The organism is Arthrobacter sp. 05N425 (assembly GCF_056397125.1).
On the sequence record NZ_JBFTMU010000010.1, the window covers coordinates 1 to 57,671 of the forward strand.

Consider the following 57,671-nt stretch of genomic DNA (forward strand, 5'->3'; position numbering starts at 1 on the left):
CCAACTGGCTCGCAGTTGTTGACGTTATGACCAACTGGCTCGCAGTTGTTGACGTTATGACTCTTCAAAACGACAACAACTGCGAGCCAGTTGGGTTAACCCCGCGGCGGCGGCGGGGCTAGACTCAGGAAAATGCCTGTCCACTGCCGAAGGGGGATGCCTTGCGGCCCCAGCGCGTGGCCACGTGGGGACTCATCGCCTACGTCGCGGTGCTGGCTGCCGTCGCCCTGTGGCCGCAGCCGGTGGACCGCCCGGTCGCCGGGCTGCTGCGCGCGGCGTTGAGGTGGCTGCACGGCCGAGGCATTCCCGGCTGGGTCGACTACGGCTTTGTGGAGTCCGCCGCCAATGTGCTGCTCTTCGTTCCGCTGGGCGCCCTCGTGGCCTTGATCATCGGCCGTGGCTACTGGTGGGTCGGCGCGGCCGCCGGGCTCCTGATCTCGTGCGCCATCGAACTTGCACAGTTGCTCTTCCTGCCCGGACGCTATCCCACGATGGCCGATGTCCTGGCCAACACCCTGGGGGCCGTCCTCGGCGCCCTGCTCACATTGCTGGTCCGGCGGCGCCGCTGGGCCCCTTGAGGCCCCTGCGGTCCTGGCCGCCTGGGTCCTAAGAGGTACGGACCTAGGAGGTACGGTTCTGGGCCGCGACCGCCTGGCCGAGGGCGTCCTCGGCAGCGACCCAGGAGAGCATCGCGCACTTGACCCGAGCGGCGTAGCGGGACACACCTTCAAAGGCCGCCGCGTCGCCCAGGATCTCCGGGTCGGCGGGCACCTTGCCGCGGGAGCGCAGCACCTCGCGGAAGCTGTCGATCACGCTGCGCAGCTCGTCCGTATCCAGTCCCTCGGCGAGGTCGGTCAGCACTGAGGCCGACGCCATCGAGATCGAACAGCCCTCGCCGTCCCAGCGCAGCTCGCTGACCTTTCCGCCTGCCACCGACACCCGCAACGTGATTTCGTCGCCGCAGACCGGGTTGAGCTGGTGCGACTGGCCGCTGCTGGCCCCTTCGGGCACTCCGGCGCCGGCCAGGCCGCTGCCGTGGCGTGCTTTGGAGTGCTCCAGGATGATCTGTTGGTACAGCTGGTCAAGACTCATGCAGTGCCGTCCTCAGGCTTGAAAGTATCCGCGGACCCCGGCGACGGCGTCGAGGAACGCGTCGACGTCGTCCGTGGTGTTGTACAGGTAGGTGCTGGCCCTCGTGCTCGCGGTGAGTCCGAGCCGGCGGTGCAGCGGCTGGGCGCAGTGGTGGCCCACGCGGACGGCGATCCCGCGGCTGTCCAGGAACTGCCCGACGTCGTGCGCGTGCACTCCGGCGACGTCGAACGCGGCCAGGCCGATCCGTTCCTCCCCCGCCGCCGGGCCAAGCACGCGGATCCCGGGGATGGCCGCGAGGCCTGCCACGAGCCGCTGGCCCAGTTCCGTTTCCCAGGCGTGGATCCGGGCCAGGCCGGTTTCGCTGAGGTAGTTGGCGGCGGCGGCGAGCGCCACGGCCTGGGAGATCTTCTGGGTGCCGGCCTCGAAGCGCTGCGGGCTGGGCAGGAAACCGGCGCGCTCCATCGTGACAGTGGTGATCATGGAGCCGCCGGTCAGGAAGGGAGGCATGGCATTGAGCAGTTCCGAGCGCCCGTAGAGTCCGCCGATTCCGGTGGGGCCGAGCATCTTGTGCCCCGAGAAAACGGCGAAGTCCACGTCCAGGGCCTTGACGTCGAGGGGCAGGTGCGGGGCGGACTGGCAGGCGTCCAGCACGACGAGGGCACCGACGGCGCGGGCCAGCGGGACCAGCGTGGACACCGGGTTGATGGTCCCCAGGACGTTGGAGGCGTGGGTGAAGGCCAGCACGCGGGTGCGGCCGCCGATCAGGCGCGCGGCGGCGTCGAGGTCCAGGGCGCCGGCATCGTCGACCGGGATGAACTTCAGTACGGCGCCGGTCCGGTCCGCCAGCTGCTGCCAGGGAATCAGGTTGGCGTGGTGCTCCATCTCGGTGACCACGATCTCGTCGCCGGCGGCCAGCGCGAAGCGGGCGGCTTCCGCCGGGGCGCCGGGCAGGGAGGCGTTCAGGAAGGAGTAGCTGAGCAGGTTCAGGCCCTCGGTGGCGTTGGACGTCCAGATCAGTTCGTCCGGGTCCGCGCCGATGAAGCCCGCCACGGTCTCCCGGGCGTCCTCGAAGGCCTCGGTGGCCTCCACCGCGAGGTAGTGCGCGCCGCGGTGCACCGCGGAGTTCCGCTGTTCGTAGAACTCCTGCTCCGCTTCCAGCACGCTGAGCGGATTCTGTGACGTGGCACCGGAATCCAGGTAGACGAGCGGGTGCCCGTTGACGGACCGGTGCAGGATCGGGAAGTCGTTGCGGATCCGCAGGACCTCCTCGTTGCCCAGCGCCGTGGCTGAGCGGAGGAGATGGGCTGGTGTGGCAACCATGGGCAGTAACTCCTGGATCGGCTTTCGCTGGGCGTAGCGGGGGCGCCCGGCCGGGCTGGTCCTATTACGTCACGCAGATTAGACCTAATTATCCCACGTTCCGGCGGCGCCCGGTTTCGGCCCGGCCGTTGAGTCGGGCCAGGCGGGCCACAGGGACATCCGTACCGCTGGCGGCACGCCGGATTGTGCTCTGCGGTGAAGCCGGCACATGTCCCGAAACGGTTCCGGAACGTCAAATGCCCCGCCGGGTGCCGTGGCACCCTGGCGGGGCTTTGATCCGAACCGTTGCCTCGCCTACTCGGGCGGGCGCGGTGTCCGTTGCCGCGTCTACGGCAGTTCCCCCGACTTTCCGTGCTGCAGACCGTAAAAAGGGAGCCGGCGGCGGCTGGGGGGAGAGCCTCGGTCTCAGAAGGCTCTGACGCCGCCGGCTCCGTCTTTGGGGTACGGCTGCCGCCTGCGGCACCGTACCGTTCCAATGAAGGAGTTCGGGTGTGGGAGGTGTCTACGCAGCCAGCGTTTCCGGTGGCTGCTGCGGTTGCCCGCGTTCCAATACCGCCCTCTAAATACTAATTTTAGGACTTTTTGAGTCGTTCCCGGGACTGACTTAAGTCAATCGCGGGGGCCGGATCTGCACACGAGTAGGATTTACCCGACTTCTCCCTCTTTCCTGGCTGCGGAACTACTTGGCCATACTCGTCCGGCGTTCGTGTCACTCGCTCGATACGCAGGCCACCGGGGGACGCCTGTAACTGCGGGACTGGGCGCCCTCGATGCCTTGGTTACTGTCGGTCTGGAGGCTAGGGCAAATCAAGATCCTTTTGGATTTCCACGAGTTCGCCGCGGCGACTGACGCCGAGCTTCCCGAAGATCCGGTACAGGTGCCCCTCGACGGTCCGCTGGGAAACGGTGAGTTTGGCCGCAATTTCCGCGTTCGTGTCCCCGGCCGTCACCAGCTTCAGGATCTCGGATTCGCGGGCGGTCAACTCGGCACGGTGTTCACCTTGGGCGTTGTTCAATGGACCGGACATGCCGGCCGCGACCATCCGGCGGTGCACCTTGCGCTGCACGGCTGTGAGCTTCCATTTTTCCGGGTCGTTCTCCAGCAGTCGTGCGGCCTGCTGCGCGGCTTCGAGCGCCAGCAGCAGGTGCCCCGCGTTCACGGCCTGGTCGCTGAGCGCCGTGAGCGCCGTCGAATCCGCGGCCGTGACGGCGAGCGCGTAGGCCCGCAGCAGGCGCGCCTCCGGCACGTCGACGGCGCCGCTGCTGGCCGCCAGCGCCGCGGCGGCTGCAGTGTCCCCGCCGCGGAGGGCCAACCGGCGGATGTCGGTCTCGACGGCTCTGAGCCCCTGCTGCTGCGCCTCGTCCGCGAGCCGGCCCAGCTCGCGGCGCGCGTCGGCCGCGTCCCCGCCGGAGGCCTGTTCGGCGGCGGTACAGTAAGCCTCCGCGAGGAGCCGCAGTGTCTCCGGCGCCCGGTAGGCGGCGCTGCGGAAGGCTTGCGCCTGCTCTGCCGCCTCGCCTGGATGCCCGACGGCAGAGGCGGCGTAGGCTGTCACCGCACGGGCGAAGGCGGACAGTTCCCAGGGGTCGGCGATCAGGAGTTCTTCGACGCCGAGCAGCAGCTCCGCCAGGCTTTCCGGGACCCGCCCCTGCCGCAGCCGGGAGTAGCCGCGCATCACGTGCAGCAGTCCGCCGCTGTACACCAGCCGCGGGGCCAGGTTCGAGGAATAGTCGTCCAGGACCGAAGCGAGTTCCTCCCACTCCCCGGCCCGGACCAGGCTCAGGCAGTACCGCGCCAGGACGTCCTCGTGGACGAGGGGAAGCACCAGGCCGTCCTCCTGCACGTCGCGCCAGGCCTCCCGGCCGAGACCCAGTCCCTCCAGCACCCGGCCTTGCGCGGTCCAGACCTCGGCCAGGCGCGACATCGCCGGGATACGGATTTCCGCGTTGGCGTCGGCGGCGGTGATCAGCTCCCGAAGCCTCTCCTGAAGCTCCGTGGTCCTGCCCTCCCAGTCCTCCAGCAAGAGTGCGGTGGCGAGGCCCACGCTTGCCTCCGCCCACGCCGGCTCATCCGGAATGCCGGGAATCGGTTCCCCGGCGCCAGCCTCACGCGGCACATCGACGCCTGCCCCCAAGTTCCCGAGCCGGGCAGCCAGGAGTGCGGCGAGATAGGACGCGCGGCCGTACCGCCACGGCTGCGCGGCCTCGAGAAAGTCGGCCGCCTCCCCGTGGCGGCCGAGGATATAGCTGGAATAGGCCAGCTGGATCCTGGCCTCCGACATGAACCGGTCCTCCTGGATCGCCCCGGCGGCCCGGATCGCCGTCGCGGCGTCCAGGCCCGCGTTGGCGGCCGTGGCAGCCGCGAGCAGCTCCGGGGACGCTGGTTCCGCGCCGGAATCCAGCGACCAGCGCACCTGGTTCAGGAATGCGTCCGGGTGCACGGCGCCCACCCAGGGAAGGGCCAGGAGGCTGGACCTGAGGCTGACACTCCGGCCCGCAGGGACGCGGCGGCGGATGATTTCGCCGATGAGCGGGCTGGCCGGCCTGACGATGCGGTCCAGGTCCCGCGAGACCGTGATGATTCCGGCCATTTCAAGGGCGTCGACGGCACGGGGGCTGCTGAACCGGAGAATCTGGCCCAGCGACAGGGGCCCGGCCAGGGCGACGATGGCGGCGGCGGTTTTTTCCTCCGCTGACATGGAACGGAGCTGGTGGTCCACCAGATCCGCTGCCGGGACATCGCCGAGGTCCGGCGGGGCCAGGAGGAACCACGTTCCGCGGCGCTTTCCGATCGCGCCCGTGTCCCGTGCATGGTCTATCAGCGACATCAGCATGAACGGATTGCCCGCGGTCATTTTGGCGAACAGTTCGCTCACCCACGGAGACACGTCCGCCCGCAGCACCTGTTCGCAGAGTTGGTGCACCTCACCCCGGCTCAGGGCGGCCAGGTCAAACTTCGAGATGAGGCCGTCGCCCCAGAGCGCCAGGAACTCCTCGGGGACCAGCGGACCAGGCCGACAGGCGGCGAGCAGCCGCGCCGCGCCGGTGGCGACCGCCTGCGCGATCAGCTGGATAGTCCCCCGGTCCAGGTGTTGGGCGTCGTCGATCACGAACAGCGCGAGGGCCGGCTCGGATCTGAGGCTGGCAGTCACCGCCCCCAGCACGGCCGCATAGGAATCGAGATCGTGGTCCGGCAGGCCCGCCAGGTAGGGCGTCAGCGCTCCGAAGCGGACCGCTGCGAGCGCCGGTGTGGCGGCGAGGCGGATCACCGCTCCCTGTGGCCGAAGCTCCGCCAGCACGGCCTTGATGACGACAGTTTTCCCGGACCCCGCTCCCCCGACAATCAAGGCCCCGGCCCTGCCCTCCTCGCGCAGGCAGTGGATCACGTCCCGGACGACGCCGAATCGGCCGATCAGGGTGGCCGCATCGGTCAGGCCTTCCACAGCGGGCCCCTCGCACCGTCGTCGACCGAGCCCCGCGTGCCGGGTCTGCCCCTGCGCCGGTCAGCCGATGCGGGCGCTGGCCGCCGGTGCCGAGATGACATCCTTCAGCTCCGATCGGCTCGCGACATGGAGTTTTGAGTACACCTGGTAAAGGTGGCCTTCCACCGTCCGGACCGAAACGTGCATCTGTTCCGCGATCTTGCGGTTGGATGTTCCGGCCGCCGCCCGGACAGCCACTTCGCACTCGCGGGCCGTCAGCGTGGAGGTGGTCAGCGAATGCAGGCCGTTTCCGGGGCTTCCGAACCTGTCATCGAGGGACTGTTCCGTGCGCTGCGAGATGCGGAGCGCGATCCGGTTCCCGGCTTCATTGGCGCAGTAGACCGCCCGCCGGGCCACGTCGCGGGCAAAGAGCGCGTTCCCGGCGGCATCGGCATCCTTGGCCACAGCCAGCAGCTGCTCGCTGGCGCCGTCCTTCACTCCCTCTGCCAGGCGCAGGCACAGCTGGGCGAACTGCCCGGTGACCTGGGCGGCGAGGCCGGCAAGCTTCTGGCAAAGCTGGCGGTCCCCGAGCCGTGCCGCCGCGGACAGGAAGAGCAGCCCGGTGGCCGGCGAGCCGGCGTCCGCCTCGCTCGCCGCCTCGGCGAGGAGGGTGCGGATGGCAGCTGCGCGTTGGCCGAGTTCAGCCAGCGCGCAAAGCTCAAAGTAGCGCGTCACCCGGCCAACCAGCCAGGAACCGTGGCGTTGCGGCTGCGCCACTTCGGCGAGCAGCAGGCTGGCTTTTTCCTCGTCGCCGGCGAGCCCTGCCGCATAAGCACATGCGGCCGTGGCCAGGCCGGACAACCCGTCGGGATCCTGGGTCCGGAGCTGCCACATCCCGGCCTCCAGCCAGGGAATGGCGCTCTCAAGGCGCCCGGCATGAAGATCGATGACACCCTGGCCGATTTCGAACATCCCCCCGAGGCGGGCGTGCGGCTCGGCCGTGCCGGTCGCGGTCGCAATGAAGGCAGACGCCTCCCGGAACTTCGCGGAAAGGAGCAGGAGCAGCAGGAAGCGTCCCCTGATGTCGCGCACGGTGGTGTCTGCCAGCGGGACGGTCGCGGCCGCCGCCATAATCTGCTTGCCCAGCGCCATGGCGCCGAGGACATTTCCGCTGACGGCCATGGTCTCGCAGAGCAGGCTCGCGGTGAGAATGCCTGTTTCGCTGCCCAGTTCGGGGTCAAGATCGGCACGGACTGCCAGAACGTCGTCATAGCGGCCCTCGAAGGCGGCAAGTTTGACTTCGGCGAGGCGCAGCTGCCCGCGGGCCCATTCCAGTTCGGCCGGATCTTGCGCGGGCTGCCCGTAAAGGCGCTCGCGGACCATCCGCAACCTGGCCGGGGCTTCGGCTGCGGTGGCCGCGCTCCGGTGGTCCAGCTCGGCCCGAAGGAGCTGCAGGGCGACCCACTCGGTCAGCGGGTACTCCTCGGCGGCAGAATCATCGAGTCCGTGGAGGATCCGCCGCGCGGACTCGTTGTTGTTGAACGAGATATGGGCCTTCACCGTTTCGACGACCGCCCCGGCGAGCGCCCCGCAACCATCGATTTCGTGGATGAACCTCAGCGCCGAAGTGGGATCCGAGGCGTTGTTGGCCTGGCGTGCGGCCGCCACGGCGGTTTCCGCGCTGATCCGCTCCCCGCAGTCGAGCGCCCAGGCGAGGTCCGTGGCTCCGCCGGCTTTGGCCTGTTCGGTGTCCGACAGCACGGCCGTGAGCCGGCGCCGGAGTTCCGCGCTGCGGCCCGGAGGGACCACGCTGGCGACGATTGACGCGGTGACCGCGTTGGCGACACTGACCATCGGCGGGTGGTCGTGGCTGACCTGGATCAGGGCGCGCTCCTGCAGGTTGTCCATGTCCTGCGGATTGAAGATCCTCATGAGCGTCTGCAGCGGGACGGCGCCGGCGAGCGCCAACAGTTCGAAGACGTCGCGCTGGCCCGGGCTGAGCCGGTTCAGCCGGGCCTTGACGACGTCCCGCACCTCACCGGTCAGCGCGATTGGGCGTCCGTCCAGGATCCACGAGCCGTCCTGCCGGACGACGGTGCCGAGCTTGATCTGCTCCCGGGCCAGCGAATGCAGGAAGAGCGCGTTCCCTCCGCTGGCAGTCCAGAGCGCCCGGGCGGCGGAATGCGAGAAGTGTCCCCCATACTCCTGGTTGAGCGTGGCCGAGGTCTCGGCGAAGTCGAAGGGTTCCAGGTCCACGCGGCGGAGCAGGTCGTCCTTCCAGAGCCCCATGATGTCCCCGCCAACATGGTGCAGGTCCACGCTGGCGGCGAGCAGCGTCACGTGCCCTCCGGCGCTGAGCTGGGCCACCATCATGCAGGACAGGTCATCCAGGTCGTGGGCGTTGTCCACGAACAGGACGACGCCGCGGCCCTGGGCTTTGGTCTGCAGCAAGTGGGTGAGTCCGCGCAGCACCATGAGGGGGTGTTCCAGGTGCGAGGCATCGAGGTCATTGAGGAGTACGCTCAGGGCGCCGTAGGGCAGCTTTGAGGCTATGGAACTCCCGCGGACCTGGACAACCAGGTAGTCATCGCCGAGCTGTTCGAGGGCGCGCTGGGCGATGAAGGACTTCCCGGCCCCGTGTTCGCCCACGAGCACGACGCCGCAGCCTGCTCCTGAGGTCAGGGTTTCGACGATCTCCGAAACAGTCTGTTGTCGGGTGAAGGGTTTATCCTGCCGTCCCTGGGTTGGCCGGTGTATTGCTAAGAGCGCGTCCGTTTTACCGCTGCCAGCAGGCACGCCGGCTTCTTGCTGAAACATGGGAGAGACCTTCGCAATCAATGTTTAACCAGTGATATCTCCACGGTATGGACTACCCCGGGCAAAGGYATCCGTAGGTAGTACTCGATTGCGGTGCGGGTATCGATCCCGGGTCTACGTGGCTGTACTCGGAAACCCCGAGGCGCCCCCGGGCCGCAAACCAAGTAGTCGCCGGCGGTCTACGAGTGCCGCCGGTGTGGTGCGCTCCGGCGAAGCAGGAAACACCTACTCCCCGGCCACCCTTCGAAGTTCGTCGCGTCCGCTGATGTTCAACTTGGCGTAGCTGCGGTACAGGTGGCCCTCAACGGTCCGGACCGAGACCTGCAGTTCCGCGGCGATCTGACGGTCGCTCAGGCCGCGGACGGCCAGCGCCACGATGTCGCGTTCCCGGCGGGTCAGCAGTCCGAGCGTGTCGTCCGGCCCGGCGGGTTCCTGCCCCGGCAGGCTCTCGGCACGATCGCGGCAGCGCTGCTGCTGCGACACTGCCATCCGCTCCCGCAGCGTGTCGCCGGCGGCGTGGTAGGCGCTCGCGGCGGCGCCGTACGCCAGGCCCGCGAAGCCCCAAAGTTCGGCTTCCTCGCAGCTCTTGGCGGCGTCAATCAGCTGCGCGGGCTGCTCCGTGCCGAGCGCCTCGGCGTAGCCGCAGACGGCCGCGGCCCGGCGGCCCTCCAGTACCGGCTTGAGCTCCCGCAGGCGCACGGCGGCATCCGTATCGCCGAGGGCCAGCCGGAAGGCCAGGGCGTCGAACTCCAGTCCCGCGGTGTCGCCGGCGCCGTCGGGCCTGCCCAGTTTTTCCAGCTCCTCCGCCGCGCGACGGTGGCCGCCCAGCCTGGCTTTGCCGTACACCACTGCCATCTCGGAGAGCGTCCGCAGGTACCTGGAGACAGCCGGCCGGGCGGATTCGTAGTCCGCCAGCAACCCTGCGGCTTTCTCCGTGGCGCCGATCTCGGCGGCGGCGGCGAAGGCCATGGCCGCCGTCAGGGAAAACAGTTGCTGGGGATCCGCGACCCGCAGGGCCTCAAGCGCCGCACGCAGCGTCCGTTTGGCCTCCGCCGCCTTGCCTTGGTAGAGCAGGATGATGCCGGTGGCCGCGTGCACCCCGCCGCCGAACGAGATCAGGCTTGGTCCAAAGGCCGCCACGAACCCTCCAAGCAGGCTTTCCGCCGCGGTCCAGTCCCCTGCGTGGATAGCCGCTGTGACGGCGCGGACCACCAGGAAGTCGGAGAGGAAATACAGTTCGCCGTGGTCGGCCCCGGCTGCTTCCAAGGCTGCCGTGGCCGCCGCGAAGGCGCTGTCAGGTTTGCCCTGAACCAGCAGCTGCTCCGACTGGAGCGCCAGGCTGAAGGCCCTGTCAAGATTGTTGGCGGCTGGCGGCCGGTCATCGTCGCCGCCCGAAACACTGCCGCCGGTTTCACGGTCCGGGGCTCCGGCAGCCGCCGCGCTCTCGCCGTAGCCCGCGAGTGCCAGGACCATGCTGCGGATGGTCCGCACCCGGTCGCGGGTGGCGGTAAGGATGCTGTCGGCGTCGCCGGGGTTCTCCGCGGCGAGTCGCTCGCCGGCGCGCAGCAGTGCGTCAGCGCGCTTAATGATGTCGGCCGGGGAATGGCCCAGCGCGGAGAGGACCGCCGCCCACAGCAGGGACCCGGTGAGCAGGCTCGTCACCGTGCGTCCCTTGGCGAAATCCGCCTCCAGGATGTCCCGGGCAGAGGCATGGTTGGAGGTGTTGTAGTGCGTGCGTGCTATCACCGACCGCGCCGCGATCTGCAGCTCCGGGTCCTTGACCTGGGACGCGGCCTTGCGGGCGAGGTCGTCCTCGAAGAGCCTGCTGGCGAGCACCGCGGCCCGGAGCAGCTGCCGGTCCTCGACCTCGACGCCGCATTCCATCGACCAGCTCACGTGCCGGAGGAGGCCCTCGGCCGACGCCGGTTCCCGGTCCATCAGCCGCAGCAGGCTCTGCCGGAGCTGGAGGCTGCGTGCCGGGGAGATCAGGTTCCGGAGAGTGTCGCCGTAGACCGAATGCCACAGCCGCAGTTCAGGCTGGGGGGCGTCCGAAACCCGGACCAGCTCCTCTTCGATCAGCCCCGCCACGGTGGCTTCGTCCACCAAGGCTTCAATCAGCGTCCGGGACACCGGCTCGGCCAGCGCCACAAGGTTCAGGGCCTTGCGTTCGTCGGCCGAGCGCCGGAGCAGTTGGCGCCGGACGACGTCGGTCAGCCGTTCGCCGTGGCTGTTCAGCGGGCGGGTGAGCAGCCACACCCCGTTGCGCTGGAGCAGCGAACCGTCGTTTTTTGCGTCGTCGACCAGGCAGCTGAGCAGCAGCGGGTTGCCAGCGGACGCCTCCCAGAGCACCTCGGCGACGCTGGGCAGGACCTGGGGACCCAGCTGGTGGACCAGGATTTCGGTCGTTTGTTTCCGGGTGAGCGGGCGCAGGTCGTGACGTTCGGCAATGCCCTCGAACCAAAGCTGGAGGAGCGGCTCCGGCAGTCCCGGGCGGGCCGCCGCGCTGACGAGCAGTTTTGCCCAGCCGGCGGCGGCGAGTTCCACGAGGACACCGGCCGTCGCCTCATCCAGGTCATGGGCGTCGTCGACAATCAACAGGAGAGGTTTCTGGGTCGCCCGCCGCTGCCCCTCGAGGTAGCTCCAGAAGATCCGCAAAACGGCAAGCTGGGAGGTGGCGTCCTCGACGGGCAAGTCGACGATGAACGGCGCCAGGACGCCGTACGGCACGTGGCTCAGGGCCGGGCTGCCGTGCAGGCGCACCGGCGTCACCTCGCCGCTGAGTTTGGCCGCGACGGCCTCCATCACCGTTGACTTGCCGATCCCGTGGTCCCCGAGCAGCAGCACGGCGACCCGCGTGCCGCCCTGGAGTGCCTCCACCGCGGAGCTTACGTCCTCCGAGCGCCCCGTCAGGACGCGGTTCTCCTCCTCCACAGGCGTTTCCGCCCGGGCCCTAGATGAGTCCAAGCAGATCACTCCGCGAGGACACCCCGAGTTTCGTGAATACCTGGTACAAGTGCCCCTCCACCGTTCGAACCGAAATACCCACTTCCAGGGCAATGTCCTTGTTGGAAACTCCATTCCCGGCGAGGGCCGCAATTTGCCGCTCCCGCTCCGTCAGCAGGGGCCCCTTGGTCCGGGGAACGATTGGCAGCGCCGGCACCGATTCGGACAGGACCTCCAGCATGTTGTGCGCCGCAGTCGCGGTCCCCGCCAGCCCGGCCGCCTTGGCAAAGTCGAACGCGAGCGCCGCGCACCTGGCCTGGACGGCGTCGAGCTCCAGCGCGGCCGCCTGTCCGGCGGCCTCGAGCATCACGACGGCGTCCTTCTTCCGGCTTCCGACCGCCACCACCCGGGACAGCTCCGCGAGCGGGCCCTGCCGGAGCGCTGCGATGTCTTCCATGAACTGGAAGTCCTTGACGCTGCCGTTGACCGTGGCGCCCAGCATGCAGATCCCGGCCAGGGTGTAGCGGCCGTTGCGGAAGTGCCGCTCGGCGGCGTGAACCAGCCGGTCTTTCGCTTCGGGGTCGCCCAGCCACCGGGAGGCCATATCCATGCAGAACTCGGTCGAACTGCTGACCACGAAGCGTGCCGGCCCGTCGGCGGAGCGTGCGCGGTCCAGGTAGACGGTGGCCTGCACTGAATTGCCCGTCTGCGCGTACGCAAAGGCCGTTGCGGCGTAGGCCTGCCGCAGCGCATGCAGGCTGGTCCTGACTTCAAGCTGGGCGATCGCGGCCAGCAGCGGGTCAAGGGCCAGGTAGCCCCGGCCCGCGTACACATAGGCGAGCCCGACGGCGAGGTCGGTGGCGGCGCTGCCGGAATGCAGGCCGTGCCCGGCACGCCCGCTGGCGTCCTTGAGCATGTCGATGCTTTGGCGCCACTGGCCCGAGAGCAGCAGGACGTTGAAGGCCCGCCAGGCGAAGTTCTCGCGGATCCGCGGGACGTTGGACCAGTCGCCCAGCTTCCCGCCGATCTCGCGCATCAGCTGGCGGGCCTCGAGTTCCTTGCCCGTCACGCAGAGGGCTTCCATCAGGATGATCGAGGTCCGGAGCCGGTGCACCGGGTCCAGCGCGTCGGCGTCGGCGGCCGTGGCGGCGGCGCGGAGCCGGTCCATCATCGGCTCGTAGTCGCCGATAAAGGACAGGTAATTGAACTCGCACAGGTCCAGGCACAGGCCGGCGCGGGCCAGTGCTTCAGCGCCGGCCGGCGGGTCGCCCTGCCGGAATTCCTGCAGCCGCAGCCGGGCCTGCCGGATAAGCTCCGGCACCTTCCCGCTGCGGTCCTCCAGCCACGCCATGCAATCGGCCTTGGCCGCAACCAGCTCGGCGAAGGTCTCCGGCTCCAGCCCGTTGATCTGTGCCTCGGAAATGTCGTCGAGCGCGGACATCGCTTGCAGGGGAAGCCCCAGCTGCAGGTACGCGGCGGCCTTCTGCAGTTGCCCGGCGGGCCATTCGCCGTCGCCGGAGCTGATGCTGCCGGCGCACTTGAGCGCGAACTTCGGGTCGAAGAGGCGGACAGCGGCCTGGGCCGCCGCCAGCGCGTGGGCCGGCGCCAGCTCGGCGTGGCAGTCGTGCGTCCAGGCCGCGTAGGCCAGCAGGTCCTCGACGGTCAGTTCCGCCAGTTCATGTTCCTGGTGGCCGGGAACCTTGTCGCGCAGCTCCAGCCGGCGCTCGACACTCAGCCAGTTCCGGACGATGTCGCCCAGATACCGGTCCCCGAGCGTTACGAGGTGCTGGTCGGTGCGGTCGACGACGATCTGCCCGGCATCCTCCATGTCAGCGATGAGTCCCGGGCCGTACATCCGGGCAAGCCGGGACAGGGACATGCAGCGTGCGCAGGAAAGCACCTCGATCACTTCCCGCGCCTCCGGCGATTCCCTGGCGTACCGGGCCCTGACGATGTCCTCCAGCGCCGTCTTCCCGTCCAGCACGACCTCGTCCACCAGCGTCCACACGGAGCCGGACAGCACCAGATTGCCGCGTTCGATCTGCTCCGACACGACGGCCTGCAGGAGCGTGGGGCTGCCGCCGACGAGTTCGTGCATCTGGCTTGCCAGGGCGGTTGAGACCCGGTGCCCGAGCGCAGCCTGGAGCACTTCCCGGGTTTCGATCTCGGTCATGGTGTCGAGCCGGACCTCGGCGAGCTGGCCGGAGGTGATGAGCCAGTAGAAGTCGGGCGGCAGGTCGGTGGCGCGCTGTGCGGTGGCGACGAGCCTGGCCGTTCCGGTTTGCAGCAGGTTCAGCAGCACCCCGGTGCTTTGTTCGTCGAGGGAGCCCGCATTGTCCAGCAGGATCACGCACTTTCGGCCGGCGGCGTCGTTGCGGATCAGCGAGGTGATGCCGTGCAGGATCGCGGTGGGCGATCCGAGGGCGCTTTGCGGGAGCCGGGCCAGGGTGAATGCGAGGCATCCGTAGGGCGTGGCGGAGCCGGACCCGGAACTTCGGAGCTGGAGTGTAAAGACGTCCGGACCGAATCCGGCGAGGGCACTGCGTCCGACGAGGGATTTGCCGACTCCCCGGTCCCCCGTGATGACCACACCCATGCTGTCGGGCGCGGTCAGGGCGTCCCGCACGCGGTCGGCATCGGCGCCGCGTGCCAGACCGGACCACGCGTGTCTATTCACCGGCCCCGCGGCCTCTTGAACTTCGGCCGGTGCCAATGCAGTGGAAACATTCCCCCAGCCCAGTGAATCCCTCGACATCTAGTTTCCTTCGTACCGCTGTGCGGACGGCAAACCTGAAACCGTCCGCCTAGAAGTAGCGTAACCCTATCCCCCGACAAGTAGACAGATCATAACGGCAAGCCGGGACGCTTGGAAAGGAAGACCGGCCCTTGAGACGGGGCGGGTGTCACTGGGGCTCCCGCCGCCGGGGCAGGGCGAGGGCGGCTACTCGGCCTTCGCGGGGTGGAACTTTTGTTGGGCAGACTGGAGTCCGTCACGGACCAGTGCCTCCACCGCGTCGGCAGCCGCGTCGATCAGGAACGGGAGTTCCTTCTTCTCCGGCGCGGCGAAGTCCCGCAGCACGAAATCGGCGGTGTCCATCCGGCCGGGCGGCCGGCCCACGCCCACGCGGACCCGCAGGTAGTCCTTCGTGGCCAGCGCCTTGGAGATATCGCGCAGGCCGTTGTGGCCGCCCTCGCCGCCGCCGATCTTGAGCTTGACGGTGTTGAAAGGAATGTCAATCTCGTCGTGGACGGCAATGACGCGGGCGGGCTCGATGTCGTAGAACTTCGCCAGCGCGGAGACCGGCCCGCCGGAGACATTCATGTAGCTCAGCGGCTTGGCGAGCACCACGCGGGGACCGCCGATACCGAGCCGGCCCTCGAGGACCTGGGCGCGGGATTTGTGCGACTTGAAGCCGCCGCCGACCCGGTGCGCGAGTTCATCGAGCACCATCTGACCCACGTTATGCCGGTTGTGGGCGTATTCGGCACCCGGGTTGCCGAGGCCTACGATCAGCCAGCTGTCAGTCATGGATCAATCCTTCTTGGGGCGTCGGGCCAGGTGCGGCGGGGGGCGGAGACGACGGCGGCCGGGCCCCGTCGGGACCCGGCCACCTGAGAATGCGCCGGAATTACTCGGCGGCAGCCTCGGAGGACGCTGCGGCTTCGGCGGCCGGAGCAGCCTCTTCCGTGGTCTCTTCTTCCTCTACGATTTCGACGGCTTCGGAGATGTTGACAACCAGGGCGTCGGCGTCTGCCAGCAGGAGGGTGCCCTTCGGCAGCACGAGGTCGGACGCGTGGATGTGCTCGCCGGCGCCGCGGCCTTCGATGCTGACCTCGACGGCGGTCGGCAGGTGGGTTGCCTCGGCCTCGAGCGAGACGGTGGTCATCTCGAGGTTGTGTACGTTGCCCGGGGCAACGTCGCCGGTGACGTGAACGGGGACGTCAACGGTGACCTTCTCGCCCTTGCGGACGGTCAGCAGGTCGAGGTGCTCGATGATCTGCTTGATCGGGTTGCGCTGGATGTCCTTGACCAGGGCGAGGTGCTCTTCGCCGTTGATGTCCAGGGACAGCAGGGCGTTKGCGGTGCGGACGGCCAGGGTGGTGGCCTTGGCCGGCAGGGTGATGTGGATCGGCTCTGCGCCGTGGCCGTAGATGACGGCCGGGATCAGGTTGGCCATGCGGGCGCGGCGGGCGAAGCCCTTGCCGAATTCGGTGCGGACTTCTGCTGCGAGCTTCTGCTCAGACATGGATATCTCCTCTGGGACGAACGGTGTTCAGCAAGGGCGGAGGTCTGTCAGCGACCTTCAACGCCGGGCGGCCGGGCCGCCCTTCAGAAGGGAGATTCAGACCCAGTCGATTACGGAGACCAGCAGTACAGCCAACCGTGCACATTTTCCGTGCAAGCGGTTTACCGGTGCTCTCCCTCGCCAAGGTATCGGAACGAGTTTAGCAGTGCCGGGCCCCGTTTAGCGAAAAGGGGGCCCGGCACCGGGTACCGGGTGCCCGGACGGGCACGCGGCTGGGTGTTGCTGCTTAGCCGCTAGGCGTTGCCGTCGAAGAGGCTCGTGACGGAGCCGTCGTCGAACACTTCGCGGATCGCGCGGGCGATCAGCGGAGCGATGGACAGCACGGTGAGCTGCGGGAAGTGCTTGCTCGGGGAGATCGGCAGGGTGTTGGTGACCACGACTTCACGGGCGCCGGATTCGGCGAGGCGCTGCGACGCCGGGTCGGAGAACACAGCGTGGGTCGCGGCGATGATGACATCCTTGGCGCCGGCGTTCTTGAGCACCTGGACGGCGCCGGAGATGGTTCCGCCGGTGTCGATCATGTCGTCGATCAGCACGCAGGTGCGGCCCTCGATCTGGCCCACGACGGTCTTGGAGACCGCCTGGTTGGGCACGGTCAGGTCACGGCTCTTGTGCACGAAGGCCAGCGGCGCGCCGCCGAGGCGTTCGGCCCACTGCTCGGCTACGCGGACGCGCCCGGTGTCCGGGGACACGACGGTGATCTTGTCCGAGCCGACGCGGGTGCGGATGTAGTCCGCGAGGAGCGGGATCGCCATCAGGTGGTCCACGGGGCCGTCGAAGAAGCCCTGGATCTGCGAGGTGTGCAGGTCCACGCTCATGATGCGGTCGGCGCCGGCGGTCTTGTAAAGGTCCGCGACCAGGCGGGCGGAGATCGGCTCGCGGCCGCGGCCCTTCTTGTCCTGGCGGGCGTACGGGTAGAACGGCGAGACCACGGTGATGCGCTTGGCGGAGGCCCGCTTGAGCGAATCGATCATGATCAGCTGTTCCATGAGCCAGTTGTTCAGCGGTGCCGGGTGCGCCTGGATGACAAAGGCGTCGGTGCCGCGGACGCTTTCGCCGGCCCGGACGTAGATCTCGCCGTTGGCGAAGTCGTAGGCGTCCAGGGGCAGCAGTTCGGTGCCCAGCTCCTTGGCGATCTCGCGCGCCAGCTCCGGGTGTGCCCGCCCGGCGGCGAGCACCAGCTTCTTCTCCCCGTGTGCCGTAATTTCGCTCATGTTTGCTAGCCCTCTTCTGTCGATGCCGGAGTACTGGAAGATGATGAGGTGGCGCCGGCGGCTTCGGCCAGCGCGGCGGAGATGGAGCCCGGGCGGTGCGAGAGGACCCAGCCTTCGGAGTTCCGCTGCTTGGCGATGGTCAAGGCCAGGGCGCCTGCGGGGACGTCGCTGCGGATCACGGCGCCCGCGCCGCTGTACGCGCCGTCGCCCACCTGGACCGGAGCCACGAACACCGTGTTGGATCCGGTGCGGACACCGGAGCCGATGACCGTGCGGTGCTTCTTCTCGCCGTCGTAGTTGGCCGTGATGTTGCCGCAGCCGATGTTGGTGTCCTCGCCGATCTCCGCGTCGCCGGCGTAGCCGAGGTGGGAGAGTTTCGAGCCGCGGCCGATGGTGACGTTCTTGGTCTCGTAGAACGCGCCGATCTTGCCGGTTTCGCCCAGGACGGTGCCGGGGCGCAGGTAGGTGAAGGGGCCTACGCTGGCGTTGGCGCCGATGGTGGAGCCGGACCCGTGGGTGCGGACCACCTTGGCGCCTTCACCGATCCGCACGTCGGTCAGCGTGGTGTCCGGGCCGACGACGGCGTCGCGCGCCACGGTGGTGGAGCCGTGCAGCTGGGTGTTGGGCAGCAGGCGGACATCCTCGTCGAGGGTCACGGTGGCGTCGATCCAAGTGGTGGCCGGGTCGACGACGGTGACACCGGCGCGCATCCAGGCCTCGACGATGCGCCGGTTGTGTTCGGCGCCGAGGGCGGAGAGCTGAACGCGGTCGTTCGCGCCTTCGACCTGCCAGCGGTCCTCGGTCACGACGGCGGCGACCCGTCCCCCGGCGGCGCGGGCCAGGGAGAGGACATCGGTGAGGTACTTCTCGCCCTGGACGTTGTCCGTGGTGACGTGGACCAGGGCGTCCCGCAGCACGCCGGCGTCGAAAGCGTAGATGCCGGAGTTGACCTCCCGGATTTCGCGTTCGACGTCGCTGGCGTCCTTGTGTTCGCGGATGCCGGTCACGGTGCGGTCCACGCCGCGGAGGATGCGGCCGTAGCCGGTGGCATCGTCCAGGACCGCGGTGAGGACGGTGACGGCGTTGCCGTCCGCCTCGTGCACGGCGACCAGTTCGGAAAGCAGTTCGCCCGTGAGCAGGGGGACGTCGCCGTAGGTGACGACGACGGTTCCGCTCAGCCGGGCTTCGGGGTGGAGCGCGTCGAGGGCCTCGAGGGCGGCTTCGACGGCACGGCCGGTGCCGGGGACGTCGTCCTGGTCGACGATCAAGGCCTGCGGGTCGATTTCGGCGATGTGCGCGGCGACCTGGTCGCGTTCGTGGCGGACCACGAGGGCCAGCTCGCGGGGCCGGATGGCGCGGGCGGCGTTGAGGGCGTGGCCGACGAGGGAGCGACCGCCAATCTCGTGGAGGATCTTGGGGGTACGGGATTTCATCCGGGTACCGGCGCCTGCAGCTAGGACGATGACGGCGGCGGGGCCGGTGTTCTCGGGGCTCACGTACGGGCTCTCCTTGCTCAGTGGCCTGACTCAGTGCCGCTGCTCGGTCTCTCGGTTGACCCGGGGCGACAGCCAGGTGGTCCACCTTGTTGCCGGCTCCGCGCGGCCGTGCCGGACCGCATTCCGGTCGCGGCATGCTCTTCATCCTACTGGACTTCCGCCGGCCCCCGCCCGCCCGGACCGGTTCCTCCGGCTGGGGCGCCCACGACAGTTCCGCCCATAGGACTCGAACCTATACTCCACGGCTCCAAAGGCCGGGGTGCTGCCATTACACCAGAGCGGACCATGCCACGGCAGCGAGCCGGTGGCACAAGAGACAATTCTGCCACGAAGGATGTTGCTCGTGCGACTCAACGCCCGGGGACGGGCACCGCTGTAAGGCATGATGGTGCTGTGAGCAACAGCGCAGGCGTGTCCGGAGGGGCGGACCACCGCACCGGCAGGCCGGTGCGGGCCCCCGACTACATCCCCAGGTCGCGAATGACCGGGCCCCAGCGGCGCACCCAGCTGATCGGCATCGGCCGGGGACTCTTCGCCCTCCGCGGCCTCGACGGCACCACCCTCGAAGAGATTGCCGCCGCAGCCGGCGTTTCGAAGCCGGTGATTTACGAACACTTCGGCTCCAAGGAAGGCCTCTACACCCAGGTGGTGGAGCACGAATTCCGGATCCTGCTCGGCTCCATCAATGACGCGCTCTCCGAGGAGGCCAAGCCCCGCGTCCTGGTGGAGCGGGCCGCCCTGGCGCTGCTGGGCTACATCGAGGACCGGACCGACGGCTTCCGCATCCTGATGCGCGACGCCCCGCCGTCCCAGCCCGAAGGCGCGTTCTCCACCCTGCTCTCGCAGGTGGCGGCACGGGTCGAGTACATCCTGGCCGACGAGTTCGCCCACCGCGGCTTCAGCGCAGCCGACGGAGCCATGTACGCCCAGATGCTGGTCGGCATGGTCGCGATGACCGGGCAGTGGTGGCAGGACAGCCGGACCCCGGACAAACGCGAAGTCGCCGCGCACCTGGTCAACCTCGCCTGGAACGGCCTCACCGGCCTGCAAAAGGACCCGGGACTCCGCAGCGAGGACTGAGCAACCCCGCCCAATGGTTGGTTGCCCAGCGGTCACTTACGCGGCGCAGCGGCCCTGAGCCCGGAACGGGAGCCACAAGCAATCCTCCGTGTGCCCACCCGAGGGACATGCCCGTCCCTGCTCGCGGGCAATGGACATGCCCGTCCCTGCTCGCGGGCCGAGGGACATCCCCGGCGGCCCCGCTTCACGCCCACCCGAGGGACATGCCCGTCCCTGCTCGCGGGCAATGGACATATCACCAATATGCCCATTCCCGGGCCCGAACGACGGACATGTCGTGAGTCCTGCAGGGTTGGAGCGGGCATGCCCATTCCCGGGCCCGAACGACGGACATGTCCGTGAGTCCTGCAGGGCTGCAGCGGGCATGCCCATTCCTGACCCTGCACACGGAACATGTCCGGAGAAGACTCCGCCTTGGGCGTTACTCGCCGAGGACCTCGAGGGCTTCGAGCCATTCGAGTTCGAGGGCCTCGCGTTCGGCGGCGAGCTGCTGCAGCTTCGCGTTCAGGCCGGCCAGCTCGTCGAACTTGGAGGCGTCACCGGCGCCGGCGGTCATCTGGGCGTGGATCTTGTCTTCCTGCTGCTTGAGTTTGCCCAGCTGCCGGTCGATCCGGTTCTTGGCCTTGCGGGCGTCGCGCTTTTCGGCTTCGGACGGTCCGGTGGCAGCCGGGGCCGCAGCGGCGCTGGAGGAGGTGACCGGGTTGCCGCCGCCGGTGATGGTGGAGCCTGCCAGCGCAGCCTCGCGCAGTTCCAGGTACTGGTCCACGCCGCGCGGCAGGGCGCGGATCTTGCCGTCACCGAGCAGGGCCATCTGGTGGTCCGTGACGCGTTCCAGCAGATAGCGGTCGTGGCTGACCACCACGAGCGTGCCCGGCCAGCCGTCCAGCACGTCCTCGACGGCGGCGAGGGTGTCCGTGTCGAGGTCGTTGGTGGGCTCATCAAGCATCAGGACGTTCGGCTCCCCCACCAGCAGGCGCAGGAGCTGGAGGCGGCGGCGTTCGCCACCGGAGAGGTCCTTGACCGGGGTCCACTGCTTCTCGTTCGTGAAGCCGAGCTGCTCCACGAGCTGCCCGGCGGTGAACTCCTTGCCGCCGACGTTGAACGATCGCTTCTCGCGCTCGATCACTTCGATGACGCGCAGGTCCTTGACGTCGTCGAGCTCCTTGACCTCCTGGGTCAGGACCGCGGTGACCACGGTCTTGCCGCGCTTGACCTTCCCCGAGGTGGGCTGGATTTCGCCGTTGAGGAGCTTCAGCAGGGTGGTTTTGCCGGCACCGTTGACGCCCACGAGTCCCAGCCGCTCGCCCGGCGCGAGCCGCAGCGTGATGTTGTCGAAGAGCTTCTGCCCGGGCTCGCCGCCGAGGAAGTCGAGGGAGACGTTCTCGAGGTCCAGGACGTCCTTGCCGAGCCGGGCGGTGGCCATCTTGCTCAGGGCCGTCGAGTCGCGCGGCTCCGGGACATCCGCAATCAGGGCGTTGGCTGCCTCGATCCGGAACTTGGGCTTCGCGGTGCGGGCGGGGGCGCCGCGCCGGAGCCAGGCAAGTTCCTTCTTGACGAGCTGCTGGCGTTTGCCCTCCGTCACGGAGGCAGCCCGGTCACGCTCGGCGCGGGCCAGCACGTAGGCGGCGTAACCGCCGTCGAACGGGTCCATGATGCCGTCGTGGATTTCCCAGGTCTTGTTGCAGACTTCGTCGAGGAACCAGCGGTCGTGGGTGACCACGAGGAACGCGCCCTGGTTGGGCCGCCAGCGGGTCTTCAGGTGCCGTGACAGCCACGCGACGCCCTCGACGTCGAGGTGGTTGGTGGGCTCGTCGAGCATGATGACGTCGTGGTCCTCGATCAGCAGCTTGGCCAGCGCCACACGGCGCTTCTGCCCGCCGGAGAGCGCGTGCACGTTGGCGTGCCAGTCGACGTCGGACACGAGCCCGCCCATGATTTCGCGGATCTGCGGGTTGCGGGCCCATTCGTAGTCGGCCTGGTCCCCGACGATCGCGGCGCCGACGGTGAGGTCGCCGTCGAGCACGTCGCTCTGGTCCAGGTAGCCGATGTTGACCTCGCTGCGCTTGGTCACCCGGCCGGAGTCGGGGGTGGCACGCATGGCCAGCAGCCGCATCAGCGTCGACTTGCCGTCGCCGTTGCGGCCCACCATGCCGATCCGGTCGCCCTCTTCAAGGCCGAGGGTGATGCCATCGAGGACGGTACGGGTTGCGTACGAGACCGTGAGGTTCTCGCCGCCGAGCAGGTGTGCCACTGGGAACTGCTTTCCTAGATGAAATGGTCGAGCTAAAGACGCTGCTTAGCTGACGTAGCTCTGACGTATATGACGTATATACAGTCAAAGCTACTAAAGGAGCGTATCGGAAATGATCCGGGCGCCGTGCACCGGGCCGTGGACCGCCTGGGCGTCGAGGCCGTGGTGGCGCAGGTCTTCGGCGAGTCCTTCGGCGGCGGCCGGGCTGTGCGCCAGCAGGGCCACCGTGGGGCCGGAGCCGGAGACGATTCCCGCGATCGCGCCGCAGGATTCGCCCAGCCCCAGGACGTCGCGGAGCCCGGGTGCCAGCTCGATCGAGGCGCGCTGCAGATCGTTGACCAGGACCCGGCTGAGCGCATCGGCGTCGCCGCTGCGGAGCGCGGCGAGGACGCGGGGATCGACGGCGGTGGGCTCCTCGACTTCCACCCCTTCGTCCGCGCGCAGCCGGTCCAGGGTTTTGTAGACCGCGGGTGTAGGCAGGCCGAAATCCGCGGTGACGAGCACCCAGTCCGTCTGAGCCTTCACCAGCGCCGGGGAGAGCTCGTCGCCCAGGCCCAGTCCGACGGCAGTCCCTCCCAGCAGGGAGAACGGCACGTCGGCCCCCAGCTCGGCAGCGAGGTGGGCCAGTTCGTCCCGGGAGAGCCCGCTGTTCCACAGCGCGTCGCAGGCCAGCAGGGTGGCCGCGGCGTCGGCCGAGCCGCCGCCCATGCCTCCGGCGACCGGAACCCGCTTGATGATTTCGAGGTGCACGCCGGTGGAGTGCTCTGAGACATCGGCCATGATGGCCGCGGCCTTGTACGCAAGGTTGCGTTCGTCGAGCGGGATGTCGACGCCGTCCAGGTCAAGGGTGCTGGCCGGGCTGATGCTGACCGTTATCTCGCCGGTGTCCGTGCTGGTGGCGGCGACCTCTTCATACAGGGATACGGCAAGGTAGACGCTTGCCACCGAGTGGTAGCCGTCCGGGCGTAGCGGTCCGACATCCAGTGAGACGTTCACCTTGCCGGGTGCCTTGACCCGGACAGTCCTGGCGGCAAAGCGCCCTCTCACTGCGTTCATGGCTCCACGCTATGGCATGGCAGGCTGAGGCTCCAAGCAGAACCGTCGGCCGCGGCGCTCAGGTGCCGGGCCGGGCGTGTGCTTCGGCGATGCGGGCGAAGGCGGTGATGTCGAGCACTTCGCCCCGGGCGGTGGGGTCGACGCCGGCGGCCCGGAGACAGCGTTCGGCTTCGGCGGCGCTTCCGGCCCAGCCCGCCAGAGCGGCCCGGAGGGTCTTGCGCCGCTGGGCGAAGGCCGCATCGATGACGGCGAAGACCTCTTCCCGGGTGGCGGAGGTTGCCGGCGGTTCCCGCCGGGTGAAGGCGACGAGCCCGGAATGGATCTTGGGCGCCGGCCAGAAGACGTTCATCCCGATCACACCGGCCTTGCGCATGCCGCTGTACCAGGCTGCCTTGACCGAGGGGACGCCGTAGGTCTTGGAACCCGGGCCGGCGGCGAGCCGGTCGGCCACCTCGTCCTGGACCATGACCAGGCCGTGCCGCAGGCTCGGGAAATGCTGCAGCAGGTGCAGCACGACGGGGACGGCCACGTTGTAGGGAAGATTGGCGACCAGCGCCGTGGGCTGCACCGGCAGCTCGGTCACCTTCATCGCGTCGGCGAGGACCAGGTGGAAATTTTCGACGGCGCCGGGGCGCCAGCGTGCCACGGTGTCGGGCAGTTTGGCGGCGAGGACCGGGTCGATTTCGACGGCGACGACCGAGGTGGCGGCGTCCAGCAGGCCCAAGGTCAGCGAGCCGAGGCCCGGACCGACTTCCAGCACGGTCTCGTCCGCGCTGATGTCCGCCGCGGCGACGATGCGCCGGATGGTGTTGCCGTCGATGACGAAGTTCTGGCCCAGGGTCTTGGTGGGACGGACCCCGATTTCCTCGGCCAGCCTGCGGATGTCGGAGGCGCCCAGGAGCTGCGCTGGGGCACCGGCGGGCGCCGCGGAGCGCTCGACGGGGGCGGAGGGGGTCGGTTCAGTCACCTAGGTATCCTATCCCGCGGCGGCAACGGCGAAGGCCGGTCCCGGGATCCGGGACCGGCCTTCGAAGGTGCGCCGCGGCGGTGGTCAGCCGATGCGGCAACCGTGGTTGCCTGACCGGCCACGCGGGCCGGAATGGGGTGTCAGCTGGAGGCCGCCCAGCCGCAGCCCCACGGGGACAGTCCGCGCTCAGCGTAGACGCGGTTGGCAATGGCAATCTGCTGGGCCTTGCTGGCCTGGCTGGCGTTGGGGGCATACGCGCCGCCGCCGGCACCGAGCCAGGTCTGGACGTCGAACTGGAGCCCGCCGTAGTAGCCGTTGCCGGAGTTGATGGACCAGTTGCCGCCGGACTCGCACTGCGCGATCTTGTCCCACATGCCCACGTTCATCATCGCCGGGGCCGCGGCGCCGGTGTTTGCGGCGGCCGGGGCGGCAGCCTCCACCTTGGGCTTCTCCTTGGTGCCGATGCTGACCTTTTCGGTGACCGGCTCGCGCGTGACCTTCTGGGCCACGAGCGTCCGGGAGGCGATACGGCCGTCCACGAGGACCAGCTTGAAGCTCTTGCTGATGCTGCCGGCCACACCGGCCTGGATGACCTTCTGCTCGCCCTTCGGCAGCGCCGCGTCCTCGGCGGTCAGCGTCTCGAAGGGTACGGCTTCGGTGGTGGCCGCGGTCTTGGACGTGTCAACGCGGGAGACCTTGACCACCATGTTGTTGACGACCGGCGCGTTGCCGGGCTGCGAGGTGCGGTCGCTGGCGCCGAGCTTGACGCCGGCGTCGGCGAGGACACCGCCGACGGTCGCCGCCGTCGTCATGGTCTTGGTGGCCTTGCCGTCGGCCACGAGGGTCACGGCCTTCGGCGTGGAGATACTGACGAAGGAACCGGAGACGGCCAGCTGCGCGTCCTTCGGAACGGAGATCTTCGAGGCGGAGGCGACGCCGAGTTCCGTCACGAGCCCTTCGACGGTGGGCGCGGTGGTGGTGATGGTCCGCTCGGCGCCGTCCACGCTGACCTTCACGGCCTTGGCGAGGTTGACGTTGATGACGGATCCGTCCTGCACATGGGATTCAGCCGAAGGCGACACCTTGTCGGCGGCCTGCAGCTCGACCTTGGCGCCGCGGACCACTTGACCGACGGTGCCGCCGAAGGTCTGCACGGAGCTCACTCGTCCGTCGACGTTGAGGGTGACCGTCTTGTTGTTGCCAACGAAGGCGACCAGGCCGAGCACGAGTGCCACGAGCACCACGAGTTGCGCGCCGACCTTGACGAAGCTGAACTTGCCGTCCGATGTGAAGAACTTGACCACGATTGCCCATATCTTTTGGACCATCCGGGCACGGGGAAAAGCGCACACGTTTCCCCGGCGCAAACACCCCCAAGGGCAGCTCCGGAGCAGCTCCGGATATTTGCGGAAAACGCGGGCACCGCCACACTTCCAAACGAGAGCGCACACGTGGATCCTTTGCCACAATGCGCGCCCTGAGGTAGTGAAATTCTCCGAAGGCCTTCCCCGACCCCGGCTAATAGTTGTCCACTGTAACCGTAGCGTTATAAAGCAACCAAGATTTTGTACATACCCGGTATGTTGCCAGAGTGACGGCGGGTGCTGCCTTTAGTCCCAGGATCCGTATGCCTGCAGGGTATTTTCGGCCAACTGCGTGCACAGCGCGGAGAGCTCGCGGCCTGTCAATTCCGCCATCGCCCGAACCGTGTAAGGAATCATGTAGCTGGCGTTTGGCCTCCCCCGGTGCGGGTGCGGAGTGAGGAACGGGGCGTCGGTTTCGACCAGGATGCGTCCGGGCTCGGCGATGGCCAGGGCCGCGCGCAGGTTCGCCGCGTTCTTGAAGGTCACCGTCCCGGCGAACGACATGTACCAGCCCTCGGCATTGCAGGTCCGGGCGAGCTCCTCGCCGCCGGAGAAGCAGTGGAAAACCACCCGTTCCGGAGCGCCCTCCTCCCGGAGCACCTGTACGACGTCGTCGTGGGCGTCGCGGTCGTGGATCTGCAGAGTCAGGCCAAGCCGCTTGGCGATATCGATGTGGCGGCGGAAGGAGTACCGCTGCTGGGCGAGACCCTCCCCCTCGGTGCGGAAGAAATCAAGGCCGGTCTCGCCGATGGCACGGATCCGCGGGTGGGAGGCCAGCGCCTCGATTTCCGCCAGCGCCTCCTCCAGTTCGCCGCGGGCCGCGTAGGCCGGGGCGTCGTTGGGGTGCAGCGCGACGGCGCCAAGCAGCCGCGAGTCCTCCTCCACCGCCTGCACGGTGAAGCGGGATGACTCAAGGTCGCAGCCCACCTGCACGGCGCCCCGGACCCCCACGGCCTCGGCGGCGTCGAGGGCATCTTTGATGCTGACTGCCGGGCTCCCGTTGGCAAAATCGGCATCCGGGAAGTCCAGGTGGGTGTGGTTGTCCATCACCGGGACGGGCAGCGGTTCCGGCGCCGGCGGATACGGCTTCCGGGCGGACGGGGCAGTTCCGGACGGGCCGGCGCCGCTTCCGTCGCTGCCGGTCTCGCGGAAGGGTGCGGGGATCAGCGGATTGCACATCCTTCCAGCCTAGCTGCGGGCCGGGCGGAGAATTACCCGGAACTCTCTGTCTGCTTTGTCAGTTGTGTTAGTACGCTGATACCAAGACAGGCGTGCAGCAGTGGGGGCCCGGCCTTCCCGCCGCTCCGCCCGGACCGCACCAGGGCTGAAAGGCTGCCGATGGACTACCACCGACGTACCTCCGTTGACGAAGCGCTGCCGGAGCCGCAGGGCCTCCCGGCGCGAGCCGGCGTTATTCCGGCGCCGATGGAGGCCGCGGCATTCCACGCCGCCAGCGAGCGCATCCTGCGGGCCATCAACACGGTGATCGACGGCAAGGCCGAAGCCGCCAAGCTGGCGCTGACGGTGCTCCTCGCCCAGGGCCACCTGCTCCTCGAGGACGTTCCCGGCGTGGGCAAGACGCTGCTGGCCAAGACCCTCGCCCGGACCATCGACTGTTCCGTCAGCCGGATCCAGTTCACCCCGGATCTGCTGCCCTCCGATGTCACGGGCGTGTCCATCTACAACCAGGCCTCCCGGATGTTCGAGTTCCGCCCCGGCGCGGTGTTCGCCAACATCGTGATTGGCGACGAGATCAACCGCGCCTCCGCCAAGACCCAGTCCGCACTGTTGGAGTGCATGGAGGAGCACCAGGTCACGGTGGACGGGAAATCCTACAAACTGGACGAACCCTTCATGGTGGTGGCGACGCAGAACCCGATCGAGATGGAAGGCACCTATCCGCTGCCGGAAGCGCAGCGCGACCGCTTCATGGCCCGAATCTCGATGGGCTATCCGGACCGCGACGCCGAGATGGAGATGCTGGAGACCCACCAGGCCACGTCCCCGCTGACCAGGGTGACGGCCGTGGTAACCGCGGACGAGGTGGCGTCAATGATCGCCACCGTCCAGCAGGTCTATGTATCCCGTCCGATCAAGGAATACACGGTGGCCCTGGGCCGCGCCACGAGGGAGAGCGCCATGCTCCGGCTTGGCGCGAGCCCCCGGTCCATGCTGCAGCTGCTGCGTGCTGCGAAGGCCACCGCCGCACTGGAGGGCCGGGACTTCGTGCTGCCCGACGACGTCGTGAGCGTGGCGGAATCGGTGCTGGCCCACCGGATCATCCTGGACCGCAAGGCCGCCAGCACCGGAGAGACGCCGCAGAGCGTCATCCGGTCCATCCTCGCGCGGGTGCCGGTCGGGCAGGAAACGGCGCCAGCGCAGGCCCGGACCCGCACCGACGGCGACGGCGGCCGTTCCGCCGCGCGGCCGTCGGCCCTCCCCACCGGCCGCTAGGGGGCTGAGGCGGCCGTGGCGGTGCTGGACCGGTTCCCTAGGCACATCTTCAGCTCGCGCGGCTGGGGCCTGTTGGGAGCGGGCGTCCTGTCCCTGCTGGCCGCTCAAATACTGGGCCGCCGCGACCTGCTGGCGCTGGCGCTCCTGTTGCTGGTCCTCCCGCTGCTGTCCCTTGCCGGCACGCGCGTGCTGAAACCCCGGTTCCGGGTCTACCGCGAGTTCAACCCATCCCCGGTGGAGACCTCCGCGACGACCACCGTCCGGCTGGCGGTGGCCCGCACCGGTCCGGGCAACGGCCTGGCCCTGATGGAGGAGCAGTTGCCGTCCCGGTTCGGGCAGTCCCCGGTGTTCCGCTTCCCGGCGCGGACCGCCGTCGCGGGAACCAGCCGCTACGAATACCAGCTTCGGAGCGCGAAACGCGGCCAGTTCCTGATCGGGCCGGTCACGGCCGAATTCAGCGACCCTTTCGGGCTCTCCGTGCACCGCCACGCGATCGACGCCGGCGACGTCCTCACGGTGACCCCCGCCGCCGTCGAGCTCCCCGCGACCGGGCTCGCGGGCGCACGCGGCCACGACGGCGTCACCGCAACGCGGATCCGCGCGAACCCCAGCGACGACGACGTCATGACCCGCGAGTACCGGCACGGCGATCCGATGCGCCGCGTGCACTGGGCGGCGACCGCCCGGCACGGCTCCCTCATGATGCGGCAGGAGGAATCGGTCACGACTCCGGAAGCCACGATCATCCTGGACCAGCGCTTCCAGGCCTACGCGCAGGGCGCCGGCTATGTTTCCGGCGGCGCGGCCGCGGACGGGCATGAACTGGTCACCAGCGACGCCTTCGAATGGGCCGTCACGGCCGCGATGTCCATCAGCACCCACCTTGGCGAGCGCAACTACGCGCTGCGCTGCCTGGACCCGGCCGGGGATCCGGCCTTCCTGAATTCGCCGTCGGCGCCGGAGCCGGAGGCCGACGAGTACGCCGGGACCGCCGGCCTGCAGTCCATTGCGGAGAGTCTGGCCGCCATCGCGCTCAGCGGTCCGCGCCACGGCGCAGCCGACGCCGGGCCGCAGCCTTTCGACGACCGGCTGATGGACAAGCTCTCCGCGCACCGCCTGCGGGGGCCGATCCTGGCGATCCTGGGCCGTCTCTCGCCGGCGGAGGCGCGCGCGCTGGCCCCGGCGGCGGGGTTCGGCGCGAATGCCTTCGCCCTCCTGGTCACGGACCGCGCGGCTGACACCGGGCCGGTCCTGGAGATCCTGCGCCGCGGCGGCTGGCGCGCCGTCGCCGTCTCCGCGGCCACCCCGCTGCCGGCCGCCTGGTCCGCCTTCGACCAGGACGGCGCCGCCGGGCTTCCGCCGGCCGCAGGATCAGCGGCGGCCGACGGAGCCCGGCCCGTCGCGGGAGGCCGGCGATGACCCTGACCCCGCAGCGCAACAGGGCCCCGGGACCGTCCGCGGCCGAGCCCGGACGGCCCTCCGACCCGGTGCCGGGCGCGGCCGCCGGGCCGAAGGGTGCCGGCGTCGAGCCCTGGGCAATGGGGCTCGCCGTCGCGGTGGCCGTCGCCGGCGCGGCGCTGGGGCTCAACGGCGTGCTGCGCGGCTGGGCCTGGTACCCGGCGGTGCTCACCACGGTTTTCACCGTCGCGCTGGCGATGGCGGGGCTCCGGGCCCTGCGGCTGCATGGCGTCCTGGTCGGCGCGGGAGGCTTCGTGGTGCTGGCCCTGGTCCTCACCTTCACCTTCTTCCGCCAGCACAGCATCGCCGGATTCATTCCGTCCGGCGACACCATGGCCCAGCTGCAGCGGTACCTGCGGCGGGCCAGCGAGACCGTGCTCGCCGAGAGCTCACCGGTGGCGCCCAACGCCGGCATCGTCCTGCTGATCTGCGGGGTGCTCGGCCTGGTGGTGATCCTGGTCGACGCCCTCGCCGTCCCGCTCGCGCTGCCGGCGACCAGCGGGCTCGGGATCCTGGCCATCCTGGTGGTTCCGGCCATGGTGAAACCGCAGAGCGTCGGCTGGCTGGGCTTCACCGGCGCCGCGGCGGGCTACCTCATGATCCTGGCCAGCAGCCACTGGTTCCACCCCAACTCCCGGACCCGGGCGGACACGGCGCGCAATCCCGGCCAGCTCAAACGCGCTTCCCTGACCGGGGCGGTGGCGCTGGTCCTGACGCTGCTGTTCCAGCTGGCCATCCCGGGCTTCGACCAGGGCATCTTTCCGCAGGGATCCCGGCTGAATCCCTGGGGATCCGCGAGCGGATTGAACCCCATGATCAGCCTCGGCAACAGCCTGCGCAGCCCCACCGGCGACGGACGGATTACCTACGCCACCAACGCCTCGCAGGCGCCGTACCTGCGCTCCGTCACCGTGGACAGCTTCGACGGCGATGCGTGGGCGCCGGACGACCGTGACGCCAGCCGGCAGCCGGGCACCGGAAGGATGGACCCGGGGCCCGCCCCCAGCGTGGAAGAACAGGTCCGGGTGGTCACGGCCGTCAACACGGGCCAGTTCACGAGCCCGTACCTGCCCGCCCCCTACGCGCCCGAGTCGGTGAACGGCCTGACCGGCCGGTGGAGCTGGGATCCGGCCACGCTGAGCATCAAGGGCCTGGACACCAACTCGCGCAACCAGCAGTACGTTGTGGCGTCGGTGGCGCCGAAGCTCACCCGGGCCGTGCTGGCTGACTCCCCGGACAGGGCGCAGGCGGTGCCGGACACCTTCACCCGGGTCCCCGCCAACGTCCCCCAGATCGTGCGGCAGACCGCGGACACGGTCACTGCGGGAAGCCGCGGCAACTACGCCAAGGCCATGGCGATCCAGCAGTACCTGCGTTCCGCGGAGTTCAGCTACTCGCTCCAGTCCCCCGTCCAGGGTGGCTACGACGGCAACGGGTTGTCAGTGCTGGCGGACTTCCTGGCCCAGAAGAGCGGCTACTGCATCCACTTCTCCTCGGCGATGGCCGTGATGGCGCGGCTGGAGGGGATCCCGAGCCGGGTCGCCGTCGGCTACGCTCCCGGACGCGCCACCGGGTCCACCGTGACGATCCCGGGCCTGGGGGCGCTGCCCGAGTATGAGGTGGACGCCCGTGACGCGCACGCCTGGCCCGAACTGTACTTCCAGGGTGTCGGCTGGGTGGCCTTCGAGCCGACGCCCTCGCGCGGCGTGGTGCCGGGCTACGCCACCGAGCCGGCGGCGCGCAGCGGCGCCAGCACCAACGAGAACAACGATGGCCTGATCCCCGAGGATGACCTCAAACCCACGGCGGCCCCTGCGCCCGCACCGTTGCCGTTGCCCGCAACCGCGGGCGGGGACGGGTCCGGCAGCAGCCTGGCCCCCCTGTTGTACGGCGCCGGCGGGCTGCTGCTGGTGCTCCTGCTGCTGTCGGCCCCGGCGCTGGCGCGCGGCGGCGTCCGGCGGCGGCGGCTCAAGGCCTCCGGCTTGTCGGGGGCAGCCGCCCCGGCCTGGGCGGAGCTGCGGGACCTGGCCACGGACTTCGGGATCCCGCCGCGCAGCAGCGAAACGCCGCGGCATTTTTCCGCCCGGCTGCGCGGTTCAGCGGCGCTCGGCGAGCCGGACGGCGTGGACGCCCCGGCCCACGCTGCCGTGGCCTCCCTGAGCGCCGACTTTGAACGGCAGCGCTACGGCCGCCCCGACCCGGACTCCCCGGCGGGCAACTCCCGGCCGGACTCCCGGCCGGGCTCTCCCGCGGACAGGGTCGAACTGGTCCGGGACGCATTGCGCGCCCACGCTTCGTGGTGGACCCGTTGGCGCGCCATCTGGCTGCCGCCGTCGCTCACGGCCCGCTGGCGGCGCCGGGCATGGACACCGCTGCGGGCCGTTTCGGTCCCGGCCAGGTCAGCCGGACGCGGAGCCGCGGAATCTTGGTCCAGGGTCCGCGACGCCGCCCGCAGGCTTCGCCGAAGCTAGCCGGCGTAGGGGTCGGCGATGCCGATGTACTGCGTGTAGAGGTATTCCTCGATGCCTTCGAGGCCGCCCTCGCGGCCCAGGCCGGACTGCTTGACTCCGCCGAACGGTGCTGCCGCGTTGGACACGACGCCGGCGTTCAGGCCCAGCATGCCGGTTTCGAGGCGTTCGCCCATCCGGATGCCCCGGTTGAGGTCCTTCGTGAAGACGTACGCCACCAGGCCGTATTCGGTGTTGTTCGCGAGCCGGACGGCCTCGTCCTCGGTGTCGAAGGTGATGATCGGGGCGACGGGTCCGAAGATCTCCTCGGACAGGATCCGGGTGCCCTCGGTGACGCCCTTGAGGATCGTGGGCTGGTAGAAGTAGCCCGGACCCTCGACGGCGGCGCCGCCCAGCACTGTCACAGCGCCGGCGTTCACCGCGTCCGTGACGAGCTCGTGGACCTTGTCGCGGCTCTTCGCGTCGATCAGCGGGCCGACCTTGGAGTCCGCCTCGGTGCCCCGGGCCGTGGTCATGTCCTTCATCTTCGCGGCGAACTTCTCCGCGAACTCGTCGGCCACGGACTCGTGCACGATGAAGCGGTTCGCCGCGGTGCAGGCCTCGCCCATGTTCCGCAGCTTCGCCAGCATTGCTCCGGCTACCGCGGCGTCGACGTCGGCGTCCTCAAACACCACGAACGGGGCGTTGCCGCCGAGTTCCATCGAGGTCCGCAGCACCGTCTCGGAGGCGTCCGCGAGCAGCCGGCGGCCCACCTCGGTGGAGCCGGTGAAGGAAAGCTTACGGAGCCGGGAATCCTTGATCAGCGGGCCGGTCGTGGCGCCCGCGGTGGAGGTCGGGATCACGTTCAGCACGCCCGCGGGCAGGCCGGCTTCCAGCATGACGGCAGCAAAGAGCTGCGAGGTCAGCGGCGTGAGGTTCGCGGACTTGAGCACCATGGTGCAGCCGGCGGCGACGGCCGGGGCGATCTTGCGGGTGGCCATGGCCAGCGGGAAGTTCCACGGCGTAATCAGCAGGCACGGCCCCACCGGCTTCTTGGCCACCAGGAGCCGGGACTTGCCGTCCGGGGAAACCGAGTAGCGGCCAAACGCGCGGACGGCCTCCTCGGAGAACCAGCGCAGGAACTCGGCGCCGTAGGTGACTTCGCCGCGGGCTTCGGCCAGCGGCTTGCCCATCTCCAGGGTCATCAGCAGCGCGAAGTCCTCGGCCCGTTCGGTCACGAGCTCGAAGGCGCGGCGCAGGATCTCACCGCGCTCCCGCGGCGGGACCTTGGCCCAGGACTCCTGCGCGGCGGCGGCCGCGTCCAGGGCCGCGGCGCCGTCCTCGGGACCGGCGTCGGCCAGGCTCAACAGCACCTTGCCGGTGGCGGGATCCTCGACGTCGAACGTCTTGCCGGACGCGGCCGGACGCCACTGTCCGTCAATCAGCAGGCCAGTCGGCACGGACGCCAGCAGTGCGGCCTCGCGCTCCGCGGTAACGGTGGGCTGGGCAGTTACAGTCACAATGACTCCCTCGTCAGCAATGGGTTCGGAAAATTTTCTGATCAGCCCCGCACCGGCTTGCGCCGCGGGCCTGGACTACTGCCACGGTACTGCCGGGCTCTCCGGGGTGTCTACGCATCTGCGCACTAGACCAAGCCGGATCTGCTGTGCAGCTGCACAACGGCGGCGCGGCCCCGCAGCCCGCGGCCGGAGCCCCGCGTCAGCGCGCGGCGAGAACGGCGGAATAGAGTTCGCGTTTGCTGACCCTGGCGTCATCGGCCACCGCGGCGACGGCCTCCTTCAGCCGGATGCCCTGGGCGATCAGCGCGTTCACGGCCGCGACCTGGTCCTCCGGTTTACCCGGCTCCCGCTCGGGCGCACCGCCCACGACGACGGCGATCTCGCCACGGACCTCGTTGGTTTCGGCCCAGCGAAGCAGTTCGCGCAGGGTCCCGCGGATGACCTCTTCGTAGGTTTTGGTGAGTTCCCGGCAGACGGCCGCGCGGCGGTCGGCGCCGAAGCGTTCGTGCAGGGCCCGGAGCATGGGCTCCAGCCGGTGCGGCGCCTCGAAGAACACCATGGTGCGACGCTCGGCGTCGAGGTCCGCCAGCCGCGACGTCCGTTCGCCGGCCTTCCGCGGCAGGAAGCCCTCGAAACAAAAGCGGTCCGTCGGCAGCCCGGAGAGGGCGAGCGCGGTCAGTACGGCGGACRGGCCCGGAACGGCGGTGACGGTGAGCCCGGCGGCGACGGCGCCTTCGACCAGGCGGAAGCCGGGGTCCGAGACCGAGGGCATGCCGGCGTCGGTCACCATGACCAGGGTCTTGCCGGAGCGGACCTGGTCCAGGAGTTCGCCGGTCTTGGCTGCCTCGTTGTGCTCGTGGTAGCTGATCACCCGGCCCGCCACGGTGATGCCGAGGCTTTGAACCAGCCGGTGCAGCCGCCGGGTGTCCTCGGCAGCGACGATGTCCGCCGTTTCCAGCAGCCCGATCAGCCGGGCGGAGGCGTCGCCGACGTTGCCGATCGGGGTGGCGGCAAGCACGATCCGGCCCGGTCCGGCGGCCGTCCCCGCTGCCGGAACGGCGTCGGCGGAGGCGGGTGCCGGGGAATTGCGTTGGGAGGTGCTTTGTTCGGGATCCACCCCATAAGCCTACTGCCGGCGGGCGCGCGGGACCGACGATCACGGCCGCGAAAGGTAGCATGGCAACGTGACGCAGACCCCCATGCGGCCTGCCGAGGCCGGTTCAGCCGAGGCCGTGCCCGCCGACGGCAGCCCGGACAGCACCCGCCACCACGCCCGGAGGCCGGACCTGCCGGGCACCGGACGCAACCTCGAGGGCCACCGCTGGATCAGCCGTCCCGGCAAGGCATTCGACGCCGAGGACCTGACAGAGCGGCTGATCGGCAACATCCGCAGCTGGCGCGACTATCCGCCCTCGCTGCGCCTGTGGTTCTGGCTCATCCCGGCCCTCACCGCGGTGCTTGGCGGAATCCTGCGCTTTGTCCGGCTGGACACCCCGCACAACCTGGTGTTCGACGAGACCTACTACGTCAAGGACGGCTACTCCCTCCTGGTCAGCGGCTACGAGCGCGCCTGGCCGGACAAGGCCAACGACTCCTTCATCGCGGGCAACCCCGGGGTACTGCTGGACAGCCCCGAGTACGTGGTCCACCCGCCGGTGGGCAAGTGGATGATCGCCGCCGGGATGTGGCTCTTCGGCCCGGAAAACCCCTTCGGGTGGCGCTTCGGGGCCGCCCTGACCGGCACCCTTTCGATCTTCCTGCTCGCCTTGATTGCGCAGAAGCTTTTCCGCTCGCTCACCCTGGGCGCCGTGGCCGGGGTGCTGCTGGCGGTGGACGGCCACCACCTGGTGATGTCCCGCACCTCGCTGCTGGACATTTTCCTGATGTTCTGGATCCTCGCGGCCTTTGGCGCGCTGCTGATGGACCGCGACGACGGCCGCCGCCGGCTCGCGAAGCGGCTCGGCAGACAAGCCGCGGCCTCCGCCGAGGGGCGCCCCTCCCGGCTGCAGCTTGCGGCCGGGCCGTGGCTGGGGATCCGCTGGTGGCGGCTGGCCGCCGGTGTCTGCCTCGGTCTCGCGGTCGGCACCAAATGGTCCGCCCTGTTCTTCCTGGCCGGCTTCGGGCTGATGACGGTCCTGTGGGACCTCAGCGCGCGCCGGATCGCCGGCGTGCATGGCTGGATCACGGGCGGCATCCTCAAGGACGGCATCGGCGCCTTCCTGAGCATCGTCCCGGTCGCGGCACTGGTCTACACGGCCACCTGGGCTGGCTGGTTCCGCTCCAGCAACGCCTATTTCCGGCACTGGGCCGAAACCAACCCCTCGGCCCAGTGGGGCTGGCTGCCCGATTCACTCCGTTCGCTGGCCCATTACCACCTCGAGGCCTACAAGTTCCACCAGGGCCTGAGCGCGGACCACCCCTACGAGGCGAGTGCCTGGAGCTGGCTGGTGCTGGGCCGGCCTACGTCGTTCTTCTATGAGTCGTCCAAGCAGGGAACGGCCGGCTGCGAGCTGCCCAGTTGCACCTCGGCCATCCTCTCGGTCGGCAACCCGCTGATCTGGTGGAGCGCGGCGGTCTGCCTCGGCATCTTGCTCTTCTGGTGGGCGGGCCGGCGCGACTGGCGCGCCGGGGCCATCCTGGCCGCCGTGGGCGCCGGCTACCTGCCGTGGTTCATGTACCCGGAACGCACCATGTTCTTCTTCTATGCGGTGTCCTTCGAGCCGTTCCTGGTGCTGGCCCTCGTGTACTGCCTGGGGCTGGTCCTGGGCCGGCGCACCGACCCGCTCTGGCGGCGCCGCTCCGGCCTCCTACTCGTCGCGCTGTTTGTCGTCGCGACCGTGCTGCTCTCGGCGTTCTTTTACCCGGTGTGGACCGCGGAGCTGATTACGTACCAGGACTGGCGCCTGCGGATGTGGATGCCGTCCTGGATCTAGGGCAGGATTACTAGCGGAGCCCGCGTCCGCGGGGCCGCGGACCGGAACGGGAGACACGGGTTGTGAGAGAAGCTAGCACCGGACTGCTCGTCGAGCTGGATCCGGAAAGCAATGTCACGGACCTGCTGCTGGAGCAGCACGCCAAGGATCCGGTGCATGCGCTCTATGCCCGCAAGGGCCCCGCCGGCTGGACAGACATTCCGGCCCAGCAGTTCCTGGACCAGGTCACGGCCCTGGCCAAGGGGCTGATCGCCGGCGGACTTACCCCGGGCGAGACGGTCGCGGTCATGTCCGCCACCCGGTACGAATGGACCGTGGTGGACTTCGCCATCTGGTTCGCCGGCGGCGTCACCGTCCCCATCTATGAGACCTCCTCCGCCAGCCAGGTCGAGTGGATCCTGCACGACTCCGGCGCCCGCCGCGTCTTCGTCGAAAACGCGGCGAAGGCCACGCTGGTACAGGGCGTGCTGGACGGCTCGGAGCTGCTGGCGGGCCGGGTGCTCGGCGTGGTCCGGATGGACTACGACGGCGCGGCGCCGAACCTCGCCAGCCTGGCTGCCGCCGGCACCGGCGTCAGCGACGCAGAGCTGGAGCGGCAGCGCTCGGCGGCCGGCCTCGCCGATGTGGCATCCCTGGTCTACACTTCCGGCACCACGGGCCGGCCCAAGGGCTGCGAAATCACGCACGGCAACTTTGCCCTCGTCGCGAAGAACATCGTCCTGTTCCTGCCGGAGATCCTGCTGCAGCCCCCCACCCGGACGCTGATGTTCCTCCCGCTGGCCCACGTCCTGGCCCGCGCCGTGCAGGTGATCTGCCTCAGTGCCGGGACCACGCTGGGCCACACCTCCAATGCCAAGGAACTGCTGGAGGACCTCGGCACGTTCCAGCCCACCTTCCTCCTCGTGGTGCCCCGGATCTTTGAGAAGGTCTATGCCGGCGCCGCGCACAAAGCGGCGCTGGCCGGCAAGGACCGCCTCTTCGAGGCGGCCGCCGCCGTCGCCGTCGACTACTCAAAGGCGCTCGACGCCGCCGCCCGCGGTGAGGGCGCCGGGCCCGGCTGGCTCCTACGCGCCAAGCACGGCGTCTTCGACCGGGTGCTGTACCCGAAACTGCGGCAGGCGTTCGGCGGCCGCCTCGGCTACACCGTCTCCGGGGCCAGCCCGCTCAGTTCCCACGATGCGCACTTCTTCCGCGGCGCCGGCGTCCCTGTCCTCGAAGGCTACGGCCTGACCGAAACGACGGCGCCGTGCACTGCCAACACCCCGACCCGCACCAAAGTGGGGACCGTGGGCATCCCGGTGCCCGGCACCACCATCAGGATCGCCGACGACGGCGAGATCCTGGTCAAGGGCATCGGTGTCTTCAAGGGGTACCACGCCAACGAGGCGGCCAACGCCGAAGCGTTCGTCGACGGGTTTTTCCGCACCGGCGACCTCGGCTCCCTGGACGCCGACGGTTTCCTGACCATCACGGGGCGGAAGAAGGACCTGCTGGTCACCGCGGGCGGAAAGAACGTGGCACCCGGACCGCTGGAGGAAAAGATCCGCGAGCACCAACTGGTGGCGCAGGCAGTGGTGGTCGGTGACGGGCGGCCGTTTGTGTCAGCCCTGGTCAACCTGGACCCGGAGGGCCTGGAGAACTGGTGTGCCGCGCAGCGCATCCCCGTCATGGGCGCCACGGAGGCGGCGGCCAACGACCAGGTCCGGGCCGCCATCCAGGCCGCCGTCGACGACGCCAACGCCTTGGTGTCCAAGGCGGAGTCGATCCGCACCTTCGTGGTGCTTGACGCCGATTTCACGGTCGAGTCCGGGCACCTCACGCCGTCACTGAAGCTCAAGCGCTCCGCCGTTGTGCGTGATTTCCAGGCCCACATCGACCGGATCTACGGCTAGGGACGCGGCGCCCGGCAGCGGCGCACGCAAAAGCGGCCGGCACTCTCGTGCCGGCCGCTTTTTGTCTCTCCGGGTCTGTGGGTCTCCGGGTCTCCAGGCTTAGGAGGCGCCCTCGCGGCGGGCGGCTGCCGCTTCGTTGCTGCCGGCGTCGGTTCCGGCGTCTGCGTCGCGGCCGGCCGGGCCGTCGACGGCGCCGTTCCGGCTGCGCTTGAAGCGGCGGCCCTTGAGCTCGGCCGGGTCCGCGGCGACGTCCCCGGCGTCCTCGGCGGCGGAGGCATTCCGGACCCGGGGTGGCAGTCCGCGGCGTTTGCGGGTCGGCCAGGTGAGGATCAGCGTGAGCAGGGCTGCGAGCAGGACGAGGGCACCGATCACGATCCCGGCGTCAACCCAGAATTGGCCCGGGAACAGCCGGATCAGGGTGTCCTGAAGGGAGAAGGTCCAGGTGCCGTTGGCGAAGAAGACGCGGTGGAACTCGGTGAAGAACTGCTCCCAGCCCAGCACCGCGAGTACGCCCAGGCCGACGATGATCACGAGCGTGACAATGGAACCTGCGAACAGGCCGCGGCGCACTCCCCCGGTGCTGCGCCGGCGCAGGTACAGGATGGCAACCAGGCTGAGCACCACCAGCAAGGCACCGGCTCCGAAGGCGGAGAGGATGACAAGCTTGACGTCGGCCATGTGGCTGACTTCGCCGTCCTTGAAAAGCGGCTCGCCGGAGCGGTTCACGAGCTCGCCGAGGTAGCGCGGGCCGGACCAGTTGCTCAGGTAGTCGACAGCGTAGGAGCCGTACGTCATCCGGTCGTCGGTGTTGAAGCCGTAGCCGTCCCMCGGGAAGCCCGGGCGGTTGTATTCCACCCAGAGGAACAGCGGGCTGGTCACGGCGCGGACGGCCAGGACCAGCAGGATCACCGGGTAGCAGACCGCGAGCAGGACCTGCATCACCCGGGGGGCGACCGGCTTGGCGTTGGCGGCATGTTCGCGCTCGGCGTTGCGGCGTTCTACCTCTTCGCGCGGCGGCCGGACCTGCAGGGCCGAGGTGGGCAGCGACTCGTTGAATTCTTCGGTCCCGGCAGCGCCGGCCGCGGCGTCGTCGGCTGCCTTCCGTTCGGCGCGCCGGCCCTGGCGTTCACCGGCGGCCGGGGTTCCGGCCGGATCGACCGGAACCGGCGTCGCGGCCGTGCGCTCAGCGTCCGGCGCCGCGGCGGTGGGCTCAGCGTCCGGCGCCGCGGCGGTCCGCTCAGTCTCGGGAGCTCCGGACGCCGCGTCGGACCGCTTGCCCGCGCCGGCCGGCTTCATCCACTCGAAGGCAGGCTCGCCGGCGTCGTCGGCAGAATCCAGGTGCGGATCCTGCCGATTCGGAGGGGTGGGACTTTTTTCGGTCACTGCAGCTTCGCTTCCATAGGGTTCCGCGCCGCCGGGCCTTGGGCCGGCAACGCCACATATCTGACACCGAGCCTACCGTCAGGGCCTCAGCCCCGGCGAGGTGCCACCCCGTGGCCGGGCGGATTCAGGCGGAAATTTCGGCGTAACCGGCGTCCCCGCTGCCGAGGTCACCGGTGGCGCCGGAACGGTGCGCCCGCCCGCCAAACACCAGCACGTACGCCCAATAAGCGGCCAGGACGGCGGCGCCGATGGTGATCTTGGCCCACACCGGCAGATCGCTCGGCGTCACATAGCCTTCAACCACGCCCGAGACCAGCAGCACCAGGACCAGGCCGAGGGCCACGGTGATGAGCGAGCGGCCCTCGGCGGCGAGCGCCTGCGAGCGGCGGCGCGGCCCGGGCGCCACCACTGCCCAGAAGATCCGCAGCCCTGCCGCGCAGGCCACGAAGACCGCCGTCAGTTCCATCAGCCCGTGCGGGAGGATGTAGCTGAAGAACACGTCGAGCTTGCCGGCGCCGGCGAAGACCCCGGCGGCGACACCGACACCCTGGGCATTGCCGATCAGAATCATCGGGACCCAGAACCCGGTGATGCCCAGCGCCACGGCCTGAGCGGCGATCCAGGCGTTGTTGGTCCAGACCAGGCCGGCGAAGGACGCGGCGGGATTCTCCGAGTAGTAGTTGATGAAGTCCTGCTCCACGTAGCGGCGGACCTCGGCATCCGAGCCCAGGGCGCGCAGGGCCTCCGGGGAGTTGCCGATCCAGAGCGCATAGGCGGCGGCGATCAGGCAGAACGCGAGCCCGCACCAGGCGGTCAGCCAGCGGATCCGGTAGAGGGCGGCGGGCAGTGCGACGACGAAGAACTGGGCGAGGTCCTCCATGAAGTTGGATCTCGCGCCGGTGAAGCGGGTGCGGGCCTGAGCGAGGCTGGCGGACAGCGCGGCGGACAGCCCGCTCTCGGGGGCCACGGACCGCAGCAGCGAAAGGTCGGCCGATGCGCCCTGGTAGAGCCGCAACAGCTCGTCGGCGTCGGTCCCGCTGAGCCTGCGCTGGTGCGCCAGCGCGTGCAGCCGCGCCCATTTGTCCCCGTTCACCAGGGAGAACGCCTCGATGTCCACGGCACCACCCTAGCGCCCGCGAACGGGCAGTTGCGGCCCCACCACGGCGCGAACGGGCAGTTCCGGCCCCGGTTGCCCCGGAAAACGTGGCGGCAAAGGTCTGTCCGCGCTCAGGACCGGCACCTGACGATGGTTAGACTGTGCCTGACTGGCAGACGAGCGGGGGTCCGGGTTGAGTTCCATCATCACAGGCGAGGGCGTCGTCCTGGAGTTGCGGCCGGCGTCGTTCGCCGCCCGGGCGCTGGGCCTGCTGCTGGACGTCCTGGCACACACCGCCGTGCTCTGGGGCCTGCTGGTGGTAGTCGGCGCCGCCGCCCCCGAGCTGGATCGTGCCGCCATGGGCGCCCTGGTCACCGTCGTCGTCGTCTTCTGCTTCGTGGTGCTGCCCGTCACGGTGGAGACCCTCAGCCGCGGCCTGTCGCTGGGGAAGCTGGCCACCGGCCTGCGGATCGTGCGCGACGACGGCGGTGCGATCCGTTTCCGGCATGCCCTGATCCGGGGGCTGATAGGTTTCCTCGAGATTTACACGACGCTGGGCGGACTGGCGATCGCCGTCGCGCTCTTCAACGGGAAGTCCAAGCGGCTCGGTGACCTGGTGGCCGGCACCTATGCGTTGCGACGGCGGGTGCAGGCCGAAGCTCCCGTGCTGCACAGCGTGCCGTTCCACCTCCAGCCCTGGGTGTCGCTCGCGGACATTGGCCGGATTCCGGACGCCGCGGCCCGCCGCGCCTCGCTCTTCATCCGCCAGGCCCACCGCATGTCCCCCGGCTCCCGGGTGGCGATGGCGCAGTCGCTGGCCACCGAGCTAGCGGCGCACGTTGCTCCCCCGCCGCCGGCCGGAACCGGGCCGGAGGAATACCTGGCCGCGGTGCTGGGCGAGCGGAGCCGCCGCGAGCTGGACCGTCTGCGGCTCACCCGGGAACGCAACGCGCGCCTCGGCGCACGGCTTGGGCGGCTGCCGCACCAGCGGGCCCGCTGACCGTGGTCCGGCCGCGGGGCTCGGCGTTTGCCGGCCGCGCGGGCTCAGCGCTTGCCGTACTGGGCCCAGGGGATGTTCCAGTCACCGAAGCCTTCCAGCGGCTCCACCGGCGCCGCCCCCGTGTTCAGGGTCTGCACCACGTCGCCGGTCCTCATGTTGTTGAAGAACCACTGGGCGTCCGCCGGGAGCAGTCCAACACAACCGTGAGAGACGTTGAACCGGCCCACCGCGCCCCACGCGGACTCCAGTGCCTGGTGGACGTAGACGCCCGACGTCGTCAGCCGGTTGGCGTACTCGACGGTAAGCGGCGGGTAGTAGCCTTTGTCGCCGGGCTTGAGGCCGATGCTGCCGGCGTTGAATTTGGAGCGGCGTTCCTGCTCCATGATGACGGCGTAGCCGGAGGGCGATAGCCAGTCCTCGCCGCCGAGGGTGACCGGTGCGGTCTTGACCAGCCGGCCGTCGAAGTAGACCTTCATCGTCTTCGTGACGTCGTCCACGACGGCGAGCCGCTGCGGCCCCACTTTGTAGGACACCGGGACGTTCGAGTTGCCGACCATGCCGTTACCGAAGTCGACGCCGAACAGTTTCAGGTCCACGGTGATCCGGCTGTTGGCGGCCCAGAAGCGCTCCGGCCGGATCCGGACGCGCCGGTCCGAGTACCAGCGCCAGGCGACGGCCTGACCGGAGGAGACGGTAACCTTCACGGCCTTCTCCATGGCCGCCTTGTTGATGACCGGCTCGCTGAACACGATCTCAATGGGCTGCCCGGCGCCAATGGTGCTGCCGCCCCGCGGATAGACCGCGGCGTCGGCTTCGTTGGCCGTGGCGACGGTCGAGAAGCTTTGGACCTTCTTCGTCTCCCGGCCGGCCAGGTCCACGATCGTGAAGCTGTAGTGGTACCGGGTGTCGAACTCCAGGGGGTCCCCGGCGGTCCAGGTGGAGCCGTCCGCGCTGGTGGTGCCGGGGACCGGGGCGCCGCCGGGTTCGGGCCGCAGCACCACGTCCTTTATTACGCCGTTGACGGCTTTGACCGACGGCAGGGCGGCCGGGTTGACGTCCCGGGCGCCGTCGGTCGGCGTTACCCCGAGTTCAACGGCCTTCACGACAGGCGCAACCAGGCCCGAGACGTTGCGCATCGGCGACCCCGCTTCCGAGGGCAGGTCGCTGTCCGCCCAGACCGGGCCGGTGGCGACGCCGATTCCGCCGGCACAGATGGCGAGGCAGATCCCGGCTACTGCCAGCATCTTGCCGGTACTTCGACCGCTCTTGCCTTGCCTTACCGTCTTGGCCATCCCGCATCCCCCAACTGCAATTCCCCCATTGTGCAAATCCCCCGGCGCCTTGCCAGGCGCCCCGGCTCAGTTCGCGTACTTCGCCCAGGGGATGTTCCAGTCCCCGAAGCCGTCGTCGTACGCCGCATAGTCGCCGTCGGTGTTGACCACCTGGACCACGTCCCCGGTCGTCATGTTGTCGAAGACCCACTTGGCGCCGGCCGGTCCCAGGCCGACGCAGCCGTGCGAGAGGTTCACCTTGCCGATGTAGGGCATCGCGGAGGCCGTGGCCTGGTGGATGAACTCGCCGCTGGGGGTCAGTCGTGTGGCGTAATTGACGTCGAGCTGCCCGTAGTAGGCCGGGTCGCCCGGTTTGAGGCCGATGGTGCGGGCGTCCATGTGCTCCACCCGGTATTTCTCCATCAGCACCAGGTAGCCGCGCGCCGACGGGAACCGGGTGTCCCCCATGGTCGCGGGCCACCGCCCGACTTGCCGGTCGTTGATCGAGGCCGTGAAGGTGTGCGCCTTGGCATCCGCCACGGCGACCTTCTTGTCGCCAATGTGGACCGTGACCAACTTATTGAAGTTGCCGACCTGGCCCTTGCCCAGATTGACGCCAAAGAGCTTGATGTCCATGGTGATGGTGCTGTTGGCCGCCCAGAAATTCTGCGGCCGGTACCGGACCATGGTGTTGCTGAACCAGTGGAAGTCCCCGACCTGGCCCGAGGTGGAGCTGATCTTGATAGCCTTTTCGACGGCGGCGCGGTTCAGTACCGGCTCGCTGAAGGTGAGCTGGAGCGGCTGCGCGACCCCGACCTTCATGCCGTCCAGCGGATAGATGGCAGCGTCCGCCTCGTTGGCGGTGGTCACCGTGGTGAAGCTGCGGGTGTTCTCGGTCGATCGTCCCGCGCCGTCAACCACTGAGTAGCTGTAGCTGTAGCGGGTGTTGAATTCCAGCGGCCCGGTGGCGGCCCAGCTGGATCCGTCGGCGCTGAGCTTCCCGTCCACGGACTGGCCCGTCTCGCTTGTCAGCGCCGCCCGCTCAATCCGGCCGTTGCCCACCTTCAGGGTGACCGGGGCGGCCGGGTTGACCTGGACGGCGGCGTCGGCGGGCGCTACGGCGAGCTGGAGCGGGGGCACCACCGGGAAGGCCAGGCCTTGGGTCGATCGCTCCGGCGATCCTGCTTCGGAGGCAAAGGAGGCGTGCGCCAGGGGTCCTGCCGCGGCGAAGACTCCGCCGCCGGCTGCCAGGGCGCATACGGCTGCCAGCACGGCGGCTTTCCGGCCGGTGCTCCAGCTTTTCGGGGCGATCACAATACTCGGGTCCTTCCACACGTTACCTTGAAAGCATATGTGAATTTCTGGTGCGGCCCGCCGTTGCCAGCGCCACGATACGGTCACAAAAGGGGCCCCGGACGCTAAGTCCAGGGCCCCTTTTGCTCGCAGTGTCGCGCTTAGTAGCGGTAGTGCTCCGGCTTGTACGGGCCGGCGACGTCGAGGTCCAGGTAGGCAGCCTGTTCCTTGGTCAGCTCGGTCAGTTGCACGCCGAGGGCGCCAAGGTGCAGCCGGGCCACCTTCTCATCGAGGATCTTCGGCAGCACGTAAACCTGCTTTTCGTACTTGCGCTCACCTTCCGGCTGGCCCGCCTTGGTGAACAGTTCGATCTGCGCGATGGTCTGGTTGGCGAAGGAGTTGCTCATCACGAAGGAGGGGTGCCCGGTCGCGTTGCCGAGGTTCAGCAGCCGGCCCTCGGACAGGACGATGATGGAGCGCTCTTCCGCGGTCCCGGCATCGAACACCCACTCGTGCACCTGCGGCTTGATCTCGACCTTCGTGATGCCGGGGATCCGGGCGAGCCCGGCCATGTCAATCTCGTTGTCGAAGTGGCCGATGTTGCCCACGATCGCCTTGTCGCGCATCCCGGCCATGTGCTCGGCCATGATGACGTCCTTGTTGCCCGTGGTGGTGATGAAGATGTGGCCTTCAGCCAGCACGCTCTCGAGCGTCGCCACCTGGTAGCCGTCCATCGCCGCCTGCAGCGCGCAGATCGGGTCGATTTCGGTGACGATAACGCGCGAGCCCTGGCCCCGGAACGCCTCCGCGGCGCCCTTGCCGACGTCGCCGTACCCGCATACGACGGCGACCTTGCCGCCCATCAGCACGTCGGTGGCGCGGTTGATGCCGTCCGGCAGCGAGTGGCGGATGCCGTACTTGTTGTCGAACTTGCTCTTGGTGACGGAGTCGTTGACGTTGATCGCCGGGAACAACAGCTTGCCCTGCTCGGCGAGCTGGTAGAGACGGTGGACGCCTGTGGTGGTCTCCTCGGTTACGCCGAGCAGGCGCGAGCCGATCCGGGTCCACTTCTGCGGGTCCTTCTGCAGCGAGGCGCGCAGCACCTCGAGGAAGACGCGGCCCTCCTCGGACTCATCGTCGCCTGCCGCCGGCACGGCGCCCAGGGCCTCGAATTCCGCGCCCTTGTGCACCAGCATGGTGGCGTCGCCGCCGTCGTCGAGGATCATGTTCGGTCCCAGGTCCGGGTTGCTGTCCGCACCGGGCCAGGTCAGGATCTGCTCGGCCGTCCACCAGTATTCCTCGAGCGTCTCGCCCTTCCAGGCGAACACCGGAACGCCCTGCGGGTCCTCGACGGTGCCCTGGCCGACCACGACGGCGGCTGCGGCCTCATTCTGGGTGGAGAAGATGTTGCAGGAAGCCCAGCGGACCTCGGCGCCGAGGGCGGTGAGGGTCTCGATCAGCACGGCCGTCTGCACCGTCATGTGCAGGGAGCCGGCGATCCGGGCACCCTTGAGTGGCTGGCTCGCGCCGAACTCCTCGCGCAGGGACATCAGCCCGGGCATCTCGTGCTCTGCGAGGCGGATCTGGTGCCGGCCGGCCTCGGCCAGCGAAATGTCGGCAATTTTATAGTCGAAAGTCATGGGGATCCTTTGGGGTAGCCGGAATATAGCTGGAGGGACTGCAAGTGGTTCGGCGCCGAGGCGCCCTCCGATGGGTCGGCGGCGCTTGTTCCGTCCGCCGCCCGCACCGGAGGACGGGGCTACTCTGCGGCGTGGCGGGGCGCGCCGTCGTGACGGCCGCCGTCGTGCTGATCGGAGGAGGCGGCGGTGGCCGCGGCCAGCAGCTCCGGCGGCAGCAGCAGCGGGATGCCGTCCTCGATCGTGTAGCGCAGCTTCTGCCCGTTCGAGTCGGGCGACGCGGCGACGAGCTCTTCGCCCTCCTGTACCAGGGCTGAGCCGGTCACGGGGCAGCGCAGGACAGACAACAGTTCGGGACTGATCAGTGGCATGGTGAAGGCTCCCTGGGGGCGACGCCGCTGGCGCCGGTGGCGTACGGAAATTTCAGTTCCCAGCCTACCGCCAGTTCGCGGCTCAGGAGGGTTCGCGCAGGACGCGCAGGTGCCCGCGGCGCGTACCGTCGGCGGCGGCCGGGGCTTCGAGGGCCGGATGCGCGGAACGCTGGCCCTGGGCGGGCTCTGCGGCTGCGGGCCGGGCGGCGGCCTCGCGGACCGCATGGGCAAGGGCCAGCAGGTCATCGGGCCCGGGACCGGCCGGAGTGGCCGGCATCGCGAGCCTCAGGACTTCCCAGCCCCGCGGCACGGTCAGGGTACCGGCGTGTTGTTCGCAAAGGTCGTAGCAGTGCGGCTCGGCGTAGGTGGCCAGCGGGCCGAGCACCGCGGTGGAGTCGGCATACACGTACGTCAAAGTAGCCACCGCCGAATTGCGGCAGGCTGACCTTGAACACTGACGAATTGCACCCACGACATCACAGACTACTCCCCCACCTGCCCGCTCCCGCGCATTGAAACGCCCGTCCGGCCCCGGGACGCCGCGCCCAGGGCGGCCGACGGCGTCGGGCGGGCTCCGACGGCGGGTCGCGGCGGCCGCCATATCGCAGAAATCAGGCGCCGGGTTTAGAGTCAAGATATGCAGTCATCGCACCATGATCCCGGCTTTACGGTCCGGTTGGCTGACCCCGGCGACGGCGGCGCCGCCAAGGGGAAGAGCTTCCGGCAACGCCGCAGGAACCGGCACGGCCGCGGCCTGCGCGGCGAGCTGATGCTCCCGACGCTGCCCGGCTACCGGACACGTTCGGACCGCTTCGATGACTTTGTCCTGGATTCGGCCCAGCGCCTGCACGATATCTGGGGCAAGCCGCTGGACGGGGTCCGTTTTGCGGTCGAGGAAATCCCGCCCGGACTCGAGAAGCTCGTAGCCGACGGCACCCCGGCGCCGATGGGCTCCTACACACCGGCGACGGCGGAGGAGGGCCCCGTGATCACGCTTTACCGGAGGGTTGTCGAGCAGGCCTGCGGCAGCCGCGACGAACTCCAGGACCTCGTGCATGACGTGGTGGTGGAGCGTACCGCGGAGATGCTCGGCGTCCCGCCCGAGTCGCTGGACCCGGTGTACCGCCGCCGCTATTAGGCCGCCGTTGCTGGGCGCCGGCCGTCGCGGTTAATACCCGAGGGTGACCGGGATCTGTTCCTGGCCGGCCGCCCCGGGGAGAACCGGGATGCTGGCGATGTCGGACCTGCCGCCCTGCTGCAGCATGACGGCCCCGTAGGCCGCATCCCCCGCCGCCGAGACCAGGTACCCCACCAGCGGCGAGCCACCCACGTCCCCGGGAATTCTGACGGAGGCGGTGGTTCCGCCGGCAATGTCCATTGTGGCCGCGGCCCGGACCTTGCCGTCGGCAGTGATCGGCGTGTACGAGATCTTGGCGCGGCCTTCCGGCGCGCCGAACATCAGGAACCGCTCGCCCGTCCGGGGCACCGGAACGACGTGCTGGCTTCCGAGCCTCGCCGAAGACGGCGCCCAGGCCAAATCGGCGGCTTCCTCGGCCTTGAGCCCACGGGTGACCCGGGCCGCGGCGGCGAAGGAAACGTCCGAGCTGGCCGCCACCGTGTAGTGCCCCGCCGGGACGCCCGCGAGGGAGACCTCGGTGACGGCGCCCGACTTGGCGGTGACTACGCCGCCGCCGGGCAGGGCCTTTTGGCCGTCGCGCCCGAATAGTTTCACTTCCACCACGGCGTCCGCGGCGCCGGGGACGGTGATCTGCAGGGCAGGTTTGGCGTCGGCAAAGCCGGTTTTGGCGGCCAGCGCCGCCAGGGCGTCCGGGTTCTGGATATCAATGCCGGAGATGACCTGGCGGGTCGCGGGGGCCGTTCCCGGCGAAATGAAATCCACCCCGCCGGGGGTCAGCCCGCGCAGCACGCTTTGCTGGATGACGGCTGCGACGGGGCCGCCGGTGCTGCGCACCCGCACGCTCAGCTGGTCCTGCCCGGGCGCCAGGCCGGCCAGGATGATGGACCGGGTGCTGCCCGGCGCGACCAGCAGCCCGCGGCTGCCGGGGGCCTGGATGGGGCCTTTGGCGCCGAAGAGATCCAGGCTGACGGTAGCCGGCGTCCCGGAGGCGTTGCTGAGGTTCAGCACGGCGGTCCGGCCGAGGGCGGTGTTCGCCCCGACCAGCCACAGGTCGTTGGCCGGACGCTGGCAGGCGGCGGCAGCCGTGCCGCGCAGATCCCCGTCCGTGGCCGTGTAGCTCATCACGGCCCCGGCAGAGGGCTGCTGGTTTCCCTGGGCATCCGCGCTGAGCACACTGACGGCGTCGACAGCGCGCTGCGGCACCACGCCGGCCCGCAGCGCCGAAGGGGCGCCCGGGGCGGGGCTTGCGGCCGGCCCCGCGGTGGCAGGGGTGGCCTTGGCAAGTTCCACCAGCCGGCTGCCGGCCAGCGCGGCGAGCCGGCTTCCGGGAAGTGCGCCGGTGCTGGAACTGATGACGACGGCGCTGACCGCGCTCTTGGCGGTCGCCGATTCCGGGCTGAACTGCGGGTCGGTGCCGACGGGCGTGCCTTCGAGCAGCCGTGCAGGTCCGGGGCAGATGCCCACGCTGCTGCCGGCCGGAACCGCGGACAGCGGCGCCTCCAGCGGCCGGCTGCCGGTGACCTGCGGGGTGAGTGCGGCTGCCGCGACCAGCCCGCCGCCGGCGGCGACGAGCACTGCGGCGGAGAGAACTCCGCCGACGGCCCCCGAGAGGCTCTTCAGCCGGGCCAACGCGGTAACCCCGGTGTGGGCCGTGTCCGGCTGGGCGCCGCGTGCGCTTCTGTCCCGCCGGCTCTCAACCGCCGGTGTCTGGGGCTGCTTGGCCGGTTCGGGCCGTTCCGGAGGCGTTGGGGCCCCATGGTTGTCATGCATGCTGATGTTCCTTACGCAGGGAGCCTTCGTCCCTGGAGAGCCCGGTGTTCGGGCGGCGGGCAGGCATCGGAATGGCCAGCAGGATTGTCAGGCCGATCACGACGGCCTGGACGATTCCGGTCCAGAGGGCCCACGGGTTTTCGTAGCGGATGCTGAGCTGGCCGCCCTGGGCCGGCAGGGTAAACGCCTGCGCCCAGTCGGCGGTGGTGGCGGTCAGGCGCCGGCCATCGAGCCAGGCGCTCCAGCCCGGATCGGCGCGGTCGGCGAGGACCACCAGCCGGCCTTCGGGCCCGGCAGGCACGGCCGCGTCGGCGGCGACCACCCCGGCGGGCAGCAGCCCGACGGTGGTGCCGGCAGCGTTGACGACGCGCACGCGGTGCGCGACGTCGGCGGCCTTGGCAGCCGTCTCGTTCAGCGGGCTGATCCGCCACAACCAGCCGACGTCGGTCTGGCCGACGGCCACGAGGCCGGGAACGGCGTCCATCCGGCTGGCCGTCAGTTCCGCCGAGCTGTCGCTGGCCTCCAGGACCACGAACCCGACGCCGAGCTGCTCGAGCTGCCGGCGGGGGTCCACGCCCTGGCCGGCGGCAATCGTGGCGACCACGCTGCGCAGGGAAGCCGCGACGGCGTCGTCGTCCCGGACCGTTTCCTTGCCCGGCTCGCCCATCACCTGACGGGCGGAGGCCACGGCGGACAGCTCGTCCAGCCTGGTACCGTCGCCCCGCATGAGCGCGGCCGCGAACGTCCCGTCCTCCTTGGCGGAGAGGACCAGGGTCCGGGTCTGTTCCGGTCCCTCGCCGCGGTCGATGGCCGTCGCCGGGAGCGTGCGGGCCTTGCTGGCCTGGACCAGCCGGCGGGTGCCGAGCGCACCATTGCCATGGTCAGCGTTGGTGTCCGCATCCGCCCCCGCGATGCTGCCGGCGGCGGCATCTGACGCGTCCCCGCCCGGGGCGGCCGCGGCGGCCGGAGGCGGGTCGGACTGCAGCACGTTGTGCGCGGCCCACGCGGCGAGCCCGGCCAGGGGCCCGGCGAGCAGGAGCACCGTTGCGGCGACGGCGGTGCCCCGGATGAGGATTTTGCGAACCAAAAACGCCCGGCCCGGTGCGGCCGTAGCGGTCGCGTCTGCGGCGTCGAGGACGGCTTCGGCGCCGAGCAGCGCCGCACCCAGCAGCGCGAACGCCGCCGCCGATACCGTCGGCCCGGTGAAAGGGGAGACCAGAACGTCGGCGCTGGCGCCGGTGGCGACGTGCCCGGCCAGCCAGCCGCCCGCCAGCATCAGCACGGCGGCGGCCCAGAAACTGCGGGCCAGCCGCGGCCGCCGGCCCGTGCCACGCCGGCCCGGGAGGAACAGCGCGGTGAGGGCCAGCAGCAGGAGGGGCAGGCCGAGCAGCAGTGCCAGCAGCAGCGCCCACGGCACGGCCCCCGGCCCGAAGACCGTCAGTCCGGCCAGGCCGGCGCCGGACTCGAACCGCAGCGGCTGCCCCAGCGCCTGCTGCCAGAGCGGCGCGGCATCGAAGCCCAGCGGCAGGCCCGGGTCGGCCAGCAGGGCCCGCGGCCGGTCCAGGGCAGAGAGGGCAAAGGGAAGGAACAGGGCAAGGCTGGGAAGCAGCGACCACCAGACGGTCCGCCCACGGCCTCGCAGCAGCACGCCGCACAGTATGACGACGGTGAAGGAGGGCAGCAGCAGCGAGGGCGCCGCCGCGGTAACGACTGCCAGCGCCAGTCCCGCCGCGGCCGCCGCGGTCCAGGACGGCGTGCCGTTGATTCCGGGCTTGACGGGAGGCGCCTCGGTGAAGCGCCGCTCGCCCGGCGCGGGGACGGCGTAGCGTCCGCGGCCCGGGACGGAGCCGGTGGCGCGGAGCAGGGCCAGGATTAGCAACGGCATCATCACGTGCGCAATGAGCGCACCGAGGCGGCCCTGGTTGAGTGCCACCTGGAGGGCGGGAGCGCCGGCCCAGATGAGCGCGGCAACAAGACGCAGCCTGCGCCGGCGCGTCAGGGCGCCGGCGGCGAACCAGGCCCCCAGCGCGGACAACGGCATGGCCAGCACCAGCAGCCAGGCCACTGCGCCGTTGGTGTTGCCGGCGCCAAGGACGCCCAGCCCCCAGAGCACGTAGCCGAACGGGTCGCCGTGGCCCGGCAGGCCGGCACCGAGGGCAATCCACCAGCCAGAGGCATGGTTCCAGATGTCGCCGAGGCGGGCCGAGACCGGGATCAGCGCCCCGCCGGTGACGGCGTCGGCGCGGAACAGGCTCAGCAGGCCAATCAGGGAGGCTGCGGCGGTGAGCAGCAGCGCCAGCAGGGCGCCGTTTCCCGCCCAGCCGCGCCCGGTGGTGTCCAGGGCGGCGAAGTCGTCGGCGGAATCGCCGCTGGGCTGTTCGGCCAGCGGGTCGTGCCTGGACGACGCCTCGGTATCGTCGGATCCGAGCGCCTCCATCAGCGAACGCCGGTGCGCCCAGACCTCGCGCCGCGGCGTCAGCAGCCCCTTGATGACGGAGCGGCGGATGCGCCGTGTGCGGGCCGCGTTGCGCCGGCCGCGGTACACGGCCGCGGGCCTCCCGAGGGCGCCAAGGGTTGCCAGCAGCTGGGAGAATCCGTGGCCGGGGTCCTTGACGGCGATGCTGAGGACAAGTTTGAAGAGGCTGCCCAGCAGGGCGCCGACGGCGTGCAGCGGAACCTTCCAGGCCGAGGCGTGCTTGAGCCGCAGGTGGACCTGGGCCTTGCGGGCCGCCGTCGCGTTGCCCTGGGCGTGCGGCCGGTGCGACACGTGGAAGATCCGGGCGCTCGGGACCACCACTACGCGGTGGCCGGCGAGCCGGTTGCGCCAGCAGAAGTCGACGTCGTCGCCGCTGCCCGGAAGGGCAGGGTCGAAGCCGCGGAGCTCCTCCCAGACGTCGCGGCGCACCAGCATGCCGGCCGAGTTGACGGCGAAGGTGTCGCTGCGGCCGTCGTACTGGCCCTGGTCGAGTTCGTCGGCTTCGATGAGCGTCAGGCGCTCGGCCCAGCGGCTGGTGGAAAGTCCGACGTCGATCAGCCGTCGGCCAGCGTGCCAGTCCAGCTGCTTGCAGCCGGCCACGGTGACCGATGGCGCCCGCTCCACGGCGTGCAGGAGCTCGGCGAGGGCCTCGGGAGCCGGCGCGGCGTCGTCGTGCAGCAACCAGATCCATTCGGAGGCGGCGTGCCCGGCGTCCCCGCGCCAGGGCGCGAGCGCCTTCAGTCCGGCCTGGACGGCACCGCCCATACCGGTCCTGGCCTGGTCGAAGACGGTGACGCTGGCTTTGCCGAGCGCCTGCTCAAGCAGTGCCGCCGAGTGGTCGCGTGATCCGGTGTCGATCCCGATGGCTGCATCCGCTGGACGGGTCTGCGCCGCCAATGCCGCCAGGGTCCTGGGGAGATAGTCACCGCCGTTGTGGGCTACCACAACGGCGGTGACTCGTACTTCTTGAAGAATTAGACTGCCCGCTTCCTAAGCCGGCGGCGTTCCCGCTCGGAGAGGCCGCCCCAGATGCCGAAGCGCTCGTCGTTGGACAAGGCGTACTCCAGGCACTGTGAGCGTACATTGCATGCACCGCACACCTTCTTGGCGTCGCGGGTGGAGCCTCCCTTTTCAGGGAAGAAGGCCTCCGGGTCGGTCTGCGCGCAGAGTGCGTCTGTCTGCCATCCGAGCTCGCCTTCGTCATCGAAGTCCTGCCGGGACGGCAGCCCGATCCACACCGGCTGGGCGGTGGTTCCGGAGTGCAGGGTCTGCAGTTCCATTGGCGGGTCGAGCGGATCATTGTCCTGCTCCGGATTCCCCGCCAGAAGTGCTTCATGGGCTGCGAGGAAGGCCGTGGCCTGGTCCTGCAGCGAATCCTGGGTGTGTTCGTTGTACCGCTCCGCGGCGTCCGGATCGGCCGGGTCGACGTACCAGTCACTCGGCACCCCGCGTGAACGGTATTTTGCCGTCGCCTGGCCGGCGACAACTTCATCTTCATGGATACGCTCTGCAAGCCCCATTGGCGTTCCCTCTCTGATTTTGCAGCCTTTGCCTGACCCTCGGACACTCGGTTGTGTGCCGCCTGATGCGCATTGGCTTTCGATACCTAATTACACGCGTGTAAGTATCCGGGAGTCAAGCCGCAGCGGAGATAATAATCAATTCCCGTCAGAATGCCGGGGCACGCCACGCCCGGGAGTTTTCGCGCTCCGTCCGCCCGCTGGCAAGGAATTGACAGCCTGCTGACCACTTTCTTGTGCTTTTTCTGCGATTCTCCTGCGTTCACGCTGATTTTCCGGCGCCGCCCTCCACCGCCCTGCCACCCTCCGGGACGGGTCACCGTTCCGGCTGTGACCGAGATCACGCCCGCGCCGCCGTGGCAAGATGAGGGCATGAGCATCCCGGCAATCGAACTGATGACAGCCCTGCGATCCGGCCAGTCGACCTCGCCCCGGTTGACTTGGTACGGGCCCGACGCCGAACGCGTGGAACTCTCCGGCCGGGTGCTGGACAACTGGGTGGCCAAGACCAGCAATCTCTTGCAGGACGAGCTGGACGCTGAGCCGGGAACGCGGTTGAGACTGGATCTGCCGGCGCACTGGAAATCCGTGGTGCTCGCGCTGGCCGCCTGGCAGCTCGGCATGGAAGTGGTGCTCGACGCCGTGGAAGCCGAGCTGCTCGCCACCGCGGAGCCGGGGCCGGCGGCCGCGGAAGGTGCGTTCGACGCCGTCGTGGCGGTCGCGCTGCCGGCGCTGGCGATGCGCTGGCTGGGCGAGTTGCCTTCCGGCGTCGTGGACTACGCCGCCGAGGTGCGCTCCCATGGCGACTTCTTCATGCCGCACGTGGACCCGGAAGCCGGCCGCCGGGCCGTGCAGGGTGCTGCGGGCGGGGCGTACAGCCACGCCGAGCTGCTGCAGGGTTTTGCCGCCCCGGCGAAGGGCCCGGCGGCGGAGTCCGCGGAGGGCGGGGAGCGGTTGCTGGTCCGGGCCGCCGAGGGCCTCGAATCGGTCCTGGCGCAGTCCCTCGGGGCGTGGCAGCGCGATGGTTCCGTGGTGCTGGTGCACCCGGACGTTGCGGTGACCGACCGGCTGCTCAGTGACGAGCGCGTCAGCCGGAGCTGACCCGGGCCGGCCTTGTCAGCGGAGGGACCGGATCAGCGGTGGTCGGGTTCGGCTCCGGGAACGTCCGGGTCCTGGAGGCCCTGCCCGGGAACCCTGACGGCGTCCTGGCCGTGCGGGTGCCGTTCGATGATTTCGTGGTCGTGCGAGAACTCCGGCTCGTCGTCGAGTTCCTTGTTGAAAACCAGGAAGCGGTAGGCGAAGAACCGCACCACCGTGGCGACGAGGATGCCGACGATGCCGGCGGAGAAAAGCATGTTCTTGTCCGTGATGCCCATGCCGTACTTGGCGAGGGCGGTGAGGCCGGTGGAGATGCCGATGCCAATGCCGTTGATGAGGACGAACATGGCGAATTCACGCAGTACGTTTTCCTGGCGCCGGTGGCGGAAGGTCCAGAAGCGGTTCGCGATCCAGGAGAAGATCGTGGCGACGGTTGCGCCGACGAAGCGGGCCTTCGCCTCGCTGTCGGACATGGCGCCGTGCATCAGGTAGTACGTCAGGCCGTTGTCGATGATGAAGGCGACACCGCCGACGGCGCCGAACTTGGCCACTTCGCGCCAGAAGAGCGAGGCAAGCCCACGCGCACGATCTGCAAGTGTGTTAATCATGACCCTCCATGGCCGTTTGAATCTGGTGGAATCTGGCGGCCACATGGCCAACGGCCCATTTTAGCGCCGTTTCCCGGGTGTTCGCCCCCCCGGCCGGCCCCAATCCGCGGCGGCGCCCGGCAAACCGCGCCAAAAATGCCGCTTTTTAGAGGGCTGTTTGGGAGGCCCGGGCGTGCGAAGGCCGGTTCCGCGCAGGTGTTCGGTAGGCTGGGAGATGTGACTTTTCCTGTAATCGGTGTGGTTGGCGGCGGCCAGCTTGCCCGCATGATGGCCCCTGCCGCGACCGCCCTCGGCTTCGAACTCCGTGTCCTCGCCGAGGCTGAGGACGTTTCCGCCGTCGCGGCCGTGGCCAAGGCCCCGGTCGGCGACTACACGGACCTTGACCACCTGCTGGAGTTCTCCCGCGGCCTGGACGTGCTGACCTTTGACCATGAGCATGTCCCCACCGGGCACCTGCGCGCCCTGATCGAGGCCGGCGTCAACGTCCACCCGGGCCCGGATGCCCTCGTCAGCGCCCAGGACAAGCTGGTGATGCGCGCAGCGATCGACCGGCTGGAGCTTCCCAACCCGCGCTGGGCCGCCGTGGCGGACGTGCAGGATCTGGTTGCCTTCGGGGACGACGCCGGCTGGCCGGTGGTGCTCAAGACGCCGCGGGGCGGCTACGACGGCAAGGGCGTGCGGATCGTCGCCTCCGCCGACGAAGCCGCGGACGCGGCCGACTGGTTCGAGGCGATGAGCCCGCTGCTGGCCGAGGCCAAGGTGGAGTTCAGCCGTGAACTCTCGGCCATGGTTGCGCGGACGCCCGACGGCGAATCCCGGGCCTGGCCAGTGGTCCACACCGTCCAGGTCGACGGCGTCTGCGACGAAGTCATCGCCCCCGCCCTGGACATCCCGCTGGAGGTCGCCGCCGCGGCCGAGGAGGCCGCCGTCCGGATCGCCAACGAGCTCGGCGTCACCGGCGTCATGGCCGTGGAGATGTTCGAAACCCCCGGGGTCGGCGCCGGCTTCCTGATCAATGAACTCGCCATGCGTCCGCACAACACCGGCCACTGGACGCAGGACGGCTCGGTCACAAGCCAGTTCGAACAGCACCTGCGCGCCATCCTGAACCTGCCGCTGGGAGCCACCGACCTGCTGGGACCTGTGGTGGTCATGAAGAATTTCCTCGGCGGCGCGAACCAGAACCTGTTCTCCGCCTACCCCGCGGCCCTCGCCAGTGAGCCGGCCGCCAAAGTCCACTGCTACGGCAAGGCCGTGCGGCCTGGCCGCAAAATCGGGCACGTCAATCTGGTCGGGGCCTCTGCCGCCGACGTCGACTCCGTCCGGCAGCGGGCCGCGACCGTCGCCAACATTATCCGGGACGGACGGGCGCATGCCGCCGCCCCGGGGAACCCCGAGGAGAACGCGTGAACGCCAGCACCGAAGCCCAAGACTCCGTTTCCCGGAACTCCGGCAACGGGGCCGCCCCGATTGTGGGCCTCGTGATGGGGTCCGACTCCGACTGGCCCGTGATGGAGGCCGCCGCCGAGGCGCTGGCCGAATTCGGTATCCCCTTCGAAGCTGACGTCGTCTCCGCCCACCGCATGCCCACCGAGATGATCCGCTACGGGCAGACCGCGCATGAACGCGGCCTGCGCGTGATCATCGCCGGCGCCGGCGGCGCAGCACACCTCCCCGGCATGCTCGCCTCCGTGACTCCCCTGCCCGTGATTGGCGTGCCCGTGCCGCTGAAGACCCTGGACGGGATGGACTCGCTGCTGTCCATCGTTCAGATGCCCGCCGGTGTGCCGGTGGCCACGGTCTCGATCGCCGGCGCCCGCAACGCCGGGTTGCTCGCGGTCCGGATGCTGGCCTCGGGCACGGACGCCCTCGCGGACCAGCTGCGGTCCGAACTGGTGCAGTTTGCCCAGGAACTCAACGACGCCGCCACCCGGAAGGGTGCGAACCTGCGCAGCAAGGTGGCCGAAGTCTTCTCGGACGAAAACAGCGTCACGCGGGGCGGCCGGTAGGGGTCCAGCACATGAGCAAAGGTTTCGCCGCTGCGCAGGAAAAGTCGCAGCCGCCACGGAGCGCCCTGACGGACCCGGTCCGCTACCCCTCCGGAGCGGCGTCGCCGGTCCTGGCCAAGCGCGCCTTCCTGCTGATCCTGATGACGCTGCTGGTCCCCGGCAGCGCCCAGACCGTCGCGGGCAACCGCCGGCTGGGGCGGTTCGCGCTCCGCGTCACCCTGACCGCATGGGTCCTGGTCATCGCGGCCCTGGTCCTGCTGGTGGTGTCCCGCCCGACGCTGATCAACTTCATCGCCAATCCCGCCACCTCGCTGGTGCTGGTCATCGTGCTTGCGCTGCTCGCCCTCGGCTGGGCGGCCCTGTTCCTGAATACGCTGCGCCTGGTCCGCCCGGTGCTGCTTGAGACCGGGACGCGCACCGCCGTCGTCGCCACCTTGGTGCTGGCCATGCTGCTCAGCAGCGGCAGCCTGGGCTACGCGGCGTACCTGCTGAACGTCGGCCGGGACGCGATCGGCACGATCTTCGCCAACGGCCCGGCCATGGAGCCGTCCGAAGGCCGCTACAACTTCCTGATGATGGGCGGCGACGCCGGGGCGGACCGCACCGGCCGCCGCCCGGACAGCCTGTCCGTGATCAGCGTGGACGCCAAGACCGGCAAGGCGGCGATCATCTCCATCCCCCGCAACCTCCAGAACGCGCAGTTCAGCGAGGGCTCCCCGATGCGGAAGATCTACCCGGACGGCTACGACTGCGGCAATGAGTGCCTCATCAACGCCATCAACACCGAGGTCACCAACAAGTACAAGGATCTTTACCCCGGCGTGCAGGACCCGGGCGCCCAAGCCACCCTCGAGGCGGTTTCCGGTACCCTCGGCATCAAGGTCCAGGCCTATGTGCTGGTGGACATGGACGGCTTCGCCAAACTCATCGACGCCATGGGCGGCATCCGGATCAAGGCCGGCGGGTGGGTC

Annotated in this window: 41 protein-coding genes and 1 tRNA gene (1 of these 42 running past the window's edge); 13 read left to right on the plus strand and 29 right to left on the minus strand. The window is 69.6% G+C overall.

The genetic code is table 11. The features are described 5' to 3' along the window. Window positions 1-161 precede the first annotated feature (161 nt). Window positions 162-578: a VanZ family protein gene (locus AC1DGE_RS12895; RefSeq protein WP_441418439.1), complete on the plus strand. Its 417-nt coding sequence runs from the start codon at window positions 162-164 to the stop codon at window positions 576-578. Between the two features lie 43 nt (window positions 579-621). On the opposite strand, the gene sufU is transcribed toward AC1DGE_RS12895, so the two are convergent. The 11 genes from sufU to AC1DGE_RS12950 form a co-directional block, all read right to left on the minus strand. Beyond that, window positions 622-1,092 (minus strand): Fe-S cluster assembly sulfur transfer protein SufU, encoded by a 471-nt coding sequence (sufU, locus tag AC1DGE_RS12900; protein ID WP_476909337.1) that lies wholly within the window; start codon window positions 1,090-1,092, stop codon window positions 622-624. 12 nt (window positions 1,093-1,104) lie between these two features. Continuing rightward, complete coding sequence (locus AC1DGE_RS12905) at window positions 1,105-2,418, minus strand: SufS family cysteine desulfurase (protein ID WP_441418564.1); 1,314 nt, start codon at window positions 2,416-2,418, stop codon at window positions 1,105-1,107. Between the two features lie 791 nt (window positions 2,419-3,209). After that, a complete protein-coding gene (locus AC1DGE_RS12910) occupies window positions 3,210-5,852 on the minus strand; it encodes a LuxR C-terminal-related transcriptional regulator (protein WP_476917565.1) in 2,643 nt (880 codons plus the stop codon). Between the two features lie 60 nt (window positions 5,853-5,912). Next, window positions 5,913-8,648 carry a helix-turn-helix transcriptional regulator gene (locus AC1DGE_RS12915; RefSeq protein ID WP_441418442.1) on the minus strand — a complete coding sequence of 912 codons (2,736 nt, stop codon included), beginning with the start codon at window positions 8,646-8,648 and terminating at the stop codon, window positions 5,913-5,915. A 225-nt stretch (window positions 8,649-8,873) separates the two neighbouring features. After that, the gene (locus AC1DGE_RS12920) at window positions 8,874-11,579 is read right to left on the minus strand and encodes a helix-turn-helix transcriptional regulator (RefSeq protein ID WP_476917566.1); all 2,706 of its coding nucleotides are present in this window, start codon (window positions 11,577-11,579) and stop codon (window positions 8,874-8,876) included. Window positions 11,580-11,598: 19 nt separating this feature from the next. After that, window positions 11,599-14,268, minus strand: a complete 2,670-nt coding sequence (locus AC1DGE_RS12925; protein WP_476917567.1) for a helix-turn-helix transcriptional regulator — start codon at window positions 14,266-14,268, stop codon at window positions 11,599-11,601. 264 nt (window positions 14,269-14,532) lie between these two features. Continuing rightward, complete coding sequence (gene pth / locus AC1DGE_RS12930; RefSeq protein ID WP_441418445.1) at window positions 14,533-15,120, minus strand: aminoacyl-tRNA hydrolase; 588 nt, start codon at window positions 15,118-15,120, stop codon at window positions 14,533-14,535. A gap of 100 nt (window positions 15,121-15,220) precedes the next feature. Further along, window positions 15,221-15,838: a 50S ribosomal protein L25/general stress protein Ctc gene (locus AC1DGE_RS12935; protein ID WP_476917568.1), complete on the minus strand. Its 618-nt coding sequence runs from the start codon at window positions 15,836-15,838 to the stop codon at window positions 15,221-15,223. A gap of 293 nt (window positions 15,839-16,131) precedes the next feature. Next, window positions 16,132-17,112: a ribose-phosphate diphosphokinase gene (locus tag AC1DGE_RS12940; RefSeq protein ID WP_175322781.1), complete on the minus strand. Its 981-nt coding sequence runs from the start codon at window positions 17,110-17,112 to the stop codon at window positions 16,132-16,134. A gap of 5 nt (window positions 17,113-17,117) precedes the next feature. Further along, complete coding sequence (gene glmU, locus AC1DGE_RS12945; protein ID WP_476917569.1) at window positions 17,118-18,608, minus strand: bifunctional UDP-N-acetylglucosamine diphosphorylase/glucosamine-1-phosphate N-acetyltransferase GlmU; 1,491 nt, start codon at window positions 18,606-18,608, stop codon at window positions 17,118-17,120. Window positions 18,609-18,819: 211 nt separating this feature from the next. Beyond that, a tRNA-Gln gene (locus AC1DGE_RS12950) sits at window positions 18,820-18,891 on the minus strand. A 197-nt stretch (window positions 18,892-19,088) separates the two neighbouring features. Between AC1DGE_RS12950 and AC1DGE_RS12955 the strand changes: the two genes are divergently transcribed. After that, window positions 19,089-19,688, plus strand: a complete 600-nt coding sequence (locus AC1DGE_RS12955; RefSeq protein WP_441418565.1) for a TetR/AcrR family transcriptional regulator — start codon at window positions 19,089-19,091, stop codon at window positions 19,686-19,688. Between the two features lie 421 nt (window positions 19,689-20,109). On the opposite strand, the gene AC1DGE_RS12960 is transcribed toward AC1DGE_RS12955, so the two are convergent. The 5 genes from AC1DGE_RS12960 to AC1DGE_RS12980 all read right to left on the minus strand — a co-directional run bounded on the left by AC1DGE_RS12960 (window position 20,110) and on the right by AC1DGE_RS12980 (window position 26,505). After that, a complete protein-coding gene (locus AC1DGE_RS12960; RefSeq protein ID WP_476917570.1) occupies window positions 20,110-21,939 on the minus strand; it encodes an ABC-F family ATP-binding cassette domain-containing protein in 1,830 nt (609 codons plus the stop codon). Window positions 21,940-22,032: 93 nt separating this feature from the next. Continuing rightward, on the minus strand, window positions 22,033-22,995 hold the full coding sequence (locus AC1DGE_RS12965; protein ID WP_476917571.1) for a 4-(cytidine 5'-diphospho)-2-C-methyl-D-erythritol kinase: 963 nt from the start codon (window positions 22,993-22,995) through the stop codon (window positions 22,033-22,035). Window positions 22,996-23,053: 58 nt separating this feature from the next. Continuing rightward, window positions 23,054-23,962, minus strand: coding sequence for a 16S rRNA (adenine(1518)-N(6)/adenine(1519)-N(6))-dimethyltransferase RsmA (gene rsmA / locus AC1DGE_RS12970; protein WP_476917572.1), 909 nt, complete (start codon window positions 23,960-23,962; stop codon window positions 23,054-23,056). 140 nt (window positions 23,963-24,102) lie between these two features. Then, window positions 24,103-25,290 carry a ubiquitin-like domain-containing protein gene (locus AC1DGE_RS12975; protein WP_476893230.1) on the minus strand — a complete coding sequence of 396 codons (1,188 nt, stop codon included), beginning with the start codon at window positions 25,288-25,290 and terminating at the stop codon, window positions 24,103-24,105. 282 nt (window positions 25,291-25,572) lie between these two features. Further along, window positions 25,573-26,505 (minus strand): TatD family hydrolase, encoded by a 933-nt coding sequence (locus AC1DGE_RS12980; protein ID WP_476917573.1) that lies wholly within the window; start codon window positions 26,503-26,505, stop codon window positions 25,573-25,575. A 159-nt stretch (window positions 26,506-26,664) separates the two neighbouring features. On the opposite strand from AC1DGE_RS12980, the gene AC1DGE_RS12985 reads away from it, so the two are divergent. The 3 genes from AC1DGE_RS12985 to AC1DGE_RS12995 are packed head-to-tail and all read left to right on the plus strand — an operon-like array spanning window position 26,665 to window position 31,709. Next, complete coding sequence (locus AC1DGE_RS12985; protein ID WP_476917574.1) at window positions 26,665-27,780, plus strand: AAA family ATPase; 1,116 nt, start codon at window positions 26,665-26,667, stop codon at window positions 27,778-27,780. A 15-nt stretch (window positions 27,781-27,795) separates the two neighbouring features. Further along, a complete protein-coding gene (locus tag AC1DGE_RS12990) occupies window positions 27,796-29,199 on the plus strand; it encodes a DUF58 domain-containing protein (protein ID WP_476917575.1) in 1,404 nt (467 codons plus the stop codon). Then, window positions 29,196-31,709, plus strand: coding sequence for a transglutaminase TgpA family protein (locus AC1DGE_RS12995; RefSeq protein WP_476917576.1), 2,514 nt, complete (start codon window positions 29,196-29,198; stop codon window positions 31,707-31,709). The genes AC1DGE_RS12990 and AC1DGE_RS12995 overlap by 4 nt, the downstream gene beginning before the upstream one ends. Here AC1DGE_RS12995 and AC1DGE_RS13000 read toward each other — a convergent pair. Further along, window positions 31,706-33,205 (minus strand): NAD-dependent succinate-semialdehyde dehydrogenase, encoded by a 1,500-nt coding sequence (locus tag AC1DGE_RS13000; RefSeq protein WP_476917577.1) that lies wholly within the window; start codon window positions 33,203-33,205, stop codon window positions 31,706-31,708. The genes AC1DGE_RS12995 and AC1DGE_RS13000 overlap by 4 nt on opposite strands. Window positions 33,206-33,404: 199 nt before the next feature. Then, window positions 33,405-34,322 (minus strand): 16S rRNA (cytidine(1402)-2'-O)-methyltransferase, encoded by a 918-nt coding sequence (gene rsmI / locus AC1DGE_RS13005; protein ID WP_476917578.1) that lies wholly within the window; start codon window positions 34,320-34,322, stop codon window positions 33,405-33,407. Window positions 34,323-34,389: 67 nt separating this feature from the next. Here rsmI and AC1DGE_RS13010 point away from each other — a divergent pair, with 67 nt between their 5' ends. Both AC1DGE_RS13010 and AC1DGE_RS13015 read left to right on the plus strand, forming a co-directional pair. Next, on the plus strand, window positions 34,390-36,138 hold the full coding sequence (locus tag AC1DGE_RS13010; RefSeq protein WP_476917579.1) for a dolichyl-phosphate-mannose--protein mannosyltransferase: 1,749 nt from the start codon (window positions 34,390-34,392) through the stop codon (window positions 36,136-36,138). 62 nt (window positions 36,139-36,200) lie between these two features. Next, entirely contained in the window at window positions 36,201-38,030 is a 1,830-nt protein-coding gene (locus AC1DGE_RS13015; protein WP_476917580.1) for an AMP-dependent synthetase/ligase, read from the plus strand. 99 nt (window positions 38,031-38,129) lie between these two features. Here the strand turns inward: AC1DGE_RS13015 and AC1DGE_RS13020 are convergent, their stop codons facing one another. Continuing rightward, complete coding sequence (locus AC1DGE_RS13020; protein ID WP_476917581.1) at window positions 38,130-39,413, minus strand: TIGR01906 family membrane protein; 1,284 nt, start codon at window positions 39,411-39,413, stop codon at window positions 38,130-38,132. Between the two features lie 124 nt (window positions 39,414-39,537). After that, complete coding sequence (locus AC1DGE_RS13025; protein WP_441418461.1) at window positions 39,538-40,530, minus strand: stage II sporulation protein M; 993 nt, start codon at window positions 40,528-40,530, stop codon at window positions 39,538-39,540. Between the two features lie 172 nt (window positions 40,531-40,702). On the opposite strand from AC1DGE_RS13025, the gene AC1DGE_RS13030 reads away from it, so the two are divergent. Next, window positions 40,703-41,509: an RDD family protein gene (locus AC1DGE_RS13030; protein WP_441418462.1), complete on the plus strand. Its 807-nt coding sequence runs from the start codon at window positions 40,703-40,705 to the stop codon at window positions 41,507-41,509. Window positions 41,510-41,553: 44 nt separating this feature from the next. On the opposite strand, the gene AC1DGE_RS13035 is transcribed toward AC1DGE_RS13030, so the two are convergent. The 5 genes from AC1DGE_RS13035 to AC1DGE_RS13055 all read right to left on the minus strand — a co-directional run bounded on the left by AC1DGE_RS13035 (window position 41,554) and on the right by AC1DGE_RS13055 (window position 46,553). Then, the gene (locus tag AC1DGE_RS13035; protein ID WP_476893238.1) at window positions 41,554-42,801 is read right to left on the minus strand and encodes a L,D-transpeptidase; all 1,248 of its coding nucleotides are present in this window, start codon (window positions 42,799-42,801) and stop codon (window positions 41,554-41,556) included. Window positions 42,802-42,867: 66 nt separating this feature from the next. Then, window positions 42,868-44,094 (minus strand): L,D-transpeptidase, encoded by a 1,227-nt coding sequence (locus tag AC1DGE_RS13040; RefSeq protein ID WP_476893239.1) that lies wholly within the window; start codon window positions 44,092-44,094, stop codon window positions 42,868-42,870. A 140-nt stretch (window positions 44,095-44,234) separates the two neighbouring features. After that, window positions 44,235-45,713 carry an adenosylhomocysteinase gene (ahcY, locus tag AC1DGE_RS13045; RefSeq protein ID WP_476893240.1) on the minus strand — a complete coding sequence of 493 codons (1,479 nt, stop codon included), beginning with the start codon at window positions 45,711-45,713 and terminating at the stop codon, window positions 44,235-44,237. 119 nt (window positions 45,714-45,832) lie between these two features. After that, a complete protein-coding gene (locus AC1DGE_RS13050) occupies window positions 45,833-46,081 on the minus strand; it encodes a Trm112 family protein (protein WP_441418465.1) in 249 nt (82 codons plus the stop codon). A gap of 82 nt (window positions 46,082-46,163) precedes the next feature. Then, the gene (locus AC1DGE_RS13055; RefSeq protein WP_476893241.1) at window positions 46,164-46,553 is read right to left on the minus strand and encodes a DUF3499 domain-containing protein; all 390 of its coding nucleotides are present in this window, start codon (window positions 46,551-46,553) and stop codon (window positions 46,164-46,166) included. 165 nt (window positions 46,554-46,718) lie between these two features. On the opposite strand from AC1DGE_RS13055, the gene AC1DGE_RS13060 reads away from it, so the two are divergent. Next, window positions 46,719-47,219 (plus strand): metallopeptidase family protein, encoded by a 501-nt coding sequence (locus tag AC1DGE_RS13060; protein WP_441418466.1) that lies wholly within the window; start codon window positions 46,719-46,721, stop codon window positions 47,217-47,219. 30 nt (window positions 47,220-47,249) lie between these two features. Here the strand turns inward: AC1DGE_RS13060 and AC1DGE_RS13065 are convergent, their stop codons facing one another. The 3 genes from AC1DGE_RS13065 to AC1DGE_RS13075 are packed head-to-tail and all read right to left on the minus strand — an operon-like array spanning window position 47,250 to window position 52,985. After that, entirely contained in the window at window positions 47,250-48,989 is a 1,740-nt protein-coding gene (locus AC1DGE_RS13065; protein ID WP_441418467.1) for a DUF5719 family protein, read from the minus strand. After that, window positions 48,982-52,410 (minus strand): glycosyltransferase family 2 protein, encoded by a 3,429-nt coding sequence (locus tag AC1DGE_RS13070; protein WP_476917582.1) that lies wholly within the window; start codon window positions 52,408-52,410, stop codon window positions 48,982-48,984. Before AC1DGE_RS13070 ends, AC1DGE_RS13065 begins: the two co-directional genes overlap by 8 nt. Window positions 52,411-52,439: 29 nt before the next feature. Continuing rightward, a complete protein-coding gene (locus AC1DGE_RS13075; protein ID WP_175322802.1) occupies window positions 52,440-52,985 on the minus strand; it encodes a WhiB family transcriptional regulator in 546 nt (181 codons plus the stop codon). Window positions 52,986-53,357: 372 nt separating this feature from the next. On the opposite strand from AC1DGE_RS13075, the gene AC1DGE_RS13080 reads away from it, so the two are divergent. Next, entirely contained in the window at window positions 53,358-54,086 is a 729-nt protein-coding gene (locus tag AC1DGE_RS13080) for a TIGR03089 family protein (protein ID WP_476917583.1), read from the plus strand. Window positions 54,087-54,118: 32 nt separating this feature from the next. On the opposite strand, the gene AC1DGE_RS13085 is transcribed toward AC1DGE_RS13080, so the two are convergent. After that, window positions 54,119-54,691 carry a GtrA family protein gene (locus AC1DGE_RS13085; RefSeq protein ID WP_476909348.1) on the minus strand — a complete coding sequence of 191 codons (573 nt, stop codon included), beginning with the start codon at window positions 54,689-54,691 and terminating at the stop codon, window positions 54,119-54,121. A 216-nt stretch (window positions 54,692-54,907) separates the two neighbouring features. On the opposite strand from AC1DGE_RS13085, the gene AC1DGE_RS13090 reads away from it, so the two are divergent. The 3 genes from AC1DGE_RS13090 to AC1DGE_RS13100 form a co-directional block, all read left to right on the plus strand. Next, window positions 54,908-56,101, plus strand: a complete 1,194-nt coding sequence (locus AC1DGE_RS13090; RefSeq protein ID WP_476917584.1) for a 5-(carboxyamino)imidazole ribonucleotide synthase — start codon at window positions 54,908-54,910, stop codon at window positions 56,099-56,101. A 74-nt stretch (window positions 56,102-56,175) separates the two neighbouring features. Further along, the gene (gene purE / locus AC1DGE_RS13095; protein WP_476893291.1) at window positions 56,176-56,700 is read left to right on the plus strand and encodes a 5-(carboxyamino)imidazole ribonucleotide mutase; all 525 of its coding nucleotides are present in this window, start codon (window positions 56,176-56,178) and stop codon (window positions 56,698-56,700) included. A gap of 11 nt (window positions 56,701-56,711) precedes the next feature. Then, window positions 56,712-57,671, plus strand: partial view of an LCP family protein gene (locus tag AC1DGE_RS13100; protein WP_476917585.1) — the 5' portion only. The gene runs 672 nt beyond the window's last position; only the first 960 of its 1,632 coding nucleotides appear in the window; its start codon is at window positions 56,712-56,714; its stop codon lies off the right edge, out of view.

Bases quoted from the DNA above. Each gene is read 5' to 3' on its own strand.
- sufU (WP_476909337.1), bottom strand. From the start codon at position 1,092: ATGAGTCTTGACCAGCTGTACCAACAGATCATCCTGGAGCACTCCAAA.
- AC1DGE_RS12915 (WP_441418442.1), bottom strand. From the start codon at position 8,648: ATGTTTCAGCAAGAAGCCGGCGTGCCTGCTGGCAGCGGTAAAACGGAC.
- pth (WP_441418445.1), bottom strand. From the start codon at position 15,120: ATGACTGACAGCTGGCTGATCGTAGGCCTCGGCAACCCGGGTGCCGAA.
- AC1DGE_RS12940 (WP_175322781.1), bottom strand. From the start codon at position 17,112: ATGAGCGAAATTACGGCACACGGGGAGAAGAAGCTGGTGCTCGCCGCC.
- AC1DGE_RS12955 (WP_441418565.1), top strand. From the start codon at position 19,089: ATGACCGGGCCCCAGCGGCGCACCCAGCTGATCGGCATCGGCCGGGGA.
- AC1DGE_RS12965 (WP_476917571.1), bottom strand. From the start codon at position 22,995: ATGAACGCAGTGAGAGGGCGCTTTGCCGCCAGGACTGTCCGGGTCAAG.
- AC1DGE_RS12975 (WP_476893230.1), bottom strand. From the start codon at position 25,290: ATGGTCCAAAAGATATGGGCAATCGTGGTCAAGTTCTTCACATCGGAC.
- AC1DGE_RS12980 (WP_476917573.1), bottom strand. From the start codon at position 26,505: ATGTGCAATCCGCTGATCCCCGCACCCTTCCGCGAGACCGGCAGCGAC.
- AC1DGE_RS12985 (WP_476917574.1), top strand. From the start codon at position 26,665: ATGGACTACCACCGACGTACCTCCGTTGACGAAGCGCTGCCGGAGCCG.
- AC1DGE_RS12995 (WP_476917576.1), top strand. From the start codon at position 29,196: ATGACCCTGACCCCGCAGCGCAACAGGGCCCCGGGACCGTCCGCGGCC.
- AC1DGE_RS13035 (WP_476893238.1), bottom strand. From the start codon at position 42,801: ATGGCCAAGACGGTAAGGCAAGGCAAGAGCGGTCGAAGTACCGGCAAG.
- ahcY (WP_476893240.1), bottom strand. From the start codon at position 45,713: ATGACTTTCGACTATAAAATTGCCGACATTTCGCTGGCCGAGGCCGGC.
- AC1DGE_RS13050 (WP_441418465.1), bottom strand. From the start codon at position 46,081: ATGCCACTGATCAGTCCCGAACTGTTGTCTGTCCTGCGCTGCCCCGTG.
- AC1DGE_RS13060 (WP_441418466.1), top strand. From the start codon at position 46,719: ATGCAGTCATCGCACCATGATCCCGGCTTTACGGTCCGGTTGGCTGAC.
- AC1DGE_RS13065 (WP_441418467.1), bottom strand. From the start codon at position 48,989: ATGCATGACAACCATGGGGCCCCAACGCCTCCGGAACGGCCCGAACCG.
- AC1DGE_RS13075 (WP_175322802.1), bottom strand. From the start codon at position 52,985: ATGGGGCTTGCAGAGCGTATCCATGAAGATGAAGTTGTCGCCGGCCAG.
- AC1DGE_RS13080 (WP_476917583.1), top strand. From the start codon at position 53,358: ATGAGCATCCCGGCAATCGAACTGATGACAGCCCTGCGATCCGGCCAG.
- AC1DGE_RS13085 (WP_476909348.1), bottom strand. From the start codon at position 54,691: ATGATTAACACACTTGCAGATCGTGCGCGTGGGCTTGCCTCGCTCTTC.
- purE (WP_476893291.1), top strand. From the start codon at position 56,176: ATGGGGTCCGACTCCGACTGGCCCGTGATGGAGGCCGCCGCCGAGGCG.